The 57355-nt window shown below is 65.0% G+C and carries 50 protein-coding genes and 4 tRNA genes (1 of these 54 cut by a window edge); 14 read left to right on the top strand and 40 right to left on the bottom strand.

Annotated elements, in window-relative coordinates:
* Positions 1-783, bottom strand: partial view of an AraC family transcriptional regulator gene (locus FHS02_RS16930; protein WP_137313769.1) — the 5' portion only. The gene continues 126 nt to the left of window position 1, outside the view; only the first 783 of its 909 coding nucleotides appear in the window; it begins with the start codon at positions 781-783; its stop codon lies beyond the left edge, outside the window.
* Between the two features lie 112 nt (positions 784-895).
* Between FHS02_RS16930 and FHS02_RS16925 the strand changes: the two genes are divergently transcribed.
* Complete coding sequence (locus FHS02_RS16925; protein ID WP_137313770.1) at positions 896-1438, top strand: carboxymuconolactone decarboxylase family protein; 543 nt, start codon at positions 896-898, stop codon at positions 1436-1438.
* A gap of 689 nt (positions 1439-2127) precedes the next feature.
* Here the strand turns inward: FHS02_RS16925 and FHS02_RS16920 are convergent.
* The gene (locus FHS02_RS16920; protein WP_229422614.1) at positions 2128-3144 is read right to left on the bottom strand and encodes a GlxA family transcriptional regulator; all 1017 of its coding nucleotides are present in this window, start codon (positions 3142-3144) and stop codon (positions 2128-2130) included.
* A 159-nt stretch (positions 3145-3303) separates the two neighbouring features.
* Between FHS02_RS16920 and FHS02_RS16915 the strand changes: the two genes are divergently transcribed.
* The 5 genes from FHS02_RS16915 (at position 3304) to FHS02_RS16895 (ending at position 7817) form a co-directional block, all read left to right on the top strand.
* On the top strand, positions 3304-4113 hold the full coding sequence (locus tag FHS02_RS16915) for an SDR family NAD(P)-dependent oxidoreductase (protein WP_137313771.1): 810 nt from the start codon (positions 3304-3306) through the stop codon (positions 4111-4113).
* 1045 nt (positions 4114-5158) lie between these two features.
* Positions 5159-5350 (top strand): hypothetical protein, encoded by a 192-nt coding sequence (locus FHS02_RS16910; RefSeq protein ID WP_137313772.1) that lies wholly within the window; start codon positions 5159-5161, stop codon positions 5348-5350.
* Positions 5343-5654 (top strand): hypothetical protein, encoded by a 312-nt coding sequence (locus FHS02_RS16905; protein WP_137313773.1) that lies wholly within the window; start codon positions 5343-5345, stop codon positions 5652-5654. Before FHS02_RS16910 ends, FHS02_RS16905 begins: the two co-directional genes overlap by 8 nt.
* A gap of 9 nt (positions 5655-5663) precedes the next feature.
* Entirely contained in the window at positions 5664-6389 is a 726-nt protein-coding gene (locus tag FHS02_RS16900) for a nucleotide-binding protein (RefSeq protein ID WP_137313774.1), read from the top strand.
* Positions 6390-7445: 1056 nt separating this feature from the next.
* Entirely contained in the window at positions 7446-7817 is a 372-nt protein-coding gene (locus FHS02_RS16895; RefSeq protein WP_137313775.1) for a helix-turn-helix domain-containing protein, read from the top strand.
* Between the two features lie 81 nt (positions 7818-7898).
* On the opposite strand, the gene FHS02_RS16890 is transcribed toward FHS02_RS16895, so the two are convergent.
* The 28 genes from FHS02_RS16890 to FHS02_RS16755 form a co-directional block, all read right to left on the bottom strand.
* Positions 7899-9005: a site-specific integrase gene (locus FHS02_RS16890; RefSeq protein ID WP_137313776.1), complete on the bottom strand. Its 1107-nt coding sequence runs from the start codon at positions 9003-9005 to the stop codon at positions 7899-7901.
* 133 nt (positions 9006-9138) lie between these two features.
* Positions 9139-9212, bottom strand: a tRNA-Cys gene (locus FHS02_RS16885).
* A gap of 55 nt (positions 9213-9267) precedes the next feature.
* Positions 9268-9343: transfer RNA gene (locus FHS02_RS16880), tRNA-Gly, on the bottom strand.
* 40 nt (positions 9344-9383) lie between these two features.
* A tRNA-Gly gene (locus FHS02_RS16875) sits at positions 9384-9459 on the bottom strand.
* A gap of 82 nt (positions 9460-9541) precedes the next feature.
* Positions 9542-9617 (bottom strand) — tRNA-Gly (locus tag FHS02_RS16870).
* Between the two features lie 89 nt (positions 9618-9706).
* Positions 9707-10291 (bottom strand): CDP-diacylglycerol--glycerol-3-phosphate 3-phosphatidyltransferase, encoded by a 585-nt coding sequence (gene pgsA / locus FHS02_RS16865; protein WP_137313777.1) that lies wholly within the window; start codon positions 10289-10291, stop codon positions 9707-9709.
* 258 nt (positions 10292-10549) lie between these two features.
* Complete coding sequence (gene uvrC / locus FHS02_RS16860) at positions 10550-12394, bottom strand: excinuclease ABC subunit UvrC (protein WP_175424986.1); 1845 nt, start codon at positions 12392-12394, stop codon at positions 10550-10552.
* 49 nt (positions 12395-12443) lie between these two features.
* Positions 12444-12842, bottom strand: a complete 399-nt coding sequence (acpS, locus tag FHS02_RS16855) for a holo-ACP synthase (RefSeq protein WP_137313778.1) — start codon at positions 12840-12842, stop codon at positions 12444-12446.
* Positions 12839-13597, bottom strand: a complete 759-nt coding sequence (gene pdxJ, locus FHS02_RS16850; RefSeq protein WP_137313779.1) for a pyridoxine 5'-phosphate synthase — start codon at positions 13595-13597, stop codon at positions 12839-12841. Before pdxJ ends, acpS begins: the two co-directional genes overlap by 4 nt.
* A 22-nt stretch (positions 13598-13619) precedes the next feature.
* On the bottom strand, positions 13620-14561 hold the full coding sequence (gene recO, locus FHS02_RS16845) for a DNA repair protein RecO (protein WP_371861465.1): 942 nt from the start codon (positions 14559-14561) through the stop codon (positions 13620-13622).
* Between the two features lie 195 nt (positions 14562-14756).
* Complete coding sequence (gene era, locus FHS02_RS16840) at positions 14757-15659, bottom strand: GTPase Era (protein ID WP_137313780.1); 903 nt, start codon at positions 15657-15659, stop codon at positions 14757-14759.
* 12 nt (positions 15660-15671) lie between these two features.
* Positions 15672-16460: a ribonuclease III gene (gene rnc, locus FHS02_RS16835; RefSeq protein WP_137313781.1), complete on the bottom strand. Its 789-nt coding sequence runs from the start codon at positions 16458-16460 to the stop codon at positions 15672-15674.
* Positions 16461-16524: 64 nt separating this feature from the next.
* Positions 16525-16914 (bottom strand): DUF4845 domain-containing protein, encoded by a 390-nt coding sequence (locus tag FHS02_RS16830; protein WP_229422615.1) that lies wholly within the window; start codon positions 16912-16914, stop codon positions 16525-16527.
* Between the two features lie 45 nt (positions 16915-16959).
* Complete coding sequence (gene lepB / locus FHS02_RS16825; protein WP_137313782.1) at positions 16960-17880, bottom strand: signal peptidase I; 921 nt, start codon at positions 17878-17880, stop codon at positions 16960-16962.
* Positions 17877-19670 carry a translation elongation factor 4 gene (gene lepA / locus FHS02_RS16820; RefSeq protein WP_137313783.1) on the bottom strand — a complete coding sequence of 598 codons (1794 nt, stop codon included), beginning with the start codon at positions 19668-19670 and terminating at the stop codon, positions 17877-17879. Before lepA ends, lepB begins: the two co-directional genes overlap by 4 nt.
* Positions 19671-19968: 298 nt before the next feature.
* Entirely contained in the window at positions 19969-20223 is a 255-nt protein-coding gene (locus tag FHS02_RS16815) for a glutaredoxin family protein (protein ID WP_137313784.1), read from the bottom strand.
* Positions 20224-20342: 119 nt separating this feature from the next.
* Positions 20343-21854, bottom strand: coding sequence for a DegQ family serine endoprotease (locus FHS02_RS16810; protein ID WP_137313785.1), 1512 nt, complete (start codon positions 21852-21854; stop codon positions 20343-20345).
* 228 nt (positions 21855-22082) lie between these two features.
* Complete coding sequence (locus FHS02_RS16805) at positions 22083-22379, bottom strand: sigma-E factor negative regulatory protein (protein WP_137313786.1); 297 nt, start codon at positions 22377-22379, stop codon at positions 22083-22085.
* 243 nt (positions 22380-22622) lie between these two features.
* The gene (gene rpoE / locus FHS02_RS16800; protein ID WP_137313787.1) at positions 22623-23225 is read right to left on the bottom strand and encodes an RNA polymerase sigma factor RpoE; all 603 of its coding nucleotides are present in this window, start codon (positions 23223-23225) and stop codon (positions 22623-22625) included.
* A gap of 69 nt (positions 23226-23294) precedes the next feature.
* Positions 23295-23810, bottom strand: coding sequence for a hypothetical protein (locus FHS02_RS16795; RefSeq protein WP_137313788.1), 516 nt, complete (start codon positions 23808-23810; stop codon positions 23295-23297).
* A 505-nt stretch (positions 23811-24315) separates the two neighbouring features.
* Positions 24316-25560: a beta-ketoacyl-ACP synthase II gene (fabF, locus tag FHS02_RS16790; RefSeq protein ID WP_137313789.1), complete on the bottom strand. Its 1245-nt coding sequence runs from the start codon at positions 25558-25560 to the stop codon at positions 24316-24318.
* Between the two features lie 41 nt (positions 25561-25601).
* A complete protein-coding gene (acpP, locus tag FHS02_RS16785) occupies positions 25602-25841 on the bottom strand; it encodes an acyl carrier protein (RefSeq protein WP_028104092.1) in 240 nt (79 codons plus the stop codon).
* Between the two features lie 168 nt (positions 25842-26009).
* Positions 26010-26768, bottom strand: a complete 759-nt coding sequence (fabG, locus tag FHS02_RS16780; protein ID WP_137313790.1) for a 3-oxoacyl-ACP reductase FabG — start codon at positions 26766-26768, stop codon at positions 26010-26012.
* 33 nt (positions 26769-26801) lie between these two features.
* Positions 26802-27749, bottom strand: coding sequence for an ACP S-malonyltransferase (gene fabD, locus FHS02_RS16775; protein ID WP_137313791.1), 948 nt, complete (start codon positions 27747-27749; stop codon positions 26802-26804).
* 209 nt (positions 27750-27958) lie between these two features.
* Entirely contained in the window at positions 27959-28945 is a 987-nt protein-coding gene (locus FHS02_RS16770) for a beta-ketoacyl-ACP synthase III (RefSeq protein ID WP_137313792.1), read from the bottom strand.
* Positions 28946-28951: 6 nt separating this feature from the next.
* Positions 28952-29995 carry a phosphate acyltransferase PlsX gene (plsX, locus tag FHS02_RS16765; protein ID WP_137313793.1) on the bottom strand — a complete coding sequence of 348 codons (1044 nt, stop codon included), beginning with the start codon at positions 29993-29995 and terminating at the stop codon, positions 28952-28954.
* 212 nt (positions 29996-30207) lie between these two features.
* The gene (rpmF, locus tag FHS02_RS16760) at positions 30208-30390 is read right to left on the bottom strand and encodes a 50S ribosomal protein L32 (RefSeq protein ID WP_005666806.1); all 183 of its coding nucleotides are present in this window, start codon (positions 30388-30390) and stop codon (positions 30208-30210) included.
* 311 nt (positions 30391-30701) lie between these two features.
* Entirely contained in the window at positions 30702-31208 is a 507-nt protein-coding gene (locus FHS02_RS16755) for a YceD family protein (RefSeq protein WP_308700788.1), read from the bottom strand.
* 219 nt (positions 31209-31427) lie between these two features.
* Between FHS02_RS16755 and FHS02_RS16750 the strand changes: the two genes are divergently transcribed.
* Positions 31428-32033 carry a Maf-like protein gene (locus tag FHS02_RS16750; protein ID WP_137313795.1) on the top strand — a complete coding sequence of 202 codons (606 nt, stop codon included), beginning with the start codon at positions 31428-31430 and terminating at the stop codon, positions 32031-32033.
* Between the two features lie 2 nt (positions 32034-32035).
* Entirely contained in the window at positions 32036-32776 is a 741-nt protein-coding gene (locus FHS02_RS16745; RefSeq protein WP_137313796.1) for an SAM-dependent methyltransferase, read from the top strand.
* Positions 32777-32809: 33 nt separating this feature from the next.
* Here the strand turns inward: FHS02_RS16745 and FHS02_RS16740 are convergent, their stop codons facing one another.
* The 4 genes from FHS02_RS16740 to FHS02_RS16725 all read right to left on the bottom strand — a co-directional run bounded on the left by FHS02_RS16740 (position 32810) and on the right by FHS02_RS16725 (position 37036).
* A complete protein-coding gene (locus tag FHS02_RS16740) occupies positions 32810-34087 on the bottom strand; it encodes an EAL and HDOD domain-containing protein (RefSeq protein WP_137313797.1) in 1278 nt (425 codons plus the stop codon).
* 62 nt (positions 34088-34149) lie between these two features.
* Complete coding sequence (locus FHS02_RS16735; RefSeq protein ID WP_137313798.1) at positions 34150-35082, bottom strand: 23S rRNA (adenine(2030)-N(6))-methyltransferase RlmJ; 933 nt, start codon at positions 35080-35082, stop codon at positions 34150-34152.
* 119 nt (positions 35083-35201) lie between these two features.
* Positions 35202-35732: a ribonuclease E activity regulator RraA gene (gene rraA / locus FHS02_RS16730; RefSeq protein WP_260115652.1), complete on the bottom strand. Its 531-nt coding sequence runs from the start codon at positions 35730-35732 to the stop codon at positions 35202-35204.
* Positions 35733-35776: 44 nt separating this feature from the next.
* Complete coding sequence (locus FHS02_RS16725; protein WP_137313800.1) at positions 35777-37036, bottom strand: MFS transporter; 1260 nt, start codon at positions 37034-37036, stop codon at positions 35777-35779.
* An 82-nt stretch (positions 37037-37118) separates the two neighbouring features.
* On the opposite strand from FHS02_RS16725, the gene FHS02_RS16720 reads away from it, so the two are divergent.
* A complete protein-coding gene (locus tag FHS02_RS16720; RefSeq protein WP_137313801.1) occupies positions 37119-37910 on the top strand; it encodes an AraC family transcriptional regulator in 792 nt (263 codons plus the stop codon).
* Here FHS02_RS16720 and FHS02_RS16715 read toward each other — a convergent pair.
* Entirely contained in the window at positions 37897-39777 is a 1881-nt protein-coding gene (locus FHS02_RS16715; protein WP_371861466.1) for a methyl-accepting chemotaxis protein, read from the bottom strand. The genes FHS02_RS16720 and FHS02_RS16715 overlap by 14 nt on opposite strands.
* 296 nt (positions 39778-40073) lie before the next feature.
* Between FHS02_RS16715 and FHS02_RS16710 the strand changes: the two genes are divergently transcribed.
* Positions 40074-41231, top strand: coding sequence for a helix-turn-helix domain-containing protein (locus FHS02_RS16710; RefSeq protein WP_175424798.1), 1158 nt, complete (start codon positions 40074-40076; stop codon positions 41229-41231).
* 152 nt (positions 41232-41383) lie between these two features.
* On the top strand, positions 41384-42979 hold the full coding sequence (locus FHS02_RS16705; protein ID WP_229422616.1) for a GH39 family glycosyl hydrolase: 1596 nt from the start codon (positions 41384-41386) through the stop codon (positions 42977-42979).
* On the opposite strand, the gene FHS02_RS16700 is transcribed toward FHS02_RS16705, so the two are convergent.
* Entirely contained in the window at positions 42942-45818 is a 2877-nt protein-coding gene (locus FHS02_RS16700) for an ATP-binding protein (protein WP_137313803.1), read from the bottom strand. The genes FHS02_RS16705 and FHS02_RS16700 overlap by 38 nt on opposite strands.
* Positions 45819-45950: 132 nt before the next feature.
* Between FHS02_RS16700 and FHS02_RS16695 the strand changes: the two genes are divergently transcribed.
* From FHS02_RS16695 to FHS02_RS16685, 3 genes are all read left to right on the top strand, one after another.
* On the top strand, positions 45951-47087 hold the full coding sequence (locus FHS02_RS16695) for an aldehyde dehydrogenase family protein (RefSeq protein ID WP_137313804.1): 1137 nt from the start codon (positions 45951-45953) through the stop codon (positions 47085-47087).
* A gap of 25 nt (positions 47088-47112) precedes the next feature.
* On the top strand, positions 47113-47472 hold the full coding sequence (locus tag FHS02_RS16690; RefSeq protein WP_137313805.1) for a hypothetical protein: 360 nt from the start codon (positions 47113-47115) through the stop codon (positions 47470-47472).
* 234 nt (positions 47473-47706) lie between these two features.
* A complete protein-coding gene (locus FHS02_RS16685) occupies positions 47707-50505 on the top strand; it encodes an ATP-binding protein (protein ID WP_175424799.1) in 2799 nt (932 codons plus the stop codon).
* On the opposite strand, the gene clpB is transcribed toward FHS02_RS16685, so the two are convergent.
* The 4 genes from clpB to FHS02_RS16665 all read right to left on the bottom strand — a co-directional run bounded on the left by clpB (position 50495) and on the right by FHS02_RS16665 (position 57209).
* Positions 50495-53119, bottom strand: a complete 2625-nt coding sequence (gene clpB, locus FHS02_RS16680; protein WP_137313807.1) for an ATP-dependent chaperone ClpB — start codon at positions 53117-53119, stop codon at positions 50495-50497. The two genes, FHS02_RS16685 and clpB, sit on opposite strands and share 11 nt — an antisense overlap.
* A 102-nt stretch (positions 53120-53221) precedes the next feature.
* A complete protein-coding gene (gene moaE / locus FHS02_RS16675; protein WP_137313808.1) occupies positions 53222-53701 on the bottom strand; it encodes a molybdopterin synthase catalytic subunit MoaE in 480 nt (159 codons plus the stop codon).
* Positions 53698-56388: a DUF349 domain-containing protein gene (locus FHS02_RS16670; protein WP_137313809.1), complete on the bottom strand. Its 2691-nt coding sequence runs from the start codon at positions 56386-56388 to the stop codon at positions 53698-53700. Before FHS02_RS16670 ends, moaE begins: the two co-directional genes overlap by 4 nt.
* A gap of 107 nt (positions 56389-56495) precedes the next feature.
* Complete coding sequence (locus FHS02_RS16665; protein WP_137313810.1) at positions 56496-57209, bottom strand: hypothetical protein; 714 nt, start codon at positions 57207-57209, stop codon at positions 56496-56498.
* Between the last annotated feature and the right edge of the window lie 146 nt (positions 57210-57355).

Raw genomic sequence — 57355 nt, 5'->3', positions numbered from 1 at the left:
GCCGTGCGCCAGCAGGCGCGCCGCCTGCGCCATCCGCATTTGCGTCAACACTTCGGCCGGCGGCTGCCCCGCGGCCTGGCGGAAAGCCCGCACGAACGTCGCGCGCGACATATGGCACAGATGTGCCAGGTCGTCCAGGCTCCACGGATGCTCCGGCGCGGCCAGCATGGCGTGCAGTGCCGCCTGCAGGCGCGGTTCGGCCAGCACGGCCAGCAAGCCCTGACCGCCGGACTGTTCGAGCCAGCCGCGCAGCAGCAACGCGAACAAGGCCGACGTCAACTGCGCCAGGATTGCCGCGGTACCCAGCCTTTCGCCTTCCGCTTCCTGCTGCAGCAGCGCGATCAGCGCACGCAGGCTGGCCAGCGCCGGCTGGCCAGCCGTGCGCACCAGGACCACGTCAGGCAAGGTGCGCAACAGCGGTACCGCTTCCGCGCCGAAGCGTAATTCGCCGCACAAGATATCGCTAACGGAACCCGTGCCGTCGTTGGTTTCTATGGCCAGGAATGCGCCCTGCGCCTTGATCGGTGGCGCCGGAGTGCCATCGCCGGCGTGGATTCGGTGTGCACTTCCGCGCGGAAATAGCACCGCATCGCCCGATGCCATCGGCTCGCGAGTACCATTCTCCATCTCCAGCCAAGCCGTGCCGGATACGAGTACGTGATAAGGGGCACGGCCCTCGGCCGCATCGGGCTGGACCAACTGCCACGGGGCGCCGAAATGGCAGCGCACGTTCAAGGCGGTTTGCAGGGGATACAGGGAGAGCAGGCGGCTGAGCGGGTCCAAGGGCAAGCAGTGTGGATGAGCCGAAAGAGCAAATTATAGCGCCGCGCGGGCATTCAACGAACCTAGCCGGATGGGTAGACTGGCTCCATCGACATCACGAAAGGAGCACACTATGAACCGCCTCTTCAATCAGCCCGCCAGCGCCGCCACCGGCCATTCCGCCCAACTGTTCGGCGCCATCAAGGGCGCGATCGGCGTCGTACCGAACGCGTATGCCGCCATCGGCAGCAACAGCCCGGTCGCCCTAGAAGCAGCACTAAGCCTCGACGCCGCGCTGAAGGAAGGCAGCCTTACGGCACGCGACATCGAAGTAGTCAAGCTGGCCGTCAGCGAACTGGCCGGTTGCGATTATTGCTTGGCCGCGCACACGCTGGCCGGCCGCAAGGCGGGGTTATCGCAGGAAGCAATGCTCCTGCTGCGTAAGGGTGAAGCCACCGGCGATGCGCGCATCGACGCATTGACGGCATTCGTGCGCACGGTCGTAGGTACCAGTGGTACGGTTCCCGTCGAAGTGGTGGAAGCAGTGCGTGCTGCCGGTGTCACGGACCCGCAGATTGTCGACACGCTGCTGGCGGTTGCCAGCATCACGTTCACGAATTTGTTCAACCGCGTGCACGACACGGTGCTGGATTTCCCCGCTGCGCCAAAGGTATGATGCGCTGGGCGGGGACCGGGCACGAGCGCTACTGGCGGTGGGTGACACGACCATGTTCGACCAAGCGCCGCTGGCCGAAAGCGGCACGCTGGCAGAATCGGCCCCGTTCGTAAAGCGGATGAACGCGATGCTGTTGAAGTAAGCCGGCTCGTCAGATATACCGGAGGCCTCGCCCCACGGCAGTGGAGCGCGGCCTTTTTTATGGCGCTGCCTATGTGCGCAAAGCGCTCTGCAGACCACCGTTCCACGACCCGTGCGAATCGTTCGAAACCGCAAGCTTTTCCGACCGCAGCGCGGATCGCCTGTTATCTTGCATCGTTCAATGCAGGTAAACCCCGCTGTCGAATGCACTGTGCAGCTGATCCTGCTCGGCGCTGCCGCGCAGTGCCAGTCGAGATCGGCAACCGCATCGAACTCGCCGCCTTCGCGTATCTAGCCGTTCACTGCCTGCCGTGCCGCTTCGCCGACCGTGGATTGCACGAAGGGCTTGCGCACGCCACCGAGCGGCAGCAACGTGGCACTACACACCTTGAAGCCGTTGTCGTGCGCGGCGAATCAGCGCCCGTAGTTCGTCGATGAGCTGCGCGGCCGATGCCCGTTCGCTGAGATCGGCCAGCATGTCGCCCATGGTAATGTCGTTGATTCCCTGTGGCGATGAGGAAACAGACCAAGCCGGGTCGCCCGTCTGCCTACTGCATCAGCGCCGGTTCCAGCTCCGGCACATCGTACCCGATCTGCAGCCTGCTTTCCCTGAGCAGCGCCTGCGGCGACTTGCCGAAAGCGCGCACGAATGCGCGCCGCATCCTTTCCTCGTCGCCGAAGCCGGTCTGTGCGGCGATGCGGCCGATCGTGGCGTGGCCATCCTCGATCAGCGAGCGGGCCGCTTCCAGCCGCAGCTTCTCGATCGCCTTGGCGGGCGAATGGCCTGTCTGTTCGCGGAATGCGCGGCTGAAGTGGCGCGCGCTCCAGTGCACGTGTTCGGCGAGACGCTCCACCGACAATTCCGTCTGCAAGTTTTCCTTGGCGAACAGCAGGGCATTGCGAATACGGTCCGAGCCGCCATCCATCTGCGCCATCGACGAGAACTGCGATTGGCCGCCAGTGCGTCGGTGGTACACGACCATCATGCGCGCCACCGCCTTCGACACTTCCGTGCCCAGGTCGGCGCCTACGAGGCCCAGCGCCAGGTCGATGCAGGCGCTCATGCCGGCCGACGTCCACAGCGGGCCGTCACTGACAAAGATCTTGTCGTCGTCGAGTTCAATATCCGGGTACAGCCTCTTCAGCTCATGGCCTAGCGCCCAGTGCGTGGTGACGCGGCGGCCGGACAGCAGGCCCGCCTCGGCCGCCACGAAAGCGCCCGTGCACAGGCAGGCCGTGCGGCGCGCGCGCGGGCTGGCGTGGCGCAACGCATCGAGCAGCTCGGGCTCGGCTGGCGTGACGACAGTAGGGCCCGCGATCAGCAGCGTATCGTACGCGCGGCGGGCGAACGGCTTCGTGTCGACCGGCACTCCGGCGGAACTGGTCACGATGCCGCCGCTGTGCGAGATGGTTTCAACCTCGTAGCGCGCACTGCCGTGTATCTTGTTGGCGATTTCGAACACCGTGAGGGCAGCGAAGTCGAGGATCTGGAAACCAGGGAAGACGACAAGAGAAATGCGGGCGGCCATGATGTCCCTGAAAGGAGGGGTTGACGGTTCTGTCATTCTAGCTGCACCTGCCGAGCACTCCCATCGGCCGGATGGGGGATGGCTGGCGTGTCCGGAATCGAGGCCTTTTGGTCGTGTTCGTCGAGCGGATGCCAGACCATAATTCACTCACCGATAGCCAAGCACGCAACGCAACCAACCCTCAAGGAGAACGATATGACCCAGCAAACGAACAAGGGCACAGCCCTGATCACCGGCGCATCTTCCGGCATCGGCGCCATCTATGCGGACCGCCTCGCGGCGCGCGGCTATGAGCTGATCCTTGTCGCCCGCAACGAGACGCGGCTGCACGAAGTGGCTGATCGCGTGGAGCAGGCGCATGGCCGCAAGGTGACGATCGTGCAGGCGGACCTTGGAGAGCGCGACGACCTGGCCCGCGTGGAAGGGATCCTGAAGTCGGATCCGGCAATCACGCTGCTGGTCAACAACGCCGGCTTCGGCGGCGTGACGCCGTTGCTGGAATCGAACGTGGACCGCATGGAACAGATGATCGATATTAATGTGACGGCACCGACCCGACTGACCTATGCGGCCGCGCCGGCCTTCGTGGCACGCGGCGGCGGCACGATCATCAATATCGCGTCAATCGTCGCCGTTGGCGTGGAGATCCTGAATGGCGTGTACGGTGCGAGCAAGGCCTATGTTCTGGCGCTCACGCAATCCCTGCACTACGAGCTGGCGGACAAGGGCATCCGTGCCCAGGCGGTGTTGCCAGGTGCAACCGCCACGGAATTCTGGGATACCGCAGGCCTGTCGCATGCGAACCTGCCGGCGGCCATGGTGATGCGCGCCGAGGATATGGTTGACGCCGCGCTGGCGGGCCTGGACCAGGGTGAGGTTGTGACGATCCCGCCGCTACAGGACGGCAATGACTGGATCGAGTACGAAGCGACGCGCAGGGCACTGTCTCAGCGCTTCGCGCACAGCATGCCCGGCACGCGTTACCTGGTGGCGGCCGCAGCGTGAGTTCACGCGGGCGGTGCCGCCTCCCGAAAAGCCAGAATGCGACACCGATCAGCTAACGGCCCCGGCTAGCGCTGCGCTTTGGTCAATTCACTTGGTGCGCCGGGGCCGCGCCGCCATCAGCACGACCGGTGCACCCAGTGCAAACAGGACACGGCGGCTGGTTCCGGCACCGGACGCAGAGGGTCGCGGCTGTCCCCAGCTGGCGCGAATTCCGTATGAATGTTCAGGTAGTTCTGGCCTTCGTCTCTCCCTAAGAAACGGCTTCGGCACCGACCGCCGTTCCGCCGCTTGCCGTGACAAAGGCGCTGGTTACTTTTCTGGCGTTCCTTCATCACTATCCTGTCAGAATTCGAGATTTGCACCTCTAACGCGATCTTTACGTTGCGCCGCTGTGCCCAGACATTGCCTTTCCAGTCCAGCGTGCCATCTTCCGTGCGCTCCTCCGCCTCGACCTCGCCTTCTCACCCTACCTGTATCGCTGCTTCCGCGATCTGGGCCTTCAACCCCAGCGCGCCCTGGCGCTAGTGGTTTTTACTCGCACCGCGCTAGCGTATGACGACTACACAGGCGATGCAAAAGCGCCGTTCAGCAACCGCAGGTTGCGTGGTGTGTGAGACCGCCCTCGGGGTCGCGGGGCCTCCCCGCGAGTACAGTAGAGCAATGCAGCTTGGAAATTTGATCCACACGGGCATCATTTTCGTTGCACCTCCGCAAAGATGTCCACGGAAGTCGCCTCTCCCGTACACAGAACCGGCTTTCCGAGGCCACGTTATCGTCCACAACCCGACCACTTTATGTACACGCCGGTTCACAGCTCGTCCACGAACGACCTCACCTAACGTTGATTACCTCATTTTTCGGCAGAGGTCTGGCCCAGCTCAACACGAAGTTCGCTCCCAGAGCTATGAGCCTGAAACTGCGCCAGCGGAACTGTGCCGATTAGTGCATGAGCTGACACTCCTGCATATAGGCGAGATCGCCAACCGAACGGTGCGACGAGGTCGAGAGAACATTACCAACTTGGCGCAGGCCGATCTCGAATAACGTGACGACATCCACGCTGCCGACGTTTGCAATCCCGTATTTCAGGCTTGGACCGCAAATGGTCGCCACGCAGAAGGCGCAAGCGGTTGGTTCCTTTGCTATCGCGATTCTTCCCCAACAGCTGACCTCGATCAATCCGGTGCCCAGACCGCCACCTAAAGTGCAGCTAGCAAAGGAGAACGCCCATGACTGATCACATTGAATTCCTGTCCCGATATCCCCGGCGCCCCGGCAAGCTCGCGACCTGGCAGCCCGACATTGTCGGACTACTGAAAGGCGGTGCGTCTTATCGCCAGGTGTGCCTCTTCCTCGCCGAGAACGGCGTCAAAGCTGATCCCAGCGAAGTCCGTCGATTCATGCACCGCTGCGGGCGTCAACGCTTTATTGCTGGCGCCCCTCAGCGCCCCGCCGCCGAGAAGTCGCAACACGCGAAAGTCAAAAGCGGATTGCCGAAGTTCGAATGGAAGCCCGACAAACCAAGCGATTCAACCTGGTAGGAGACGAAAATGGAAACGAACACGATCAACTTCGTGCTGCAGGGCCGCGGCGGTGTGGGCAAGTCGTTCAGTGCCGCACTGCTGGCGCAGTACCTGATGTACCGCGGTGTGCCGGTCAGCTGCTACGACACGGACCCGGTCAACGACACCTTCCGACAGTACGAGGTGTTCGCGGCCCAGCGCATCAACATCCTCGGCAGCGATAACAATATCAATGCGCGCGCCTTTGACGACCTGGTTGCTTCGTTACTCGCGGAGTCCAAAATTGCCGTCATCGATAACGGCGCATCGACCTTCGTTCCGATGATGGCCTATCTGGTCGAGAATCACGTGATCGAGATGCTGCACGATGCAGGAAGGCGCGTGTTGCTGCATTCCGTCCTGACTGGAGGACAGGCCCTGGACGATACGCGCAGCGGCCTGAAAAGCCTGCTGGAGACGCACGACGCGCCGGTAGTCGTATGGATCAACGAGTACTTCGGCCCGGTGCAGAAAGACGGCGTCGAGTTCACGGAATCCCAGCTCTATGAACGGTATCAGGACCGCATTCGCGGTGTCATCCGCATCAGCCGGGGCAACGCCGATACCTTCGGCAAGGACCTGGAACTGATGTTGGAGAAGAAGCTGACGTTCGCCGAGGCCATCGCGTCGGAACGATTCGGCATCATGCCGCGCCATCGCCTGAAAATGATCCGCGATGACATTTTCCAGCAGCTGGAAACCAGCGGCATCTGACAGTCGGGCACCGCAGACAGTGCTGGCTCCCACGCCGCTGTCTGCGGCCCCGTTGCAATCGCCGCATGAAGACGGTGAAGCGCGGCACGACACATTATCGAACAAGACTCACCGCATGCGGGACTTACCCGCGTCACTGCCGTAAAGCGATCCTGGACTTTCCGACCGCATCAGTGATCCACTACTGAGCCCGAAATCGCAATCCCCTATCCGTCACCATTCCAATCACAAGGATTGCTCATCGTCGAGAAATCCGACTCTGTAAAAGATCCGCATGACGAATCGGCTACTTCGGAGTGATCGTGATCTCCGGCTGGAGAACACAACGGCGAATCGTGTTGATAATTCCAGTGATTCGATGGGCAGCCGTAATCGGGCTGTTGAACAGAACTTCCATAGTATTGGGAATCACCACCAGAGTTAGCAGGCCGGCCTGACCGTGATGCCGCTGTTACGTGCAGGTCGTCGGACAGCATGCCGGTCCCGCCATGGAGTCCCAGCAGGTATGGCCTCACCCATGGCGGGCCGTACCAGGCTGGTCCGAACCACCGCGGCGTTAGCCACCGCCGGATAGTCGCAATGGTGGCGAGCCTGGCTTTTCGGTCTTGCATCGCATCCGCCAGCAGCACCTCGGCCATCGCTTCGGCAGCCTCGACGGATAATCGCGCGTGTTCGCTCATATGGCCTCCGCTTGATCCTACGCGGTGGACAGACCGCGCACCCAAAAGTTCCGGCGTGCTGATACAAGAATCGCAGCAAAGCATGCGCGCCGAACCTTGCTGGACGTTGCTGGACACGACTGGACATCACCGGGCTTAACGCGGATCAGGATGATCTCAGAAGTTTCGTGAATCTGCCTGATGCAAGTCACATCCAGAGCGGAACGCGCCCGCCGTACACAGCGCTTGTTCTACGATCGAATTGGCGTCGAAGCGCGTGCAGCGCGGGAGCGTCCCCCGCAGTGAAGAAACACTCCTTCCCTCAAAGCTGACTAACGTATTCAGCCAACTGGCTGGCACGAGGACGGAGCAGACAACTTGCAAGCGGAGTTCCGTGATGCCCACATATGCCATCGCTCCCGATACGCTGAATGCCGCGCAGGCTGCTGATATGCTCTTTGCCGACATCGAAACGATCCTGATCCTGGCACGCAGCGGCGAACTGCCCGGCGCCAAGGTCGGCAAGAGCTGGGTGTTCCTGCGCGAAGATGTAATCGCATTCCTGCGAGGCAGGGTCCGTGCGGAGACAGGTCAGCGCAAGCGACCACTCATGCCCGACGCCGTACTGATGCCGCGGCCATCGCGACAGCGGCGTCAGCCTCCCGTGCTGCCGGCATTACCCATGCCGCAAGGCGAGAGCGCGCAGCACACTCAAGGTCGATCGACGACGAAACGCCAGCGCTTGCTTACGGACGATTGCATCGAGTAGCACGGCCCGACCAAGCCGGCCAAGCGTACCCCTTCACAGTTCAGGCACCCGGGCCAATCAGCGCCGCGCCGCAACGATCCCTCACCAAAGATGCTGTGCCAGATCCGACCCGCGCAAGCTGGCATACCGCTTGAGCATCCGTATGTCGCGATGACCGGTAATGCGTGAAATCAGCACATCGGACAACGAAGTTTTCTCGTACAGACGGCAGGTGGCCTCATGCCGCAGGTCATGGAAGTGCAGGCCTTCCACGCCGGCAGCATTGAAGATCATCGAGAAGCGGCGCGACACATACCTCGTCGTCTCGTCGAGTGCTTCCACGGACCGGTCACCATTCCAATATGAAAACAGGCGCCCTTCCCGCTGGGCGATTTCTTCCTTCTGCCCGGACAGATAATCGCGCAGGGTAGCCACGACCGTCGTCGATAACGGCACCTGGCGGCGGTCACCGTTCTTGCTGCGGTCGAGGCTGATCGTTCGCCGCGACAGGTCCACTTGCGTCACGTCCAGCGTATAGCATTCACGCATGCGCATGGCGGTCTCCAGCGCCAGCTCAAAGAACGTTTGCTCTTCAGGATGGCTGGCCAGCGTTGCCTTGATACGGTCGTGCTCCACGTCGTCCAAGCGCCGGCAGCGCTCGTCATCCACCTTTGGTGACCTGCCAGTTGCAGCCAGCTTCCGCTCGTCTTCGGGCGTATAGCTGGCGAAGCCGCGCTTCAGCAAACGCAAGGGATTCTGCGCCATGATGTCCGGATGCTTGCGGAGCATCCAGTCAAAGCACCGTGCCAGCGCACCGTGACGGTGCCGGATCGTGCCCGGGGCCAGGTTGTCGTCCCACTTCATCGACCGGATCCAGCCTTCCGCCCAGTCATAGTTCAAGTAGCCAGTGCTGAGCGTCGCCAGCTTGGGACGCAGCGTGTCCAGGAGCTTGATTTCCGATACCGGGACGGCATTCGCGCGCACGTACTCGGCAATGCAGCGGCTGACCGTCCAGATCTCGCGTGACGGCGTGGTGCGCTCGAGGAGGGCCGCAGGGACGATGCCTTGTGCCAGCAGCGCTTCGAGCTGTGCGGCATAGGCATGTGCCTGCTCTTCCGTATCGAAAGTCGCATAGAGCGGCTTCGGCAGAAGCTTGTTGCGTACGCACAATTGCGTCGCGCCATTCGGGGTTTTCTTGAAGGAGGCCATGCACTGCAGCGTAGTGCAGGAGGCCCAGATGTCAACGGCGATCAGGCCGTAAACCGGTGTGGTACACCACACTTTTCGCGTGGTAGAAGCGGCGTGCAAGGTAGCGAAAAATTCGCTAAGTCCTTGATTTATTTGGAGGCGAGGACGGGAGTCGAACCCGTCTAGACGGCTTTGCAGGCCGCTGCATAACCGCTTTGCTACCTCGCCAGAGGGAACTTTTACTGAAGACCCCAGCCGGTTATGAGCTGAAATCCTGGAAACCTGGAGCGGGAGAAGAGTCTCGAACTCTCGACCTCAACCTTGGCAAGGTTGCGCTCTACCAACTGAGCTACTCCCGCATGGAGTTACTTCATTTACTGCTGCTCCAGGTCTTTCGACTGGAGCGGGAGAAGAGTCTCGAACTCTCGACCTCAACCTTGGCAAGGTTGCGCTCTACCAACTGAGCTACTCCCGCATTTCAGGAACCGCATTATCGCAGAAACATCAAACGATGCCCAGCGAATTGTTGACTCAACACTAGACGCCTCAAGCACATTTGGAGCGGGAGAAGAGTCTCGAACTCTCGACCTCAACCTTGGCAAGGTTGCGCTCTACCAACTGAGCTACTCCCGCTTCGTACTTGCTGCTGCGTCGTCATCAACAACAGGCCAGCATTATAGAGCATCGAATCTGGCTGTCAAGGGAGAAACTAAAAATACTGTTTAGCTCAAATTTCCCGAGCGTTCCTTGATCAGCGGCCAGGCCTTCTTCAGGTAGTAGAACATCGACCAGACCGTCAGCACGCTGGCCAGCCACAGCAGCTTTTCGCCCCAGAAGCGGGTGTCGATGGCGCCGAAGATCACGTCGTAGTACAGCAATGCCGGCAGTGCCGTCATCTGCGCGGCGGTCTTGATCTTGCCGATCGAATTGACCGCCACCGATTTCGACGCGCCGATCTGCGCCATCCATTCGCGCAGCGCGGAGATGGTGATCTCGCGGCCGATGATGATGAAGGCGAGGATCGCGTTGCAGCGGTCCAGCTGGACCAGCACCAGCAGCGCGCCGGCGACCATCAGCTTGTCCGCAACGGGATCGAGGAAGGCGCCGAAGGCCGAGGTCTGGTTCCAGCGGCGGGCCAGGAAGCCGTCGAACCAGTCGGTGATGGCGGCCACGATGAAGACGACAGTGGCGGCGAGGTTGCGGTCCTGCAGCGGAAGCCAGGCGGGGGGAAGGTAGAACACGCCCACGACCAGGGGGATCAGCGCAACGCGCAGCCAGGTCAGCAGGATCGGTATGTTGAATGGCATAAGTGAGGCAAAGGCGGCGGGTAAAGGCGGCGACTGTAGGAATTGTAATAACGCGCCGCTAGTCTACCTTGCCGACCGGGGTAATGCCAGCAAGCACGGTTCAGCAGGACGGATGGGTAACCGATCCTCTGCATATAGTCGCGGAACCACAGCCGTCGAACCCAGGCAGTCCGCCTGCATTAGCGCGGTCAGGGCAAGGCGTAGCACCGCAGCCAGTGCTTCAGCGCGGCGAGGGGCTGCAACGCAGCCATGACCTCGCTAATGCAGGCGGCGGTAGATTTCTTCGGCCAGTTTCGCCGATATGCCCTCGACCGATTTCAGATCGTCGATGCTGGCATTCGTCACGCCGCGCAGGCCGCCGAAGCGGGCCAGCAGCCGCTGGCGGCGCTTGGCGCCGATACCCTCGATTTCCTCCAGCGTGGACGTCTGGCGCGTCTTGGCGCGCTTGGCGCGCATGCCGGTGATCGCGAAGCGGTGGGCCTCGTCGCGGATCATCGCCACCAGCATCAGCGCGGCCGATTCCTTGCCCAGTTCCTGCGGCGGACGGCCGTCGACGAACATCAGCGTTTCCAGGCCCACCCTCCTGCCCTCGCCTTTCGCCACGCCGACGATCAGGCCGATGTCGAGGCCCAGTTCGACGAACACCTGGCGCGCCATTTCCACCTGCCCTTTGCCGCCGTCGATCAGCACCACGTCGGGCATCACGCCATCGCCATTGGCCACCTTCTCGTAGCGGCGCATCAGTACCTGGCGCATCGCGGCGTAATCGTCGCCGGGCGTGATGTCGTTGATGTTGTAGCGCCGGTACTCGCCGTTCTGCATCTGGTGATGATGGAACACCACGCATGAAGCCTGCGTCGCCTCGCCCATCGTATGGCTGATGTCGAAGCATTCGACGCGCAGCGTTTCGAGATCGTCGTTTTCCAGGCCCAGCACGTCGGCCAGCGCGCGCGTGCGCGATTGCTGCGAGCCCTGTTCGGACAGCAGCCGCGCCAGCGCGATCTCGGCGCCCTTCTGGGCCAGCTCGAGCCATTGGCGGCGCTGGCCCTGCGGCTGGAACAGCAGGTTGATGCGGTGGCCGCACTGCTCCTGCAAGGCCAGGATCAGTTCCGGCTGGTCGAACTCGATGTTCAGGATCAGCACGCCGGGAATGGTCTTTTCCGTGTAGTGCTGGACCAGGAAGGCCGACAGCACCTCGACATCCATCGGCTGTTCGGCCACCGCCTCCGCATCCATCACGTGGGTGGGGAAGTAGGCACGGTCGCCCAGGTGGCGGCCACCGCGCACCATGGCCAGGTTGACGCAGGCGCGGCCGCCCTGCACCACCACGGCGAGGATGTCCACGTCCGAATCGGAGGTTTCCATGCTTTGCTGGTGCAGCACCTTCGACAGCGACTGGATCTGGTTGCGCACCGCGGCGGCCTGCTCGAACTTCAGGTCGGAGGCGTAGCCGTGCATCTTCTGCTCCAGTTCCTCCATCACCTCGGTGGTACGGCCGCGCAGGAAGCGGGCGGCGTTGTTCACGTCGACCCGGTAATCCTCGGCGCTGATCGCGCCCACGCATGGCGCGCTGCAGCGGCCGATCTGGTTCAGCAGGCACGGGCGCGTGCGGTTCTGGTAGACGCTGTCCTCGCAGGTGCGCAGCATGAACACGCGCTGCAGGATCTGCATCGACTCCTTCACCGCCCACGCCGACGGGAACGGGCCGAAGTACTGGTTCTTCTTGTCGACGGCGCCCCGGTAATACACCATGCGCGGCACCGCGTCGCCGGTCAGCTTGAGGTACGGGTACGACTTATCGTCGCGGAACAGGATGTTGAAGCGCGGCTGCAGCGTCTTGATCAGGTTGTTTTCGAGGATCAGCGCTTCGGCTTCGCTGCGCGTGACCGTCGTTTCCAGCCGGGCGATGCGCTCGACCATCATCGCGATGCGCGGGCTGGACAGGTTCTTCTGGAAGTAGTTCGACACGCGCTTTTTCAGGTCGCGCGCCTTGCCCACGTAGAGAACCTTGTCCTCCGCATCGAAGTAGCGGTACACGCCCGGCAGGTTGGGCAGCTTGGCGACTGTCGCCAGCACCTGCTCGCGCGCGGACGGCGTCGGCATTCCCGCCGCTGCGTCTTCTGTCATCTCCACCGTATTCTCGCTGCTCATTTCACTCATCAAGCCTCTCCACGATCACGAAAGCGACCGCGTATTCCTCTTCATCGCTGACGGACACCTGCACCGCCAGCCGGTGCTGCTCCATGTATTGTTTCAGATCGCCGCTGCAGACGATGCACGGCTTGCCCAGCGCATCGTTGAGCAACTGCGCGGCCGGCCACGTCATGGGCGGGCGCAGGCCGAGGCCCAGCGCTTTCGAGAACGCTTCCTTGGCGGCGAAGCGGGTGGCCAGGTAGCGCACGCCGCGCACGCTGTTGCGCTCGCTGCGTGCGCGGAACACGGCCAGTTCGTCGGGACCGAGCACGCGGCGGGCGAAGCGTTCGCCCGAGCGGGCCAGCGCTTCGCCGATGCGGGGAACCTTGCAGATGTCGGTGCCGATCCCGTGGATCATCGCGCTCCCAGGCGGGTGGAGACCATGATGGCCTTCATCTCCCGTACGGCGTTTTCCCAGCCGACGAACACCGAGTGCGCGACGATCGCGTGGCCGATGTTCAGTTCCTCGATCTGCGGGATGGCGGCGATCGCCTGCACGTTCGTGTAGTGCAGGCCATGGCCGGCATTGACCTTCAGGCCGTGCCGCACACCCCATTGCACGCCGTTGCGAACGCGCTCGAGTTCGCGCTGCTGCTCCTCGCCTTCGGCATCGGCATAGGCGCCCGTGTGCAGTTCGATGACGGGCGCGCCGACGTCGGCGGCGGCCTGGATCTGCGCTTCGTCGGCATCGATGAACAGGCTGACGCGGATGTTCTCGCCTTGCAGCTGCTTCACCGCGGCAGCCACTTCCTTGTGGAAGCGCACCACGTCCAGTCCGCCCTCGGTGGTGATCTCGGTGCGCTTTTCCGGCACCAGGCACACATCCGCGGGCTTGATGCGGCAGGCGAAGTCGATCATTTCCGGCGTGACGGCCGCTTCCAGGTTCATCCGCGTGATCAGTTGCGGCGCCAGGCGGATCACGTCTTCATCCTTGATGTGGCGGCGGTCTTCGCGCAGGTGCAGCGTGATGCAGTCGGCGCCGGCCTGTTCGGCCAGCAGCGCGGCGCGGATCGGATCGGGGTACTTGGTGCCGCGCGCGTTGCGCAGCGTGGCCACGTGGTCGATGTTGACGCCCAGGTCGATCATCGTGCCGGAGGGGTGCAGGAAGCTCATGGTCTGTTCTTTTCGGTAGCTTTTACAGTTGCATCAGGTCGATCAAAATCTGGCGCGTGTTCAGCGGTGCGCCGTTCAGCTGGTGGGCCAGCAGGAAGCGCATCAGCTGCTTGCTCTGCGCCTGCGTGGCCGGGTCGGTGTATTCCTCGCGCTCCATGTCGAGCAGCGTCTTGCCGGCCACGCGGGGGGCCGTATCGTTGTCGCGGGCCGGGCGCGGGCCCCGTTCGGGGTCCACCACGTACTGGATGCCGGGCTTGACCCTGCCGCGGCTGTCCGCGCAGCGCGCCAGGTCCGCCGCCACCCCGGTCTCTTTAAGTAAGGCCGTTTCGAACTTTCGCAAGACGATCGGCGGCGGTTCGTTGTGGGCGAGCTGGTTCAGCGTCGACACATAATGGTCGAACAATGCCGGGTGCGCATCGTCGCGCGCCAGCAGCTTGACCAGCAGCTCGTTGAGGTAGAAGCCGCACAGCAGCGCAGTCTTTTCCAGCGGCAGCAGGCCGCCGACCCAGTCGGCATCGGTCAGCGTGCGCAGCTCGTTCTTGCCGGTCCAGCCCGTCGACAGCGGCTGGAAGGTTTGCAGCACGCCGCGCAACTGCGAGTGCGGGCGCTTGGCACCTTTCGCGATCAGCGCCACGCGGCCGAAATCGCGCGTCAGCAGCTCGACGATCAGGCTGGTTTCCTTGTAGGGATAGCTGTGGAGGACAAAGGCCGGCTGCGCCGTGACGCGGGTGCCGACCGTGCGCGGCGCGGTGCGCTTGCGGGTTTGCTGCGGGGGCGCTACCGCCGGGGCCGTGTCCACCCCGGGGTCAGGCACGAAAGTGGACACGAGCTCATCCGCATTGGGGGCGTATGTGGCCGCCCGATCGCGCACTTCCAAGGTCGAGTTCGTGTCCACCTCGGTGCCTGGGCCCGAAGTGGACACGGGCACTTGGGCAGGGGATGCGTACGAGACGTGCTCAGGCATGGCTGCGCCGCCATCAACAGCCGGGCCCGTGTCCACTTTCGTGCCTGCCCCCGAGGTGGACACGGAAGTGCTTGCTACAGGGATCGGAGCTCCCTGCAGTCCGGAAGTTTCGGGGAGTGCGATAGCTTGCAAGCCATCTCCCGCTTCGTCGGCGGGGAGCGGGGCCCCCCGAATTCCCGCCTTCGCCATGCTGGTTTATTCGTAGCCGTAAGCGCGCAGGCCGGCTTCGTTGTCGGCCCAGCCGGATTTCACCTTGACCCAGATTTCCAGGTACACGGGGCCGCCGAACAGCCGCTCCATGTCCAGGCGGGCCTGGGTGGACACTTCCTTCAGCCGGGCGCCCTTGTTGCCGATGATCATGGACTTGTGGCCATCGCGTTCGACGAGAATGGCGGCGAAGATGCGCCGCAGGTTGCCTTCCTGCTCGAACTTTTCGATCAGCACGGTGCTCGTGTACGGCAGTTCGTCGCCGACGAAGCGGAACAGTTTTTCGCGGACGATCTCGGAGGCGAGGAATTTCTCGCTGCGGTCGGTAATGTCGTCCTCGCCGAAGATCGGCGGGTTCTCCGGCAGCAGGCGCTTGATCTCGTTCTGCAGGCCGTCCAGCTGGAAGCGCAGCTTGGCCGAGACGGGCACCACGGCGGCGAAGTCGAACTTCGACGCCACTTGCTGCGCGAACGGCAGCAGCACGGCCTTGTCCTTGACGCGGTCGGACTTGTTAATGACCAGCACCACCGGCACGTTCTTCGGCAGCAGGTCGATCACTTGCTGGTCGGCCTCGCCAAAGGTGCCCGCCTCGACCAGGAACAGGATCACGTCCGACGAATCGAGCGTGCCGGTGACGGTCTTGTTCAGTGTCTTGTTCAGCGCGTTCGAGTGGCGCGTCTGGAAGCCCGGCGTGTCGACGTAGATGAATTGCGCGTCGGGCAGCGTCTGGATGCCGGTAATGCGGTGGCGCGTGGTTTGCGCCTTGCGCGACGTGATGCTGACCTTGGCGCCGATCAGCGTGTTCATCAGCGTCGACTTGCCCACATTGGGGCGGCCGACAATGGCAATATAGCCGCAGCGAAAATCCGCGGGCGTGGTGGCGTCAGTCATGATGTTTCTCGGTTATTTGTTGGCGAGCTTTTTTTCCGCCGGCTCGTCGCCCTGGACGGTGGCGATGCCCGCCAGCTTCAGCTGCGCGGCGCGCGGCTTGGCACGGCGTGCGGCGGCCGGCGCTTTCTGCAGGGCCTGCTCGGCTACTTCCAGCGCCAGCTTGGCGGCTGCCTGTTCGCCGGCACGGCGGCTGCCGCCCCGGCCGTAGACCTGGATGCCCAGCTTGGGCACCAGGCACTCGATCTCGAATTCCTGGCTGTGCGCGGCGCCATGCGTGGCGACGACGTTATACAGCGGCAGCGAAATCTTTTTACTCTGCAAGAACTCCTGCAGCAGCGTTTTCGCATCCTTGCCCAGCGTGCGCGGGTCGACCGTGTCGAGGATGGGGATATAAAACGAACGCACCACCTTCGCTGCCGCATCGAAGCCGGCATCGAGGAAGATCGCGCCGAGCAGCGCCTCGAGCGTGTCCGCCAGGATCGACGGCCGGCGGAACCCGCCCGACTTCAGCTCGCCTTCGCCCAGCCGCAGGAATTGCGACAGTTCCAGCTTTTGGGCAATCTCGTACAGCGACTGCTGCTTGACCAGGTTGGCCCGCAGCCGCGACAGGTCGCCTTCGTCGATCTGCAGGTAGCGCTCGTAAAGAATCGACGCCACCGCGCAGTTCAGGATCGAATCGCCAAGGAATTCCAGGCGTTCGTTATGCAAACTGCTGTGGCTGCGGTGCGTCAGGGCCTGCTGCAGCAATCCAGCATCCCCGAACGTGTGGCCCAGCTTGGTTTGCAATAACTGTAGATTCATCGTCCTGTGTGTCCTGTCTGTCGTGCCTGTTGTATCTGTTGAATGACTGGGTATTGCTGGCGTATTACTGCTCGGCGGCGGTCTTGCCAGCCTTGGCGGTCGAGCCGCTGTATTCGAGCAGCACGCTGGCCGGTCCGGCCAGGTGGATTTTCTTGTCGTAGGCGAACGAGACCACGAGTTCGCCATCGATGCGCTCGATCGTCAGGTCGCGGCCACTGATCGCGCTGATGTAGTTTACCTCGGCGCTCCGGTCGAACGCGGCACGGATTTCCTGCGGCGTGCTGCCGGCGGTCCTGGCCTTGCCGATCGCGTCGTTGACCGCGCGGTATTCGGTGTACGTGGGCAGGATCTTCATCGCCAGCACGCCGATCAGGCCGACCAGTGCCAGCACCACGATCAGGCCGGTCAGCGAGATGCCGCGCTGCTTGTAGGCCAGCCAATCCATTTCCCGCATCGAAGCTCCCTGTTTTTCCCTGCCGGTGACCGGTGACCGGGCCGCTTACTGGATGCCGCCGATCCGGCGCGGATTGGACAGGTTCATCCATACCGCCACGGCCTTGCCGACGATGTTCCTGTCCGGCACGAAGCCCCAGTAACGGCTGTCCGCGCTGTTGTCGCGGTTGTCGCCCATCATGAAGTAGTTACCCGCCGGCACGGTGCACGTGAATCCGTCGTACGTGTACGTGCAGGCTTCCTTGCCCGGGAAGTCGCGCACGTCCGACAGGTTCAGCGTTGCGGCGCGGTCGTCGTTCAGGATGCGGTGCTCGGTGCCGGACAGGTTTTCCTTGAATTGCTTCTTGTAATTCAGGGTCTCGTCTTCGAGATAATCTTCCAGCGGCGCGTAACTGATCGGCTTGCCGTTCACGGTCAAACGCTTGTTTTCATAAGTGATCTTATCACCCGGCACACCGACGACGCGCTTGATGTAATCCTGGCTCATGTCCATCGGGTACTTGAACACCATCACGTCGCCGCGCTGCGGGTCGTTCAGCTGGATGATCTTCCGGTTGACGATCGGCAGGCGGATGCCGTACGTGAACTTGTTCACCAGGATCAGGTCGCCCACGAGCAGGGTCGGCACCATCGACGACGATGGAATCTTGAACGGCTCGAACAGGAACGAGCGCAGCACGAACACCAGGGCGATCACCGGGAAGAAGCTGCCCGAATATTCGACCCACGTCGGCTGCTTCAGCAAGCCCTGCTCGATCTGGGCGCGGGTCTGCGCATTGCTGTCGACCTTGATGCCGTCCGCCGTCAGCTTGGCGGTGCGGGCGTCGTATTCGGCCAGCGCCCTGTCGGCGGCGGCGCGGCGGCCTTTCGCCAGGTAAAACACGTCCAGGACCCAGACGATCCCGGTAACCACCATCAATACGAACAGGATCAGCGCGAAGTTACCAAGGATGCTTTGCAATGTCATTTCTCTTCCACTTGGAGGATTGCCAGGAATGCTTCTTGCGGGATCTCAACCGAGCCGACCTGCTTCATGCGCTTCTTGCCAGCCTTTTGCTTTTCCAGCAGCTTTTTCTTCCGCGAGATGTCGCCGCCATAGCACTTGGCCAGCACGTTCTTGCGCAATGCCTTGACGTTTTCGCGCGAGATGATGTTGGAGCCGATCGCAGCCTGGATCGCCACGTCGAACATCTGCCGCGGGATCAGTTCGCGCATCTTCGCCGCCACCTGGCGGCCGCGGTATGGCGCGTTGGCGCGGTGCACGATGATGGCCAGCGCGTCGACCTTCTCGCTGTTGATCAGCATGTCGACCTTGACCACGTCGGCCGAGCGGTATTCCTTGAACTCGTAATCCATCGACGCATAGCCGCGCGAGGTGGATTTAAGGCGGTCGAAGAAGTCCAGCACGATCTCGGCCATCGGCATTTCATACACCAGCTTCACCTGGCGGCCGTGGTAGGCCATGTCCAGCTGGACGCCGCGCTTGGCGATGCACAGCGTGATGACGGAGCCGACATATTCCTGCGGCATGTACAGGTTGACGGTGACGATCGGCTCGCGCACGTCGTTGATGTGCGACGGGTCCGGCATGCGCGAAGGATTGTCCACCTTCAGGATGGAGCCGTCGCGCTGCTCGACTTCGTATACCACGGTCGGTGCCGTGGTGATGAGGTCCATGTCGAATTCGCGTTCCAGGCGCTCCTGGACGATTTCCATGTGCAGCAGGCCCAGGAAGCCGCAGCGGAAGCCGAAGCCCAGCGCCTGCGACACTTCCGGCTCGTACATCAGCGCCGCATCGTTCAGTTTCAGCTTTTCCAGCGAATCGCGCAACGCGTCGTACTGGTTCGCTTCCACCGGGAACAGGCCGGCGAACACCTGCGGCTGGACTTCCTTGAAGCCCGGCAGCGGCGCTTCGGCCGGCTTGACGGCGGTGGTGATGGTGTCGCCCACGCGGGCCACCTTCAGTTCCTTGATGCCGGCGATGACGAAGCCCACCTGGCCTGCCGACAGTTCCGGCAGCGACACGGAACGGGGCGAGAAGATGCCGATGTCTTCCACCAGTTGCACGGAATCGGTGGCCATCAGGAGGATCTTTTCCTTCGGCTTCAGCGTGCCGTTGACCACGCGCACCAGCATGACGACGCCGACATACGGGTCGTACCACGAGTCGATGATCAGCGCCTGCAGCGGTGCGGCGGGGTCGCCCTTGGGAGGCGGCACCTTGGCGATAATCGATTCCAGCACGTCTTCGACGCCCAGGCCGGTCTTGGCCGAGCAGTGCACCGCGTCGCCGGCTTCGATGCCGATCACGTCCTCGATCTCGGCGATCGCCGACGGCGGATCGGCGTTCGGCAGGTCGATCTTGTTCAGCACCGGCACGACTTCCACGCCCAGGTCCAGCGCGGTGTAGCAGTTCGCCACCGTCTGCGCCTCGACGCCCTGCGAGGCATCGACGACCAGCAGCGCGCCTTCGCAGGCCGACAGCGAGCGCGAGACTTCATACGAGAAGTCGACGTGGCCCGGCGTGTCGATCAGGTTCAGGTTGTAGATTTCGCCATTGCGCGCCTTGTACTTCAGCGCCGCCGTCTGGGCCTTGATGGTGATGCCGCGTTCGCGCTCGAGGTCCATCGAATCGAGCACCTGGGCTTCCATCTCGCGGTCCGACAGGCCGCCGCACAGCTGGATGATGCGGTCCGCCAGCGTGGATTTGCCATGGTCGATGTGGGCGATGATGGAAAAATTGCGAATGTTGTTCATTTATAAAACGACGAAAAAAACGGCATAAGATCAGTAACTAAGTCAGCACTAAGTCAGCAACGAAGTTAGCAACGAAGTTAGCAACTAAGTTAGCAACTGAGGCAGCAACGAAGTCAGTACTAGTCAGCAACCAGGTTGGCAAACAAGCGGCCAATGCAAAAAAGCGCCCTGGGCGGAAAGCCCTGCCGAGCGCCTTTCAAGAAAACGTGCAAGGAAAAACCCTTGGCATTTTACCGGATTTCAGAGGGGAAAGCCCGAATTCCGATGTTCCGGGCAGAGGAAGTCGCTTAAAACACCCTTATCGGCTGCCTGAGCTGGCGGCACGCAGCGTCGACAGCACCTTGGGTTCGTCGAGGAAGTAATGGCACAGCTGCTCCCCGCCTGCGAACAGCACGGGCACCAGCTCGTCGAACCGTGCCACCAGGGCCGGATCGGCATCCACGTCGATCACATCGACGGTGAATGGCAGCTCGGGGGTGCGCAATGCCAGCAGCGCATCGAGCATGTCCTGGCACAGGTGGCAATAACTGCGGGAATAAAGAATGAAGTGCATGCTGGATGAGAGACATCGGCGTGGCGGGCGGTGACATGGCGGGAACCCGGCAACCGATGGTTGCCGGGTAAGCTGCCTGCCGCCGCCCTGCCCGCTTACTTGGCCGCTTACTTGGCCGATTACTTGGCCGCCGGGGCCGGAGCCGGACGCAGTATCAGGAAGCGCGCCACGTCGCCACGGCGCACCAGCACGCTGGCATTGCGCTTCGGATCGAGCTTCGATACCAGCGCGGCGAACTGCTTTGCATCGGTGATCGGCGCATTGTTCAGCTGCAGCAGTACGTCTTCCGGCCGGATGCCGGCGCTGGCGGCGACACCGTCGGCCGTATCCACCTTGACACCGCCCGGCACGCCCAGCTCCTTCTTCTCGGCGGCACTCAGGTCGGACACCTTCAGGCCCAGCGCGTTGCTGGCACCTTCGGCGTTCGGCTTGCTGCGCTCGCCCCGCGCGCCCTTGGCGGGCTGGTCGGATTCCAGCTCGGCCACGGTGATGGGCAGGTCGACAGCCTTGCCCTGGCGCCAGACGGTGATCGTGGCGCGGGAATTGGGCTTGGAATTGCCGACCAGCCGCGGCAGGTCGTTCGAGCCGTTGATGTCGGCGCCATTGAACTTGAGGACGATATCGCCGGCGCGCAGGCCCGCCTTGGCGGCCGGGCCGCCCTCTTCCACCATCGACACCTCGGCGCCGCGCGCCTCCTTCAGGCCCAGCGACTCGGCCACGTCGCGGGTAACCGGGCCGATCTGCACGCCGATGCGGCCGCGCGTGACCTTGCCGGTGGCCTTCAACTGGTCGGCCACGCGCATAGCCTCGTCGATCGGCACGGCGAACGAAATGCCGTTGTAGGCACCGCTCAGCGTGGCGATCTGCGAGTTGATGCCGATGACTTCGCCGCGCATATTGATCAGCGGGCCGCCCGAGTTGCCGGGGTTGACGGCCACGTCGCTCTGGATCAGCGGCAGGTATTCGCCGGTATCGCGCGACTTGGCGGAGATGATGCCGGCCGTGACCGAGTTTTCCAGGTTGAACGGCGAGCCGATGGCGACAACCCACTCGCCGACACGGATCTTGTTCGAATCGCCCATCTTCAGCACCGGCAGGTTCGCGCCGTCGACCTTCAGCACGGCCACATCGGTGCGGGCATCGGAGCCCAGTACCTTGGCCTTGAATTCGCGCTTGTCCGTCAGCGTGACGTACACCTCGTCGGCGCCGGCCACCACGTGGGCGTTGGTCAGCACGTAGCCGTCGGCGGAAATGATGAAGCCGGAACCGACGCCGCGCTGCACTTCGCGCTCCACCGGCGCCTGCTGTTGCTGCCGGCCGCGCGGCTGCTGGCCTTCGCGGCGCGGGGTCGGCATCTGGCCGCCGAAGAAGCGGCGGAAGAATTCCTGCATTTCGTCCTCATCCGTCATGCCGGGCGTAGGCTGACGCAGGCGCTCGGTGGTACGGATGTTGACGACAGCCGGACCGACCTTGTCCACCATGTCGGCGAAATCGGGCAGGCCGGCCACGGCGCCGGTGGCCGGCGCGGCATGGACGGGTGCCAGCCCCAGCGCGGCAGGCGCAAACAGGATACCCGCGCTGACCAGCAGCGCCGACAGGGTTTTATTACCAGCAGAGATATTGGTTTTCATAGGTTGTCTGTTTTCGGGATGGGTCAGGACGCAACGTACTATGTTAAGCGAAAAGCTGAAGTTGCAGCACGCACAAGATGTTGCAACAGATAACAAATTTCAAGGGGAGATTTGTAGCGCGCTGTAACGCCGCGCTAGCGGATGTAACCGCGGGGCGCGTACTGCAGGGAGAAGTGACGAGAGCGTGACAGCGGCGGGCGGGCGGCGTTGCGCGCGGGCCCGGGTGAGTCAGGGCAGCGTAACGGCGGGAGCGGGAGCGGCATCCTGGTGCACCGCAGGGTCGGCAGGCCGCCCCGGCAACTCTTCGGCAGCCAGGCGCTCGGCGAGTCGCGCCGTGAAATCGCCCGACAGCTCAGCTTCCGGCTGGTGCGCGCGCAGCGCGTCGCCTGCCGCGTGATAGAGGCGCCAGGCAGCCAGGCCCTCGGGCTCGGACAGCGCGGCCAGTGTCAATTCCACTTCGGATGCCGGCAATTCGTTATCTACCATCGCCGAGATGTTTTCCTGGAGGCGGTTGGGGGTTTCCATGACAGATCCGTGGATGGCAAAGAATGCGATTAACAAGCGACGATTGATTGGTAACGCGATGCGCAACGATTAATGATCAAAGGGTGACTGGGTAACTGGATAACTGGGATAACTGGATAACGGGGTGATGGGTAACGGAGTAACGGGCAAAGAACCATGCCTGGTGATCAATCGGTTAAAGCGCAGCGATGGTAATAGGCAAGGCGCAGCGATCGCATGAACCGGCCTGTCAGTTTCGAAGCCCTACCAGCGCTTGTCAACTGGCACATTCAATAGTGGCCGCAGTTTGTCGGCAATGACTTCGCGGGCCCGGAAAATACGGCTGCGCACGGTTCCGATCGGGCACGCCATGATTTCCGATATCTCTTCGTAACTCAAGCCCTCGATCTCGCGCAGCAGGATCGCCGTGCGCAAGTCGAGGGGTAGCGAGTCCATTGCGGCATTGACGGTTTCCGCGATCTGCTTGCTTGCAAGCATGGACTCGGGTGTATTGATATCGCGCAGTCCCTCCCCCTCGTCGAACCCTTCCGCACCTTCGGCATCGACATCGGTCGATGTGGGGGTGCGACGGCTCTGCGTGACGATAAAGTTCTTGGCGGTGTTGATGCCGATCCGGTACAGCCACGTGTAGAAGGCGGAATCGCCACGAAAGTGGCGCAGGCCGCGGAAAGCCTTGATAAAGCTTTCCTGGACTATATCTTCTGCCTCGGCGGGATCGTGCACGATGCGCGAGACCAGCCGCATCAGCCTGCGCTGATACTTCGACACGAGCAAGTCGAATGCTTGCCGCTCACCTGCCTGGACTCGCTCGACCAGCAGCTGATCGCTTTCACGGTCTGTCGTCACACCTTGTGCCCTCGGTGGCCCAGCGCCGGCGCTCCATATGCCTATAGAGGGCAACGCGAGGTAATTGGTTCAGGGGTTTCCAGGATTTTTTTTCGCACCGCCGACGCTGACCGCTCCGCCGGCCCGGCCTGAAGCGATCGCACGGACCGCCACGGCCAGCCGGCGCCGCACGTCCGGCGCGGCGCTGTCGGGCAGTACGATCAGCCAATGCACGCGGCCAGCCTTGCCGGCTTTGCCTGCGTCATCCGCCTCTCCCGGATCGCCTTGCAGGCGCAACAGCAGCAGACCGGGCCACAACGTAGAGCCAGGCAACAACCGCACGCTTCTCCCCATGCCCGCGTGTGGCGCCTCCCCCTGCTGGTATACCGTCAGGCGGATATGGCCGACAGCCGAAATATCAATGCGCGCAAGCTTGACAAGCCGCCGCTGGCAAAGCGCCGCGGCAGCGCCGGCGAATACCATCGCCATCCCGGCCAGGCTGACCCCGAACGATGCGCCGCAAGCCACCACGGCCCCGCACAACGCCGCCTGTGCCAGGCGCAAGGCGGCCGACGGATGGATGATGGCGGACATGGCGATGGACATCGTGGCGATCGAACCCGGGTGAGCGCAATGAACGCCTGCCGAAAGCTGCCGGACCGGCGCGGACAATCCATGCAATCCGGCAAACGACCGGTGGACGGCGGATAAGCCGGCAACCGGACGATCCGGCAATGGATCGGCAATCGCCAGGCGCAAGCCGGACAAAAGCGAGGCAAGAGTCCGGCTAAAGCCAGGCCAGAGTCCAGCAAGAGTCCAGCAAGAGTCAGGCAAAAGTCAGGCGAGAATCAGGAAAGAGCGAAGCAAAAGCAGGCAGAAGCCAGCGATAGACAAGTACAACCCATTGCAGCCAGGCACAGCCAGGGAACAGCCAGGAACGGTTACGATAAAGCTCGGGAAAATACGATAAAACTCGGGAAGCGCCGGCCTCTTGCCGGGCGATAGGGTGCCGTCGAATGCCGGCACCGGCAGGCCGCGGCGGTCGACAATGAAGTCAACCGCCGGGCCACTGGCGCTCACTCCGGTTTTGACCGGAGTGAGCCGGGAAAGTTCACATTTTTCCGAACACGAGGCTGCCGTTCGTTCCGCCGAAGCCGAACGAGTTTTTCACGGCATACTGGATGGCCATCGGGCGGGCGACGTTGGCGCAGAAGTCCAGGTCGCACGCAGGGTCCTGGTTGAACAGGTTGATCGTCGGCGGTGCCACCTGGTGGTGGATCGCCAGCACGGTGAACACGGCTTCGAGGCCCCCGGCGCCGCCAAGCAGGTGACCGGTCATCGATTTCGTCGAACTGACGACCAGGCTCTTTGCATGCTCGCCGAACGCATACTTGATGCCGGTGACTTCGGCTACGTCGCCCAGCGGCGTCGAGGTGCCGTGCGCGTTCAGGTACTGCACCTGGTCGGCATTGATGCCGGCATTCTTCATTGCCGCGATCGCCGATTTGGCGCCGCCGCTGCCGTCTTCCAGCGGCGACGTCATGTGATACGCATCCGCGCTCATGCCGAAGCCGAGCAATTCCGCGTAGATCTTGGCGCCGCGCGCTTTCGCGTGCTCGTATTCTTCCAGCACCATGACGCCGGCGCCTTCGCCCAGCACGAAGCCGTCGCGGTCCTTGTCCCATGGGCGGGATGCGGTCGCGGGATCGTCGTTGCGGGAAGACAGCGCGCGGGCGGAGGCGAAGCCGCCCAGGCCCAGCGGCGACACCGTGGATTCGGCACCGCCGGCCACCATGACGTCGGCATCGCCATATTCGATCAGGCGCGCTGCCGCGCCGATGCTGTGCAGGCCGGTAGTACAGGCTGTCACGATCGCCAGGTTGGGACCGCGCATGCCGTATTTGATCGAGAGGTTACCGGAGATCATGTTGATGATCGAGGCCGGCACGAAGAACGGCGAGATACGGCGCGGACCGCGCTTGTCGTAATCCGCTTTCTGTTCTTCGATCATCGGCAGGCCGCCGATGCCGGAGCCGATGATCACGCCGATGCGATCGGCGTTCTCTTCGGTGACGACCAGACCGGAATCCTGGATCGCCTGGATACCCGCGGCCATGCCGTAATGGATGAATGCATCCATATGGCGAGCCTCCTTGACGTCGAGATAACTTTCGACGTTGAAGTTCTTGACCTCGCCGGCAAAGCGGGTCGAGAACGCGCTGGCATCAAACTTGGTGATGTTGGCGATACCGGATTTGCTTTCGGTAATCGCGCTCCACGCTTCGGCAGTCGTATTGCCGATCGGGGACACGACGCCTAGGCCGGTAACCACCACACGACGGTTTTTGGAACTCAAGCGATTCTCCTGGAGTCGATCTGTGCTGCTGTTGCTGCTGCTTAGGCCTTGACGTGGGCCGTCGCGTAATCGATAGCCTGCTGCACGGTGGTGATCTTTTCAGCTTGTTCGTCAGGGATTTCCATTTCGAACTCGTCTTCCAGTGCCATTACCAGTTCAACGGTGTCGAGGGAGTCGGCGCCCAGGTCATCGACGAAGGACGATTCGTTCTTGATGTCGGCTTCGGCGACGCCCAGTTGTTCGGCGACGATCTTCTTAACGCGTTGTTCGATATCGGACATGTTATGGCTCCATTGTGTGTATGTTACGGAAAGCGCGCATTTTATCAGGTTTGCGCACTGAAAAACTAATTTCGGCTTCTGCACTCAGCTTTACCGAAATTACTGCTAAAAAACGGCATTACCCACATAAATCCTGTGCAATGCCGCCTAATTCCTCGTTCTGCTCATTTACCCCATGTACATGCCGCCATTCACGTGCAACGTGGTGCCGGTGATGTACGCGCCGCTTGGCGAAGCCAGGAAAGCCACCGCCGCGGCGATGTCTTCCGGCTTGCCGAGGCGGCCCAGGGGGATCTGCGTCAGCAGGGCCGCATGCTGTTCCTCGCCCAGCACTTTCGTCATGTCCGTGTCGATGAAGCCGGGCGCCACGCAGTTGACGGTAATGTTGCGGCTGCCGATTTCACGTGCCAGCGCGCGGGACATCCCTTCCACGCCGGCCTTCGCCGCCGCGTAGTTCATCTGGCCGGGATTGCCGGACGAAGCCACTACTGACGTAATGTTAATAATACGCCCAGTCTTGGCTTTCATCATGCCACGCAGGACGGCGCGGGACAGCCGTCCCACCGCGCTCAGGTTGGTGGCGATGACCTTGTCCCATTCGTCGTCCTTCATCCGCATCGCCAGCTGGTCGGCGGTGATGCCGGCATTGTTGACGAGAATGCCGATCGCGCCGAACTCCTTGCCGACTTCGTCGATCACGGCGCTGCAACGCTCCGCGTCCGTCACGTCCAGCACGATGCCTTTACCTTGCGCGGTGCCGACTTCCGAGGCGATCCCGGCCAGGTAAGCGGAAATCGCTTCGGCGCCGGACTGGGTGGTGGCGGTACCGATCACTTTCGCGCCCTGGCGCGCCAGCTCGGTGGCAATGGCCTTGCCGATGCCGCGCGAGGCGCCCGTGACGAGCGCGGTTTGGTTGGACAGATTCATGGTGTTTCCTTCGATATCATTCAGCCAGGTTCATCACGCCGGTTTCAGCGTGGCCAGCAGGCGTTCCAGCGAAGCCTGGTCGGTAATCGCGTCGCCGGCGAGGTTCGGGTCGATGCGCTTGGTCAGGCCCATCAGCACCTTGCCGGGACCGCATTCGATCACCTGCACGATGCCGCCGGCCGCCACCTTCCGCATCGTTTCCACCCAGCGCACCGGGCTGGCGGCCTGGCGTACCAGTGCATCCTTGATGCTTGCAGGATCATGCAATACAGCAACATCAACGTTATTGATCAAATCGATTTGCGGCACATTGAAATGGATCTTTTCCATGTAGTCGCGCAAGCGGTCCGATGCCGGCTTGAGCAGCGACGAGTGGAATGGCGCCGACACGGGCAGCCGCATGGCGCGCTTGGCGCCTTTTGCCTTGGCGATCTCGCAGGCTTTCTCGACTCCGGCGGTGTGGCCGGCGATGACGACCTGTGCCGGTGCGTTGTAGTTGACGGCTTCCACCACCTGGGTGGGATCGGCGGCCACGGCTTCGGCGCAGGCGGCGCGCACGTCCTCGTCGGACAGGCCCAGCACCACAGCCATCGTGCCCTGCCCGACCGGCACGGCTTCCTGCATTGCCTGGGCACGGAAGCGCACCAGCGGCACCGCATCCTTGAACGGGATCACGCCAGCGGCGACGAGCGCCGAGTACTCGCCAAGGCTATGGCCCGCGACGATGGCCGGCACCGGACCGCCGGCGGCGATCCAGGCGCGATAGACGGCAACGGCGGCCGTCAGCATCACCGGCTGCGTATTGGTCGTCAGGTCGAGGTCTTCCTTCGGGCCTTCGGCAATCAGCTTGCCGAGGTCCAGCTGCAGGGCGTCGGACGCTTCGGCGATCGTCTGTTCGACGACCGGATTACCGTTGAAGCCGGCCATCATGGCCACGGCCTGGGAGCCCTGGCCGGGGAATACAAATGCGAATGGGGTCATGTGTGTTCTCGTTATGAAAAGCGGATGCCTTCGGATGCATCCGCGTTTAGAGCACTACTTCTAAAACGGCGCGCATTGTACACCGCCGTTTGCATTCCACCTACAGCTTCCGGGCGATCACATCCTGGCAATGTCGTGGCGAGCAGTAGTAAAGCTCCGAGCGTTCACATCCTCGCCAAGTCCTGGCGAGCAGGTAAAGCTCTTATCTCCTACATCCTCGCCAGGACGGCCCCCCACGTGAAACCGCCGCCGACGCCTTCCATCATGACGACATCGCCCTTCTTCACACGACCATCGCGCACGGCGGTGTCGAGTGCCAGCGGGATCGACGCGGCCGACGTGTTGCCGTGCTGGTCGACGGTGACGACCATCTTGTCCAGCGGCAGCCCCAGCTTTTTCGCGGTGCCGTTCATGATGCGGATATTGGCCTGGTGCGGAATCAGCCAGTCGATCTGGCTGCTCGTCATGCCTGCCGCGTCCAGCGCTTCGTGCGCCACCTTTTCAAGCACGGTAACGGCCAGCTTGAAGACGGCCTGGCCATCCATGTACAGGAAGGCACTGCCCGCCACCGCGCCGCCGGCCACGTTGCCGGGCACGGAGAGGATGTCGGAATGCCGGCCATCCGCATGCAGCTTGCACGCCAGCACGCCCGGCTCTTCGGATGCGCTCATCACCACGGCGCCGGCACCATCGCCGAACAGCACGCAGGTGGTGCGGTCTTCGAAATTCAGGATGCGCGAGAACACTTCGGAACCGATCACCAGCACGTTCTTGTGCATGCCGGACTTGATGAAGCTGTCGGCCGAGGCCATGGCGTACACGAAGCCGCTGCAGACGGCCTGCACGTCCACGGCCGCGCTGGTATTGGTCATGCCCAGCTTGCGCTGCACGATGCAGGCGGTACTGGGGAAGCTGCCGAGGAAGTCCGGCGTGGAACTGGCCACGATGATCAGGTCGATGTCGTCCGGCTGCAGTTGCGCCATCTCCAGCGCGCGCCGGGCCGCGATCACGGCCAGGTCGGAGGAAACCTGCTCCGGCGCGGCGTAATGGCGCGCCGCGATACCGCTACGGGTGGTGATCCACTCGTCGGACGTTTCGATTCCCTTGGCCCCCAGCTGGTCGGCCAGTGCCTGGTTCGTTACGCGTTGTTCGGGCAGGTAGCTGCCGGTGCCGATGATTTTGCTGTACAGGGTCATGCCGTCTCATCCAATGGTTGTATTTTCGCGCGGCATCAGTTCGGCGATCAGGTCCGCCAGCTGCTGCTGCACATCGTTCTTGGCAGCATCGTAGGCCCGGCGGATCGCCCATTCATAGGCTTCCGCTTCGGCACTGCCATGGCTCTTGAACACGAGACCGCGCAGGCCCAGCAGGCTGGCACCGTTGTAGCGCGCGGGGTTGAGCCGCTGCCGGATGCGCTTGAGCGCACTGTTGGCGATCGCGGCACCCAGCATGGTGATGGGATTACGCTTGAGTTCAGTCGTCAGCACCATCTTGAAGAAGCCCGCCACGCCTTCCACGGCCTTCAGGGCGACATTGCCGACAAAGCCGTCGCACACGACCACATCGGTCGTGCCCTTGAAGATATCGTTGCCTTCCACATTGCCATGGAAGTTCAGCTTGCCGCGCTCGTGGTCGATCTGCAGCAAGGCGGAAGTGGCCTTGACCACTTCGTTGCCCTTGATGTCTTCGGTGCCCACGTTGAGCAGGCCGATCGTGGGGCGCGCGATGCCTTCCATTGCATGCACGAGCACGGAACCCATGATCGCGAACTGGTGCAGGTGGTGCGGTTCGCAATCCACGTTGGCACCCAGGTCCATCACGTACGTGGGGCCATCCTTCTGGTTCGGCATGATGCCGCAGATGGCCGGGCGGTCGACGCCGGCCATGGTTTTCAGCACATAGCGCGAAACCGCCATCAGTGCGCCCGTATTGCCGGCGGAGACGCAGGCCTGGGCCTTGCCGTCCTTGACCTGCTCGATGGCCACGCGCATCGATGAATCCTTCTTGCGGCGCAGTGCCACTTCAAGAGGATCGTCCATCAAGACCTGCTCGGACGCGTGCAATACGGTAATGCGGGGATGGTCGCCGGCGCGATGCTTCTTCAGCTCGGCGCGGAGCACGTCTTCGAGGCCCACCAGGATCAGTTCGGCATCGGATTCGCGGTTCAGGAAGGAAATTGCGGCAGGAATGGTGACCGACGGGCCGTGGTCGCCGCCCATGCAGTCGATAGAAATTTTAATTGTCATTGCGGGCAAGATGCAATCCCGGCGCGAGCGCCGGAGCCTGCGGTTTCAAGACACATCAGTTCCCGGCAGGCCGGGGAACAGCATTGCAGCACAGCGATTACCTGCGCCTGGCATGCTGGAAGGTGCTCGGGGTCGACGAAAAGAAAAAGCGGCGCCACGATAAAACTTTCGCGTGCACCGCTTTTGGTCTTTGGCCGAAACCAAAACGCCGATTACTCGTCGTTTTTGGTCTTCAGCACCTTGCGACCACGATAAAAGCCGTTCGGGCTGATATGGTGACGCAGGTGGGTTTCGCCGGTGGTCGGCTCGACTGCCAGGTTAGGGGCGGTCAGGAAATCGTGCGAACGGTGCATGCCGCGCTTCGACGGGGACTTCTTGTTCTGTTGAACAGCCATGATGACTCCTAATACTTAAGTTCTAAAATTTTAACACAATCGACCGGCAAATACATGCAAATCGAGTATCCCAGCGGCATCGCGTTTTTGACGCTCCGCCATGCTGCATTACTACTCAATGCCAATACTCGCAGCCCGATTGGCATGTTCTTTACAACTACTCGGCATATCCCGAAAAACCGCAATGGACGGCGCCGATCCCGTTTGAGAAAGCCGTGCGTATTATTGATACCCCGATCGGCTACACCGATCGATACGCCGGCCAACGCAATCCGCCGATTGGCGCCGTCCAATGAATTACTCGAGATTCCTTATTTTTTCAGCGCCTTCAGCACATCGAATGGCGACTTCTTTTCGCTGCGCACCGTATCGAGCAGCGCCGTATCGGGGCAGACATCGTGCTTCGGTGCTTGCGGCAAGGCCAGCAGGGCCTCGTCTTCAATCAGGTCCATCAGGTTCATCGACCGCGTGCCGACGATCACGTCGATCGTCTCGTCATCGATGACCTCTTCGATTTCATCGGCCTTGGCATCGTCTTCGCCCAGCATCAGCACGGTGGAAGAATCGATTTCGTAGGCAAACGGTGCAAGGCAGCGCTGGCATGCCAGTTGCACGGTGCCGGTAACGGCCAGGCGCATCTGCGGGAAACCCTGCCTGCTCGTGCCGCCTTCGGCCTTCCAGGCAATCTCGCCATCGGAGGACGCGCAATCGCGTACCAGGCGTTCCATCTGAGCCACCGGCGTTACGCCTTCGCGGGTGCCGCCTGTCCGACAGAATTCAAAAGCATCGATCAGCTGGGTGGTCATTGCAGCGCTCATCGGCTAAAACTTCCCTCGAAAACCTGAGATAATAACAGGGTTTCCTGCGGCCGGTCAAAGACTTGCGCGCAATCCGGCACATTTCGGGTGCCGGCACAGCGAATGTTCAACAACAATCCAACAACGTTACAATAACATTGCAACCGTGCAACGACCGCGATCCGACGGCGCACAGAGCATATAACAATTCAAAGCGCGTCGCCACAAGAAAATGTTTCCATGAACCAAAGCCAATCCCCCTCCCCTCCGCTGGTGCTTGCATCGAGTTCGGCTTACCGCCGCGAACTGCTGCAACGGCTCCGGCTGCCCTTCACCGTCGACGTGCCGGCAATCGACGAGACCCCGCTGGCCGGCGAGTCGCCGTCCGCCACCGCGCTGCGGCTGGCACGCGAAAAGGCCGGTGCCGTCGCGGCGCGCCATCCCGGCAGCCTGGTGATCGGCTCCGACCAGGTCGCCACGCTGGACGATGAACAGATCGGCAAGCCCGGCAGCCACGCCGCCGCCCTCGCCCAGCTGCAGAAGATGCGCGGGCGCGAAGTCGTCTTCCATACTGCGCTGTGCCTGTGGGACGGCCGTACCGGCACCTGCGCCGTGGAAGATATCCGGACCACCGTCACGTTCCGCGACCTGCCCGACGCCGAACTCGATGCCTACCTGCGCATCGAACAACCTTACGATTGCGCGGGCAGCGCCAAGAACGAGGGCCTCGGCATCGCCATCCTGGAACGCATCGATTCCTCCGACCCCACCGCGCTCACCGGCCTGCCGCTGATCGCCCTGACCGGCATGCTGCGCGCGGCCGGCGTCACCTTCTTCCAAGGCTGAACATGCCCGGCACCCTTTACCTGATTCCCAATACGCTGGGCGAGACCGCGGCGCTGGACCATGTCATTCCCGACCACGTGCAGGCGACCACGGCGCAACTGGCGCATTTCGTCGCGGAAAACGCGAAGACGGCGCGGGCGTTCCTGAAACGCGTGCATGCCGTCCATCCGCTTGCCCTGCCCCTGCAGGAAATCGCGATCACTGAACTGAACGTCAACACCAAGGCCGACGCCCTTGCCGGCCTGCTGGCGCCGCTGCGCGACGGCCACGATGCCGGCCTGCTGTCGGAAGCGGGCGTGCCGGCCGTGGCGGATCCGGGCGCCGACCTGGTGCGTCTGGCTCACAAGGAAGGCATTCCGGTACGGCCGCTGGTCGGCCCGTCGTCGCTGCTGCTGGCAGTGATGGCAAGCGGATTGAACGGCCAGAGTTTCGCCTTTAACGGTTACCTGCCCGTCGACGCCGCCGCGCGCGCCAAGCGCCTGAAGGAGCTGGAACAGCGTTCGCGTGCCGAGAAGCAGACGCAGCTGTTCATTGAAACGCCGTACCGCAACGGCGCCCTGCTGGAAGCCCTTGCCACGGCCTGCCAGCCCGGCACGCTGGTCTGCGTGGCCACCGACATCAGCCTGCCGTCGGAAACCATCCGCACACAGACGGCGGCGCAATGGAAAAGCGCACTGGCAGCGAACCGGGGACCGGATTTCCACAAGAAACCGACGGTATTCCTGCTCCTGGCGGCCGGCTGAACCAAGTCAACCTGGCGGCAACCCGACGGCAGGTCAGCGCACCGGCGTGACGCCGACGCCGCTGGTATATTCATTGATCCACTCGTACGCGGCCAGCTGGCTGGCGTACAGCGTGGATGGCGGCAGGCCCAGCCGGTGCAGCAGGCCCGTCAGCTCAGGGCCTTCCTGCGCTTCCTCGACCAGTTCGATCAGCTTCAGGACGTCGCCATACTCGCCGGTGCGGTGCAGCAGTGCCGCTCGCACGTCGTCCAGCACGTTTACGCTGTCGAGGATTTCCGGCATCGCCACCGAGAACAGCGTATCCATCAGCGACATGATGCCGACCGTGAAGCCGATATCGGCGCCGACGCGCTCGCCGGGGCGCAGCTGTTCGAGCAGGTTCTCCATCGTCTTGCCGCGCGTCGTCGCCAGTTGCAGCAGCGGCGAGTCGTATTGATGGCCTTTGACGTACAGCAGGATCTGCAGCCAGCGCTGCAACTGCTGGCGTCCCAGCACGATCAGCGCGTGGCCAACGGAATTGATGCGGAAGCGCGCGCCGACCGCCGGCGTATTCACCAGGCGCAGCAGGTTCAGCGTGATCAATGGATCGAGCTTGATGGCCCGTTCGATGTCGCGCTGGTCCGCGTCGGATGCCAGCAACTCCAGCAGTTGCATCACCGCCATTTGTGATGGCGCTATCTTCTTGCCGGAAAGGATGACCGGCCGGGCGAAATAATAGCCCTGGAAATACTCGAATCCCAGGTCCATGCAATGCCGGAATTCCTCGTGCGTCTCGACTTTTTCCGCCAGCAGCTTCTGGCGCGGATTCTTCAGCGAGCGGGTCAGCTCGGCCAGCGAATCGCGGCCCATGCCCTTGATGTCGATCTTGATCACGTCCATCAGCGGCTGCAGCTTGTCCAGGCTGTCCGACGCGCCGACCACGTCGTCCAGGGCAAACTTGTAACCAGCCAGCCTCAGCTCGGTAACGCGCGCCACCACGTCCGGTGTCGCCTCGACCGATTCGAGCACTTCGAGGATGACCTTGTCGTTGGGCAGGAAGTGAATGAAATCGCTCATCAGCCCGGCCGTGTCCACGTTCACGTAGGCCAGCTGCTCGCCGACCACTTTCTGCATGCCCAGCTCGGACGCGTGGGCAATGACGGACGCGGTGGCCGCCCTGCCGTCCGTGACTTCCACGTCGTGGCTGTTGGCGTTACGGTACAGCAGCTCATAGGCAACGAGCCGCTGGGAACGATTGAGGATGGGTTGCCGCGCCAGGAAAAAATGATTGGCGTAGGGCATCGGAATATCCGGGCTAACTGCCAGAGTCATGGGGGACCTGCTTGAAAACGATGCCGCTACCTTAACTCGTCATTAGCGATATGGCAATCAGTTTATGACCGCCGCGTGACATTCCGTTTGTCCTGGACGCGTGGCGTGGACTGGTCGCCACTGTCGAGCGTAAAGCCCGCTCCCTTGTCGCGTCCCAGCACCTGTACAAGGTAAGGCATCACGGTCTTCAGCGTCGCCGCCAGCGTGTACGGCGGGTTCAGGACAAACATGCCGCTGGTGTGCAGCGCGATGCCGTCCGGCGTCGGCCCGGAGATCGACAGCGTCACGTTCAGCCAGCTCTGCGCGGGCAGGTGTTTCAGTTTCTCGGCGAAATTGCGGGCCTCGATACGCTGCAGTACCGGGTACCAGACCGCATAGGTCCCGCTGGGAAAGCGCTTCAGCGCATCGCCCAGCATGTCGATCACCTTGCGGTAATCCTGCTTGTCCTCGTACGGCGGATCGCACAGCACCAGCGCCCGGCGCGACGGCGGCGGCAGCAATGCGCGCACGCCGAGGAAGCCGTCGGCCTTGTTGATGATCACGCGCTTGCCGCGCACCGTGCTGCGCTTGCCCTGCGCCGCCTGGTGCTGCTCCAGCTTCGTGAAATTGTCGGCCAGCAGGCGCACATCGGCCGGATGCAGTTCGAACAGGCGCAACCGATCCATTTCGCGCGCCGCCTGCTCGGCCACGTATGGCGAGCCCGGGTAGTAGCGCATCTTGCCGCTCGGATTCATCGCGCGGATCAGGTTGACGTACTCGGCCAATGCCTCCGGCAGGTCGGTGCGATCCCACAGCGGTGCGATGCCGGTTTCGAATTCGGCCGTCTTGGTGGCCTGCACGCTGTCCAGTGCATACACGCCGGCGCCGGCATGGGTGTCGATGTAGCTGTAGGCCACGTCCTTCTGGTTGAGGTATTGCAGCAACTGGAGCTGGACGAAATGCTTCAGGACGTCGGCGTGATTGCCGGCATGGAAGGCGTGGCGGTAACTGAACATGGTCTTCTAACGGAGGATTCGAGCCGGCATTATCCCAGAGAACGGCCAGGGCGCCAAAAACGGCAGGCCGTGCCGGATGCCTTGCGGCATGAAAAACCGCGGCGCGGGGCCGCGCTGCCTCACGCCAGCCGCTGCTGGGCTACCAGGATGCCGTCGGCATCCGCGTACAGCCAGTCGCCCGGGTTGACGGGAACGCCGGCGATCTGCACGCGGACATTGCGTTCGCCGGCGCCCTTGCGGGCACTGCGCTGCGGATGCGCGGCCAGTGCGCGGATGCCGATGTCGCAACTGTCGATTTCAACGGTATCGCGCACGCAGCCGTCGACGACCACGCCGGCCCAGCCATTGTCCTGCGCCAGCAGCGCCAGCTGGCCGCCGACCAGCGCGCGCCGCAGGCTGCCGCCGCCGTCGACGACGAGCACCTGCCCATCGCCCGGCGTTTCCAGCATGGCGCGCACCAGCGCGTTATCTTCGAATACCTTCAGCGTCACGACACGGCCGGCGAAACGGATGCGCTTGCCGAAATGGCGCAATACCGGCGGCAGCACGGCCAGGCGGCCATCCTCCAGCAGCATGGCGTTGTCGTCGCACAGGTCGGCAGTGGCGAAATCGGCAATGCCCGGCGCGTGGCCGGAAGTGTGATTGGGCAAGGCGTGGCTCATCGGAAACCCTCGGCAGTTGAACTGCTCCGATTCTAGGCGTTTTTCAGTGCTACCGCGCGGGTACTGCCCCCCACGCCCACCGCCGTGCCGATCGCCAGCGCCTGGAACAGCGCGATGCCGGCAAACAGCCAGCCGGGATGGCCGGCATCCATCACCGCGCCGAACATCAGCGGCCCCACCGAGAGGCCGGTGTCCAGGCCCGAATACACGACCCCGTACACGCGGCCGGTGGCATTCTTCGGCGCGGCGGCACGGATCATCAGGTCGCGCGACGGCCCGGCCACGCCGGAGCAGAAACCGATCAGCGCCATCAGCGGCAGCGCCAGCCAGCCCGGCACCACGGCCATGCCCAGCACCAGCGCCAGCACGGCGGCGATGGCGAACGCGATGGCGATATTGCGGTCATGGTTGCCGGAACCGGCGCCGACGAAGCCTCCCACCACCATGCCGGCGGCCGAGGCCAGCATGTAGGCCGTGTAGGAACTGGTGGCCAGCTCGCGCGAGATGCCATACAGCTGTTCCAGCCCGATCGCGGCGAAGGCCTGGATGCCGCCCAGCGCCACCGCGGTCAGGAAGAAGAAGGCAAAGCACATCCACACCGAAGGCAGCCGCAGGAATGCCAGCGTCCCCTCAGCGCCTTCCTGCGCGCCGGCATGCTGCGGCGGATTCGGCCGCAGCGCATGGCGGTTCAGCACGAGGATCGCCAGCACGGCAAACGGCAGCAGCGCGGCCAGCGCCAGCGCGGTGCGCCAGCTTGCCAGCGCCGCGACGGTGGTCATGAACAATGGCGACGCCGCCCAGCCGAGATTGCCGCTGATGCCGTGTACCGAAAAGCCGTGGGCCAGCCGCTCGCGCGACACGCGCTGGTTCAGCAGCGTGTAGTCGGCCGGATGGAAAATGCTGTTGCCGATGCCGGCCAGCAGTGCGCCGGCCATCAGCGCCGCATAGCTGCCGGCCACCGACAGCACCAGCGCCGACACGCCCAGCATGCCGACGCCGAAGAACAGCACGCGGCGCGCGCCGACGCGGTCGACCACGAAGCCGGCGCACGCCTGCCCGACGCCCGACACGACGAAAAATACCGTCATCAGCAGGCCCAGCTCGGCGTAACTGAGGTTGAACGCCGGCTTCAGCCACGGGAACAGCGCGGCCAGGATCAGGTGGTAGAAGTGCGAAGTACCGTGTGCCAGGCCGACCAGGCCGATCACGCGGGCATCGTTGCGCAGGACGCTGGCCTTATTTACGTCCTTGCCCACGTGCTTATCCGTGTAGTGGTCCGTTTCCTTGTTCATTGCATCCTCTCAAAAGGCCAGTGTAGGAAAAACCCCGGCGTCTGTTTTGAGATAGGATGTCAATTTTTATCGAAATCCTGCCATGTCGGTTCCCATCGTCCGCCACACGCTGCCGTACCCGGATGGCTTCGAGCCCACGCCGGCCCGCCCGATCACGCTGATCGCCCGCGACCTCGATCGCCGCGATGCGATGCTGCCGCACCGGCACACCTGGGGCCAGCTGACGCACGCGCTCGACGGCGTGCTGCGGGTGACCGCCGCCGACAGCACGTGGATCGTGCCGCCGTCGCGCGCAGTCTGGATCGCCCCGGGTGTCGAGCACTCGGTCATGGTATTGCAGGCGATCCGGCTGCGGCCGGTGCGCATCCTGGCCGAGCGCGCACCGTTTCCGGACGAGGCATGCCGCGTGCTGGAAGTGTCTGCGCTGCTGCGCGAGCTGATCCTGGCGCTGGAACAGCTGCCGCCGCTGGCGCCGTCGCCGCGCGCCACCATGCTGTCGGAATTGATGCTCGATGAAGTGGCGCGTTGCGAGACACGGCCGATCCGCGTGCCGCTGCCGCGCGACAAGCGGCTGCAAAGCCTGTGCGGGCGCCTGATCGATGCGCCCGGTGCCGCACTCACGCTGGCCGACTGGGCCGGCCAGGTCGGCGCTTCCGAGCGCACGCTGGCACGGCTCTTCGAGAAAGAGCTCGGCATGAGCTTCGGGCAATGGCGCCAGCAGGTGCGCCTGGCCCACGCCGCGCCGATGATCGCCGGCGGCATGCCGCTGGCACGTGTCGCCGAAGAGCTGGGCTATGCCAGCCAGTCGGCGTTTTCGCAGATGTTTCGCAAGACCTTCGGCACCACGCCCAGCGCGTTTTTCAGCGAGCGCTGAGGGCTGCGCGCCGCGCCGGCCTGGCGCGCGAAGGCAACCCGGCCGGCAAGCCGGCAGGCAGGGCAGCCCCCGCATCGAGCTTGAACGTGCCCACCACCTGTTCCAGTGCCGCCGCCTGCACGCGCAGCGATTCGGCGGCCGCCGCCGCCTCTTCCACCAGCGCGGCGTTCTGCTGCGTGACATTGTCCATCTCGCCGATGGCGCCGTTGACCTGGCCGATGCCCTCGCTCTGCTCGTCGCTGGCGGTGGCGATCTGGGCCACCAGGTCGGCCACCTGCTGCACCGACTGCACGATGTCGCCCATTGCCCGCCCGGCGCCGTCGGCCAGTTTGCTGCCGGCGCCGACCTGGTCGACCGAGGCCAGGATCAGGTCCTTGATTTCCTTCGCGGCGGTGGCTGAGCGCTGCGCCAGGTTGCGCACCTCGGCGGCGACGACCGCGAAGCCGCGGCCCTGTTCGCCGGCCCGCGCCGCTTCCACCGCGGCATTGAGCGCCAGGATATTGGTCTGGAATGCGATGCCGTCGATGACCCCGATGATGTCCGAAATGCGCCGCGAACTCTCGGTGATGGCGCCCATCATGTCGACCACCTGCGCCACCACGGCGCCGCCCTTGCGCGCCGCATCGGCGGTGGTCGCCACCAGCGCGTTGGCCTGGGCCGCATTGTCGGCATTCTGGCGCACGGTGGTCGTCAGCTCTTCCATCGCCGCGGCGGTTTCTTCCAGATTCGAGGCCTGCGCCTCGGTACGGTTCGACAGGTCGAGGTTGCCGGTGGCGATCTCGCCGGTGGCGGTGGAGATCTGGTGCGCGCTTTCACGTACCTGCAGGATGGTACCGTTCAGCGAGGAAATGAAGCGGTTGAACGCGTCGGCCAGCGCGCCGACCTCGTCGGACGATTCCACCGGCATCCGGCGGCTCAGGTCGCCATTGCCGTCGGCGATCTCGCCCAGCATCGTGGCGGCCCGCATCACGGGTGCGGCAATGGCGCGGCTGATCAGCCAGATGCCGGCCAGGCCGATGGCGCCGCCGACCAGGCCCGCGATCAGCGCCGAGATCGTGGCCGAGCGCGCGATGTCGCCCAGCACTTCGTTCTCCGGCACCCGCGCCAGCAGGTACAGGTTCAAGTCCTTGATATAGGACGACGCCACGAACAGCCGGCCTTGCGGGCTGTCGACCACCACATGCGCAAACGCCTGGCCGCCGAACAGCGCCTTGACCACCGCGGCATCGAAGCCCGGCTGGTCCTGCACCCGGTGCTTGCCGTCGGCCAGTTGCGGATCGCGGTCGATCAGCAGCACGCCGCTCGGGCGCACCAGCGACACGGTGCCGGTCTCGCCCAGCCGGTAATCGCGGATCGTCTTCGCCAGGTCGTTGACGGCCAGCCCGACGCCCGCGACCGCCAGCTTGCCGCCAGCCGTCCGAGCGCGGTTGTTAATGAACAGCATGAAGTTACCCGACGCGACATCCTTGTCGATATCCAGGCGGTAAGGTACGTCGCTGGACAGGAAACCGTAGAACCAGGCGTCGCCCGGCTTGTCCTGCGCCAGCGTGCGGTCGTAGCCCCCATCGGTGAAATATTTCCCCGTGTCCTTCGATATCCAGAAGACCGTGGCGGCGCCGTTTTTCTCCTTCAGGTGGCGCGCATGGGCCTGCCACGCCGCCGCCCCCTCCTCCGGCAAGCCGGCGTCTTCCCACGCATGCACATAGGTGTCGTTGGCCAGCGTTTCCGACACCGCCAGCGTGCGGCCGATCTGGCGCAGCACGTCGTTGCGAATCTCGCCGACCTGTGCCGGCAGTTCCTGCGTCACCGCGCGCTCGCGTGCCCGGTTGCCGTTCATGGCCACGCTCATCACGGATGAAATCGCCATGAAGGCAAGCAAACACAGGCCCATGCTGAGCATGAGTTTCCGCTGAATGGTCAATCGCTTGATGAAATGCATTTTATTATTTCCGATCGTTAAGTATTTGCAGTCTTACTCAAGTGCAGATTGCAAGCTACATAAATATGCCATGCGGAAACATCACTATTTGATGCTGATTCTTATATGCAACAAGCTATTGACTCTTGTGAAACAGCCAGTATCGACATGTGTCCATGGCTGGGCAGCAGCCGCAGGCATGGCTTGCGGCAGCGCCGGCCCGGCACTATGATTGCGCTCACATCATGGGAGCCTTCTATCGAAAGACGCTGGCCGCGCTGACCTGCCTGCTGGCCGCCAGCCTGTTGCTGGCCTACGCCTGCGTCACGCGCAGCCACCTGCACACGCCGCTGCTGCCGGCCCAGGGCAACACGCTGCCGTGGCATTCGGGCGGCAGCCTGGACAGCCCGGCTGCCGCGTTGGCCGGCACGACCATTGCCATCCACGAAGACCGGCAGCGGCTGCGGTTCGGTTTCCGGCTGGTGCCGTCCACCGCCTACCCGTTCGCCGCGGCCGACCTGCTGTTCGAAGACCGCGACGGCAAGCCCGTCCATGTCGACCTGTCGCGCTACGATTCGGTCACGTTCGGCGCCCGCTGCGCGCCCGCCAATACGCTGATGCTGAGCGTGCCCACGTTCGACGACCGGGTGTCCAGGCGCGGTAACCTGCTGAGCTACCGCACGCCGGTCGCGTTTTTCGCGTGTACCGCGGGCCGCACGCAGGTCGACATCGACCTGTCGCGGATGGAAACACCGCAATGGTGGTTCGACATGTTCAAGCTCGACCTTTCCCACCAGGCGTATAAACTCGACCGGGTACCGAAAATCGCCATCGGCACCACGTTTCAAAGCCCCGTCAATATTGCCTCCACGGTCGTCATCGACGGCCTGGTATTGAATGGCCGCGATTACCGTTACCTGTACGGTCTTGCCGGCATATTGATGACTGCCTGGGGCGGTTTCGCCGTCTGGTTTTTCCGGCGGCACGCGGCCGCGCTGGTGACGGACGTTCGGGAAAAGCTGCAAAAGGATTTGCCGTTTGTCGCCTACCAGCAGCTTTCGCTGGAACCGCATCGCGACAAGGAAAAAGCGGCGGTATTGCGCTTTATCGCCACCCATTATGCCGATGCCGACATGGATGTCGACAGGGTCGTTTCGGCAACGGGCGTGAACCGCAATAAACTGAACGAGATCCTGAAAACCGAACTGGGTTTCACCTTCACCGCCTACCTGAATAAATTGCGGCTGACGGAAGCGGCCCGGCTGCTGTCGGAAAGCGACGCGCTGGCCGTCGCCGAGATCGCGTATTCGGTCGGCTACGCGAACGTTTCGTACTTCAACAAGCTCTTCAAGGAAGAGTACGGCTGCACGCCAAAGGCCTTCCGGACCGCGTGCGCGGACTGACACTGGCGCCCGTTTTTCTTCAACTATCCGCATTCCGCCAGCGTTTGCGCCCCGAATGCTAGCGGCGCGTGCCGCCGCACCCGCATGCTGCGCGACAGTGCGCGGGCCGCTGCCTGCGCCATTCAGACAACGCGGAGCGAGACGGAAATCCAATGCAACAACACCTCAACATGCAATGCATCGCCGGGGCCCTGCTGGGCGCCCTGCTGTCACTGTCGCAGCCGGCATCGGCGCAGCAGCGCAATATCGACGTCCATGTCGGCCAGGTTGCCGGCAAGCTGGATAAAACATTCAACGAAGTGATTGGCGCGGGCCGCGCCAATGAAGGACTGCGCGCCGACTGGCAACGGCAACTGGCCGACATAAAACGCGATGCCGGTTTTCGCTATATCCGCATGCATGGCCTGCTGTCGGACGATATGGGCGTCTATAAAATCGATGCGCAAGGCAGGGAACATTACAATTTCCAGTATATCGATGCGCTGTACGATTATCTGCTGAGTATCGGCGTAAAACCTTTCGTCGAACTGGGCTTCATGCCGTCGGCGATGGCCAGCGGCGAGAAAACCATTTTCTGGTGGCGCGGCAATGTCACGCCGCCGCGCGATTATGCGAAATGGGGCGAACTCGTCAAAAAGCTGACGGAACACTGGACCGGGCGATATGGCGAAGCCGAAGTGGCCACCTGGTATTTCGAGGTCTGGAACGAACCGAATCTCGACGGCTTCTGGGCCGGCACGCAGGCCGACTATTTCCGGCTGTACGACCACGCGGCGCGGGCCATCAAGAGCGTCAGCCCGGCCTACCGGGTCGGCGGCCCGGCCACCGCCGGCGCGGCGTGGATACCGGAGATGATCGCCCATGCCACCGCGAACAAGGTGCCGCTCGACTTCGTCAGCACGCACACGTATGGCGTGAACCAGGGATTCCTCGATGAATTCGGCACCACCGGCACCGTGCTCAGCAAGGATGAGAACGCGGTCGTCGGCGACGTGCTGAAGAACCGCCGCGAGATCGCCGCTTCCGCGCTGCCGGCCCTGCCGCTGCACTACACCGAATGGAGTTCGTCGTACACGCCGTCCGACCCGACACATGACAGCTACCACCAGGCCGCCTATATCCTGCAGAAACTGAAGCAGACAGGCTCCGCCGCGCAGTCGATGTCGTATTGGGTCTTCACCGACATCTTCGAGGAGGCCGGCCCCCGTTTCGAAGCGTTCCACGGCGGCTTCGGGCTAATGAACACGCAGGGCATCAAGAAGCCCGGCTACTTCGCCTACCAGTTCCTGAACCAGCTCGGCACGCAGGAGCTGCGCAACGGCGATGCGAAGTCGATTGCCACCGTCGACGGCAACGGCGATGTCGGCGTGCTGCTGTGGGACTATACGTACACGCTGCCCGAGGGCATCAACAACCAGCAGTACTTCATCAAGGACCTGCCGCCGCAGGCAAAGGGCGAGGTGCAGGTAACGCTGCGCGGCGTGAAGCCGGGCGCCTACACGCTGGCGATCTCGCAGGCCGGCTACCGCAGGAACGATGCCTTCACCGCCTGGATCGGCATGGGTTCGCCGGCACAGCTGACGCGCCGGCAGGTCGACGAACTGAAGGCGCAGGCTACCGGCGCGCCATCCGAGCGGCGCACGGTGCGGGTCGGCGCCGACGGCAAGGTCAGCCTGGCGCTGCCGCTGCGAGAAAACGACGTGTACCTGCTCAAGCTGAGCAGTGCTCCAGGCAAGCCTGCGCGGTAAGCACATCGCGCGATGCATGGCCTTCGCGGTAGCGTGCCAGCAGCGGCGCCAGCACGGCGGCGACGCCGTTTTCGCTACCGATTTCGCTACCGTCCTCGCCGCCGTGCTCACTTTCGTGCGCCCCCCTGGGCAGGCCGCCACCGTCGCGGTGCCTGCATGCCAGCAGCCGGGCCAGGCTGGTAGCGGCCCGCAGTTCCCAGGCCAGCGCGCCCTGCCGGTGCGCCAGCGCCAGCGCCAGCCGGAACACGCGCCCCGCCTGCCCGGTAGCGCCCACGCGCACCAGCTGTTCCCCCCAGCAGCGCAACAGCTCCGGGGCGGCCCAGCCGGCCCGGCCGTCGACCGCGCGGGCCAGCGACGCCGGCGTCATCAGGTCGACGTGCAAGGTGGGCAGCATGTCCAGGTGCAGGCCGGTGCAGGACGGATGGCGCAGCAGCGCATCGGCCGGTTCCAGACCGATGCCTTTGGTGCCCGCCGCGTCATGACGCTGCAGCGCGGCCTGGAATGCGCGGGCCCAGAACGACCAGTGTGCCAGCCGGTCGCGCGCCGCGCGCTCGGCCATCAGGGCGATGCAGTGCCGCGCCATCGGCAGGTCGCCGCTCCACAGTGCCACCGGGATCGCCAGCACCAGCGCGAAGCACAGCGACACCGAGTGGTCGAGCCGCAGCGCTTCGTCGACGCCCTCGCGCGCCGCCTGCACGGCCTGCTCCGGCAAGCCTTGCAGCCACAGCACCCGGCCGTGGATCGCCAGCGAAGAAACGCGCTGGTCGAACTGGAAGCCGGCGGCGCCGGGCGCGCGGCGGGCCGGATGCACGACCGCCTCCGCATGCGCGCGGGCCGCGTGCTGGTCGCCCAGGTAGTGCCGGGCGCGGGCCAGCAGCCTTTGCTGGACGCGGCCGTCGCCGTCCATGCCGCTGGCGCGGGCCAGCGGGCCGAAACGCCAGGCCAGGCCGAGCGCCCGTCCATAATCGCCCTGCAGCAGCGCATCGGCATAACAGCCCCACAGCGCGCGCACCGCGGTGCCATGGTCGCCCAGCCGCTCGGCCAGCGCCAGTGCCCGGCCGAACGCGTCGGCGCGCGGTGCCGCCATGTCGCCCGCGTGCAGCAAGGTATGGCCGAGCGCCAGGTACAGCGCGGCCGCCAGTGGTGCGCCGGCCGAACCCGCGGCGGCCGCGCAGGCCAGCGCCGGGCCCAGACGGGCGCGGTAATCCTCCATCATCGAGTGGCGGTACCACAGCGGCGCCGACACGGCGGCCAGCCTGGCGCCCAGCAGCGGCGCGCCGCCGGGACCGAAGGCCCAGTCGAGCGCGGCGCGCACGTCGTCCAGCCGCACCTCCCGCAGGACCGCGTCCAGCGCATCCACATCGTGCTCGGCGCGCGCCAGCAGCGTGCAGCAGTAACGCAGGTGGCGCTCCGCGACGGCGTGTTCCTCGCCAGCGGCGCGCAGTTGCTCGAGCGCGTAGGCGCGGGTCGTGTCGAGCAGGCGGTAACGCCCGTCGGTATCGGCGGTGAGCATCGATTTCGCCACCAGCTGCGCCGCGTGGCCGGCAACCGCCTGCGCGCCGATGCCGCCGCAGCCGGCCAGCGCCGCCGCGCCCTCGAGTGTGAAGGTGCCGCGGAAGATGGCGAGCCGCCGCAGCACGGCCTGCTCGGCGGGGGCCAGCAGCGCATGGCTCCAGTCGAGCGCCGCGCGCAGGGTCTGGTGGCGCGGCAGTGCCGTGCGGCGGCCCCGCGTCAGCACGGCGAAGCGGTCCGACAGCCGGCGTGCCAGCTCGTGCACGCCGAAGAACGCGGCGCGGCCGGCCGCCAGTTCGAGGGCCAGCGGTATGCCATCCAGGCGGCGGCAGATCTCGGCCACGGCGGCCGCGTTGTCCGCATCGAGCGTGAAGCCGCCATCGGCACTGGCGCGCTCGACGAACAGCTGCACCGATGGACACGTGGCCAGCGCCGCAAGATCGGCCGCTTCGGCGGGGACCGGCACCGCCAGCGGCGGCAGCCGGAATACGTGTTCGCCGTCGGCCCGCAGCGGTTCCCGGCTGGTGGCGAGGATGTGCAGCGCCGGCAGCCGGCCCAGCAATGCGCCGGCCAGCTGGCGCGCGGCATCGATCAGGTGCTCGCAGCCGTCCAGCACGAGCAGCACGCGGCGGCGATGTAAGGTATGCGGCAAGGTATGCGGCAAGGAATTGACCAATGCGTCAGCCAATGCGTCGGCCAGCGCTTCGGCCGACTGCGGCGCGGCCAGGCCGAACGCCCGCGCCACCACGCCCGGCAGCAGTGCCGGCTCGGCCAGCGGCGCCAGGTCCGCGACATACACGTGGCGGCCGAACTGCGGGGCGGCCCGCGCGACGAGCGCCTGCGCCACCGACGTCTTGCCCATGCCGCCCGGGCCGGCGATCGTCAGCAGGCGCGTGCCGGCCAGCTCGCGCGCCAGCTGCTCGAGCACCGGGGCGCGGCCCACCAGCCGCGGCTGCGCCGGTATCAGTGAACCGTACGGCACGATCGCCTGCGCCGGCGGCGCGTGCAGCGGCGCGACGAAGCTGTAGCCCCGGCCCACCACGTTTTCCACATAGGGCTGGTCGGTACCGAGCGCCTTGCGCAGCGCGCCGATGTGCACGCGCAGGTTGCCTTCTTCCACGACCGTGCGGGGCCATACGCAGGCGATCAGTTCATCCTTGCCGACCACCGTGCCGGCGCGCTCGACGAGTGCGACCAGCAAGTCGAACGCGCGCCCGCTCAGCCGTACCGGCTCACCGTGCCGGTACAGCGCGCGTTCCTGTGGCACCAGGCGGAAGGCGCCGAATGCCACCTCGCCGATCGGAGGCCGCCACTGCTGTCGGTCCATGTTTGCTTACCTCGAAAGCCGGATTGATTTCCGGCCCCGCAGATTCTAACGTAACGGTTCGCCGGCGTTAACCATTCGCCATCGTCATTCGTTCGTAATCGTTAGCCATCGATCACCGGAAAGAGGGATTTCATGATGCACATGTCCGCTGCATTGCCTTTGGCGCTGGCCGGCGCCGAGCAGCGCGCCCGCCTGCTCGACGGCATCGGTGCCGCGCTGGACGGGGTGCGGCACCGGCTGCCGCGGCAGGCCGCGTCCGATGCGGGCGTCGAACCCGCCATCGCACTGCGCCAGCACGACATGCTGCGCGGCTGGCTGCGCTCCCTGGCCGGCGCATTGCGCGCCGACGCGGCGGACGAGCGGCAGCGCACCGTTCCGCTCGGCCCTGTCGCGGCGGTTGGGGCGCACGGCAGCGCCTACGGGCTGGCCGGCATCTATGCGATGGCCGCGCTGGCGGCGGGCTGCCCCGTGCTGGCGCGCGCGGCACCGGCGCCCAGTTGCACCGAACTGGCCGAACTGATCGCGGCCGCCGCCGCCGCGGTCCAGCTGCCCCACACGCTGTTCGAACTGGCCGACGACGACGACGCCCTGCTCTCCCGGCGCGCGGTGCGGGGCGTGATCTGCCGCGCCGGCGCGCGCCCGGTGCCCCGGCTGTTGCCCGCACTGGCCGAACTGGACGGCACCGAAGCGGCGTTCGTGCTGCCGTGCGCACTGAACGGCCGCGCCGAATTCCTGGGCCGGCAGTTGCTGGCGCAGCCGGGCGCGTGCCCGGTCGTCGTCGCGATCGACGGCGACGGCTTCATCGACCTGCGCGAAGCCATCATCGACAGGCTGGCCGACGGCGGCGATACCTGTACCGGCCGCCCCGCCGACGCCGCCCTGCCGCCCGGCAGCGACGCCCGGCTGCTCGGCGATGCGCGCGAAGGCCAGGCGGCCGTCTTCGCGGAAGTGCCGGCAGCGGCGCTGCTCGCCGCTCCGCATCTTTGCTCCGCGCGCCGGGCCGGGCTGCTGGTGCGCTGCGCCGATGCGCGCGAGCTGCTGGCGCTCGCCTGGGCGCTCGGTCCGCTGGCGTGCGCCAGCCTGCACGTCGCGGCCGGCGACGCGGCATTGTCGGCGCACGTGCTGCCGGCGCTGGAACTGGCCGCGCGCCATATCCACGTCAACCGCTTCGGCAGCGCGCTGCGGCCCACGCCCGCCGCCGCGCTGGACGCGATCGGCCGCTTCCGCCGCCCCGTGTTCCACCATGCCGAAGGCGCGCATGCCAACTGAGCCGTCACCATCACGAAAGCCGGACATGGACACCCGTTCGTTCGCGCGCGCCGAAAAGGTCGGCGTCGCGCAGATCCGCATCCGCAAGGCCGAGCACAGCACCGCCGTGCTCGGCTCCTTCATCGCCGCCGACCGGCTGCTGAAAACATGGGCCGCGTCGCGCGACTGCAGCGAATGCGAGTTTGAAATCCGCTACCTGGACGGCTACTGCCTGTCGGGCCGCTACCCGATGTGGCAGAAGAGCACCACCCGCCAGTCGCTGGGCGCCCACGTCCGGCGCCTGCTGGCCGGCACGCGCCTTCCTGCCACGCTGCACTTCGCCCCCGGCAGCAGCCCCGACCGCTTCCTCGACCAGTACGAAGTGGAAGACTTCGCCGAATCGTGAAACCGACAAGTTTCCCGCAACCGGGGTCAGACCCCAATTTCGCAACCGGGGTCAGACCCCAATTTCGGGAAATGTTTCCTAAAACCGGGGTCTGACCCCGGTTGTTGGCAACAATTTCCCTGGGGACTGTCGCCGAATTTTGGCAACGTTTCCTGCCGGTGTCAGGCGGGCGTAATGAAAGGCATTTATCATCCGGCAATGACGGCATCTGGCCGTATCTACAACGAGGTTGCCATGACACTCCCAGCCCCCGAGTCGTCGGTCAAGCATGCGTCGTTCGGGCCCTTTCGCCTCTATCCGGCGCAGCGCGTGCTGCTCGAGGATGGCCGGCCGCTGAAGCTGGGCTCGCGCGCGTTCGACATCCTCGCCGCGCTTGCCGAGCGTGCCGGGACGCCGGTGTCGAAGGGCGACCTGATCGCACGGGCCTGGCCCGATACCATCGTCGAGGAGGCGAACCTGCGTGTGCACGTGGCGGCGCTGCGCAAGGCGCTGCGCGAAACGCCCGAACGCCGCTATATCGACAGCGTGGCCGGCCACGGCTACGCGCTGGTGGCCGACGTGCGGTGGCATGCCCCCGTGGGCGACGTGCACCGGGCGGACGAGGGTGCGCTGGCGCAATCGCTGGCGGCACTGGCGCAGCAGCACCGCCTGGTCACGCTGACGGGAACCGGCGGTGTCGGCAAGAGCACGCTGGCGCAGGCGCTGGCGCGCCGGCTGGCGCCGCAGTGCCGCACCTGGTGCATCGACCTGGCCGAGACGGCCGATCCGCAGGCGGCGCTGGCCGCGGCGATGGCACTGCCGGCCGGCACCGATCCCGTTTCGCCGCTGCTGGCGCATGTACGCGAACGGCCGGTGCTGCTGGTGCTCGACAATTGCGACCGTGCCGTCACGGCCGCCGCCGCGCTGGCGGAACGGCTGCTGCGCGCGGTGCCCGGCCTGTGCATCGTGGCGACCTGCCGCGAAGCGCTGCGTGCCGCCGGCGAGCGGGTCCAGCGCGTGGCACCGCTCGACTGCCCTCCGCCCGGGACGGTGCCGATACCGGCAGCGGCGGCCCTGGCCTACCCCGCCGTGGCGCTGTTCGCCGCGCGTGCCACGGCCCTGCACGGCGCGTTCACGCTGACCGATGCCGATGCGCCGGCGGTGGCGGAACTGTGCCGCCGCCTCGATGGCGTGCCGCTGGCGATCGACCTGGCGGCCGGCCGGCTCGACCTGTTCCCGCCGCGCGACCTGCTGGCCCGCATCGACGAACGCCTGCAGATCCTGAAAGGCGGCCGCCGCACCGCGCCGCCGCGCCACCGCTCGCTGCGCGCGTCGCTGGAATGGAGCATCGAGACGCTGGCGCCGGCCGAGCGCTCGGTACTGTCCCGCGTGGCGGTGTTCGCGGGGCCGTTTACGCTGGCGCGCGCGGTCCGCGTCGCGACCTGCGCGGCGATCGCCGATCACGCCGTGGAAGACGCACTTGCCACGCTGGCCGCGAAATCGCTGCTTGCCCATCACTGCGCGGACGGCACGCCGGCATTCCTGCTGTACGACAGCGTGCGCACGTATGCCCTGTCGCTGCTGCCTCCGCAGGATGCGGCGTTTGCCCGTTTCGCCGCCGATTGCACGGCGCTGGCCGCCGGCCCGGAAGGCGATCCGCGCCATCTGGCCGACGTGCGGTCGGCCCTGGCATGGGGCTTCGGCCCCCATGGCGACGCGCAGGCCGCGGCGGCGCTGCTGGCCGCTTCGATACCGATGTGGTGGGAAGCAGGCGAACTGGAAGAGCTGCGCGGATGGCTCGCGACAGCGACCGGGCGCGGCACGGGCGGATCGGGGCCTGAGTTGCAGCCGGAGCTGCAGCCCACATCACAGCTGGAATCAAAGCCAACCCTGCAGCCGGCCCTGCACACCGCCCTGGGCACGGTCAGCGTGTACCTGGAAGGCACCGGCGCCGGCCGCGCCGCCTACGCTCGCGGCTTCGCGCTGGCGGAAGCCGCGGGCGACACCGGCCGTCTGGCCGACGCGTTCTCCGGCCTGGTACTGGAACACGTGCTGGCGGGCGACTATCCGGCCGCCGTCGCATTGGCGCACCGGTTCCAGGACGGCATCCGCCACGCCGGTTCGCGCACCGCGCAACTGGTGCATGACCGTTTCGCCGCCCTGGCGCTGCACCTGTCGGGCGAGCAGGCCCTCGCTGCGCCGCTGGCGCGCGCCGTGCAGAACGGCACCGTGCCGGCCGTGTGCACGCGGCGCCGCACTGCCTTGCACACCGATGAAAACGTTGCCGCGAGCGCCGTGCTGGCGCGCTCCCGCTGGTTGCTTGGCCATCCGGACGAGGCGCTGCGGGTGGCCCGCAACGGCGTGCTGCGCGCCCGCACGCTGGGTGCCGATGCGCCGCTTTGCCAGGTGCTCGCGTTCGCGATGTTCCCGGTGGCGTGGTGGTGCGGCGACCGGCTGGCCGCGCGCGCCGCGCTGGTGGAACTGGAGGATGCCGCGCGCCGCTTCCCGCACTGGGAATCGCTGGCACGCCAGTACCGGCACGGCATCGTCGAGGATGCGCCCGGCGGCTGGCTGGCGCGCGCCCCCGCCACCGGACCGCACCGCGAAACGCTGGCCACGCTGAACCCGCGCTACCTGGACGAAGGCCTGCTGCTGCGCGCCGACCAGGGCGATGCGCGCTGGTGCGCCGCCGAACTGCGCCGCCTGCAGGGCGAGCGCCTGCTGGCCGGCGGCGGCCCGGCCGCCCGCGATGCGGCCGAGCGGCTGTTCCGTGCGGCGCTGCTGCTGGCCCGCAACCAGGGCGCGCTGGCCTGGGAACTGCGTGCCGCCACCAGCCTGGCGCGGCTGTGGCATGGCCGCGGCGCGGCATCCGGCGCCGAGGCGCTGCTGGAACTCGTGATGGCCCGCTTCGGCGCAGGCCGGCACACGGCCGACCTGCTGGCCGCCACCCGGCTGCTGGCCCAGTGGCGCAGGCGAAAAAAAACCGGCGCCGCGTCGATGGACGCAGCGCCGGCGCAGGCGGCAACCCCTGCGGTACTGCCGCTTACTGCTTGACGATATCGACCTTGCCTTCGGCGCCGAACACCAGCGCGCCGTCGCGCGCATCGATGCGGATGGTGTCCTTCGGCCCGAAGCGCCCTTCCAGGATCAGCTTCGACAGCGGATTCTCGATCTGCTGCTGGATCGCCCGCTTCAGCGGCCGCGCGCCATACACCGGGTCGTAGCCCGCTTCGGCGATCTTCTGCAGCGCCGCGTCGCTGATCTGCAGGCCCATCTCCATGCGTTTCAGGCGATCTTCCAGGATCTGCAGCTGGATCTTGGCAATCGCACCGATGTTCTTCTCGTCCAGGCCGTGGAACACCACGATCTCGTCGATCCGGTTGATGAACTCGGGCCGGAAGTGGCCGCGCACCTCGGCCATCACGGCCAGCTTCACCACCGCCGGATCCGAGTCGTCCATTGACTGGATCTTCTGCGACCCCAGGTTCGACGTCATGATGATCACCGTGTTCTTGAAGTCCACGGTGCGGCCCTGGCCATCCGTCATGCGGCCGTCGTCGAGGACCTGAAGCAGCACGTTGAACACGTCGTGGTGCGCCTTCTCCACTTCATCGAGCAGGATCACGCTGTACGGCTTGCGGCGCACCGCCTCGGTCAGGTAGCCGCCCTCGTCGTAGCCCACGTAGCCCGGCGGCGCGCCGATCAGCCGGGCCACCGAATGCTTCTCCATGAACTCGCTCATGTCGATGCGGATCATCGATTCCTCGGTATCGAACAGGAAGGCGGCCAGTGCCTTCGACAGTTCCGTCTTGCCCACCCCCGTCGGGCCCAGGAACATGAACGAGCCATACGGGCGGTTCGGATCGGCCAGGCCGGCGCGCGAGCGGCGGATCGCGTCGGCCACGGCGTTGATCGCCTCGTCCTGTCCGACCACGCGCTCGTGCAGTTTTTCCTCGATGTGCAGCAGCTTGTCGCGCTCGCCCTGCATCATGCGCGACACGGGAATGCCGGTCGCGCGCGACACCACTTCGGCGATTTCCTCGGCACCCACCTGCGTGCGCAGCAGTTTCGGCTTGTCATTGCCCGCGTTGCCGGCACCGCTGTCGCCGTTGCCAGACTCCGCCTGCTTCAGCTGCGCCTCCAGCTCGGGCAGCCGGCCATACTGCAGTTCCGACACGCGTGCCCAGTTCGACGCGCGTGTAGCTTCCTCCATCTCCTGGCGGATGCGCTCGATCTCTTCCTTGATGTGCGTGGTGCCCTGTACATTGGCCTTCTCGGCCTTCAGCACTTCCTCGTAGTCGTTGTACTCGCGCTGCAGCTTGGCGATCTCCTCGTCGATCAGGTCGAGGCGCTTGCGCGACCCTTCGTCCTTCTCGCGCTTGACGGCTTCCTTCTCGATCTTCAGCTGGATCAGCCGGCGTTCCAGCTTGTCCATCACCTCCGGCTTGGAATCGATCTCGATCTTGATCTTCGACGCGGCTTCGTCGATCAGGTCGATCGCCTTGTCGGGCAGGAAGCGGTCGGTGATGTAGCGGTGCGACAGCTCGGCCGCGGCGATGATCGCCGGGTCGGTGATTTCCACCTTGTGGTGCAGCTCGTACTTGTCCTGCAGGCCGCGCAGGATCGCGATCGTCGCTTCCACGGTCGGCTCGTCGACGAGGATCTTCTGGAAGCGCCGCTCCAGTGCGGCATCCTTCTCGATGTACTTGCGGTACTCGTCGAGCGTGGTGGCACCCACGCAATGCAGCTCGCCGCGCGCCAGCGCGGGTTTCAGCATGTTGCCCGCATCCATCGCGCCCTCGGCCTTGCCGGCGCCGACCATCGTGTGCAGCTCGTCGATGAACACGATGGTCTGGCCTTCGTCCTTGGCCAGTTCATTCAGCACCGATTTCAGCCGTTCCTCGAATTCGCCGCGGTACTTGGCGCCGGCCAGCAGCGCCGCCATGTCCAGCGACAGCACGCGCTTGCCGCGCAGTGAATCGGGCACTTCGTTGTTGACGATGCGCTGGGCCAGGCCTTCGACGATGGCCGTCTTGCCGACACCCGGTTCGCCGATCAGCACCGGGTTGTTCTTGGTGCGGCGCTGCAGCACCTGGATCGCGCGGCGGATCTCGTCGTCGCGGCCGATCACCGGATCGAGCTTGCCCTGGCGGGCCCGCTCGGTCAGGTCCATCGTGTATTTTTTCAGCGCCTCGCGCTGGCCTTCCGCTTCCTGCGAATCGACCTTGCCGCCGCCGCGCACGGCGTCGATCGCCGCCTCCAGCGATTTGCGCGACAGGCCGTTTTCGCGGGCCAGCCGGCCGGCGTCGGACTTGTCGTCCGCCAGCGCCAGCAGCACCATCTCGCTGGACACGAACTGGTCGCCGCGCTTCTGCGCTTCCCGGTCGGCCAGGTTCAGCATGTTGACGAATTCGCGGCTGACCTGCACGTTGCCGCCGGTGCCGGAGACCTTCGGCGCCCGCTCGATCGCGCCCTTCAGGGCGGCGGCCAGGCCGCCGACGTTGACGCCGGCACGCTGCAGCAGCGAGCGCGTGCTGCTGTCGTCCTGGTTCAGCAGGGCCGTCAGCAGGTGCACGGGCTCGATATAGGGGTTGTCGTTACCGACGGCCAGGCTCTGGGCGTCGGCGAGTGCTTCCTGAAGTTTTGTAGTAAGTTTGTCTTGACGCATGGCGCTTCGCTCCAAATTTTATCTTCCGATAAGGTGCGGCTGCGCAATCGCTATTTCAAGACGCCCTGCTAAATGGTTGGGTTCCGGCTGCAGCCCGGATTACTACTTCCACTTGTCCAGCGCCTCGTCGTCGCTGACCCGCGCATCGACCCAGCGTGCTCCTGCCGGCGTTTCTTCCTTTTTCCAGAACGGCGCTTCGGTCTTCAGGTAGTCGATGATGAACTCGCAGGCGGCGAACGCATCGCCGCGATGGGCGCAAGTGACCGCGACCAGCACGATCTGGTCGCGCGGCAGCAATGGACCGACCCGGTGGATGACCAGCGCATCATGGATCGGCCAGCGCGTGCACGCCTCGTCGATGATACGGTCGATCGACTGTTCGGTCATGCCCGGATAATGCTCGAGCTCCATCGCGGCCACATGGGAGCCTTCGTTCAGGTCGCGTACGGTGCCGACGAACGTGACGACGGCGCCCACTTTCGGATTGCCCGCGCGCAGCCGCGCGACTTCGCCGGAGAGATCGAAATCCTCCTGCTGGACCCGCACCCGCGACGCCTTGCCCTCGCGTGCCGGCAAGCTCATCGCCCCTCCCCGCCGACGCGGCGGAACAGCGCCTCGATGCGGCTGGCCGTGCGGTCGTCCAGCAGAGCCGGCAACGCGCACAGCTGCAGGAACTGGGCAGCCTGCGAACCGGCATTGCCGCCCTTGTGGCCGGACTTCAGCGAATCCTGCAGCACTTCGACCTGCATCCTGAGCCGGTCGCGCGCGAACTCGGCGCCGCTGTCGATGCCGGCGACGATTTCCTGCCGCAGCACTTCGGCCAGCAGCCGGGAACGGTTTGCTTCCAGCGTGCCGGCATACGCGCCGCGCGCGGCGGCATCGGCCGCGGCGGCCTGCAAGGCGGCGTTGAAGCGGCCATGCAGCGTGCGCTCATGGTCGGCGGGCAGTGGCGGCAGTGCGGCCCAGCGGCCCTGCCAGCCCTCCGCCTCGACCGGGCCGGGCGCCGCCACGGCGTTTTCCAGTGCCTGCACCAGCCGCAGCTTGTCGCGCAGCGCATTGGCCTGCGCCGTGCCGGCACGCTTGCGCAGCGTGTCCGCTTCGCCCTGCAGTTTCGCCACGGCGGCGCGGTAGCGGCCCTCGATGCGGGCCTCGGCCGCGCGCGGCACCGGGCCGCTCGCATGCCACGCGCTGGCGGCCTCGCGCAGGGCCTTGCCGATCGCGGCCTGCCGGGCCTTGTCGTCGCCTTCGGCCGTAAACTCCTCCAGCTGCGCGCAGATCGCTTCGCGCGCATGCAGGTGCGCCTTGCGCCCATGGTCGGCAGCGTGGGCCGATTCCTTGCGCTTCGCAAAGATCGTGTCGCAGGCGGCGCGGAATTTCTGCCACAGCGCCTGCTCCTGCCGGCGCTCCAGCGGCAGCGCCTTGGCATGGCCCTGCCACGCTTCCTGCAGGCCGCGCAGCGTATCCACCGTATGCCGGTCGGCCGGATCGAGCTTGTAGACTTCCTCGATCAGCTGTTCGCGGCGCGCCACCTCGATCGCACGCTGCTCCTCGAGCGGCGCCATCAATGTTTCCATCGCCTTGCCGAACGCGGTATCGAGGCGTTTCTTGTCCTTGCGGTCGATCGTGCCCAGCCGGCTCCAGGCCTGCCGCAGGCGCTGCGACGCGGAAGCCAGGCCGCGCCAGTCCTCGCGCGCAGCCGGCGAATCGGCGACCAGCGCGTTGACCTCGTCGACCATCGCCTGCGCCTTGGCGGCGTTGGCATGTCGCTCGTCGGCCAGGTGCCGGAAATGCGCGGCGGCCGGCGCGTAGGCGGCGGTGCAGGCGGCATCGAATTTTTCCCACAGGCTCTTCGGTGCCGCGCCGGAAACGCTGTCCAGCGCCTTCCACCGCTCGCGCATCGCGCTGACCTTCCTGGCCAGCTCGCTCATCGGCAGGTTTTGCGCGGGCAATTCCTCGACGGCGTGCACCAGTTCTTCGCGCGACACATTGCCGCCCCAGCGGGCCCAGGCCGACAGCCGCTTGTACTCGGCACGCACGTGCGCCAGGCGCTCCGATTGCTGGGCCGTCAGCCGGCCCGTCTTGCTGTCCTTCAACGTCTTGTCGAGCTCGGCGGCGGTGTGCAGCTGGCCCTGCGCCAGCGCCGCATCCATCGCCTCGACCAGCGCCATGAAGCGCTCGTTCGCTTCGCGGTCGGCCGGGGTGATCTTCTTTTCCTTCGGCGGACGGGGCGGCGCGGCTGCCGGCTGCGCCGGCGTGGCGTTCTCGCCGTCGCCCGGCTCGCCCGCCGCTCCAGGCTCGGCACCGCCGGCATCGACACTGCCGGCCTCGACACTGCCGGCCTCGTCGCCAGCCTGCATACGGCCCTGCTCGCCGTCAGGCGCAGACCCGGACGCTTGCGCGCTGGACACCGCACTTGCCGGCGCGGGGACCACCGCCGCCGGGGGCGGTTCAGCGGCGGCGACCGGGCGGACCAGCGCGGCGCGTGCCGCTTCGAGCGCCGCGTCCACGTCCGTCAACAGGTGGCGCGGCAACGTGCCATGCTCGGGTGCGGCGAGCCGTGCGGCATGCTCGGCGGACAGCCGTTCCAGTTCCTGCAGGGGTTCATCGCCATTACCTGGCGCGGCGGCCAGCTTGCGCAGCGCCGCCAGCGCGTCGATCGTGGCGCGCTGCAGGTCGACCTGGGCTTCCAGGCGCGCGCTGAGCGCGGCGCGCAGTCGGTCGAACTCGGCAGCCAGTTGCGGCGGGGCGTCGATCACTTTCCACAGGCGATCCAGGTCGGCGACCTGGTTCGGCGTCAGCTTTTCTTCCTGCAGCAGCCGCTGCGCCTGGGCGATGCTGGCCTCGGCCTGGCGCTGCTCCATCTGCCGGTGGCGGATCGCATCGAGCCGGCCCTGCATCAGCTTGGCCACGCGGCGGTCGGTGTTGCGCACGGCGGCCTGCACCTGTTCGAGCGCCGGCTGCGACACGACATGCTCGGCGGCGGCCAGGCGCACATCGGCGAATTCGCTCTGCAGTATCAGTGCGACCGCGGCGGCTTCGTCGCCCGCCAGCGACCTGGCGCGCGCGGCCTGTTCGGCACGGCGTGCTTCCTTGCCGTCGGCTCCGCCCGGGGCAGCGGAACCGCTACCCTGTTTACCGCGCTGATCACCGCGCTGATCACCGCGCTGGTCGCCGCCTTTGTCGCCGCGCCCGGCCTCCGCCTGTTGCCCCTGCGCGGCCTGCGTATCGGTGCCCTTTTCGCCGGGCCGCTTGAAGAGGAATTCAAACATGATGTGCTATGGATGGATCAAAACCGCCATCATAGCGCAGCACCGGTTTTCGCGGCGTCGCATCCTGCGGCCGGAACCGGCAGGAACCTGCAAGGGCGCCTTGCCGTTCAGTCGGCGCCGGCGGCGCGCGGCAGCGCGCGGGCGCGCGCCGCCTGTGCCAGCTGAACGGCCGGCATGCGCACGTCGATCGAATCCACCGGCGCCGCCGGCGGCGCCAGCCGGGGCGCCAGCGAGATCGCGGCGGGATCGTCGGCACCGCTGCGGCGCGCCTCGGCCACCTGGGCATCGTGCGCCAGCAGCTTGTTGGCGATGGCGAACCACGCGTCGCCGCAGATCGCGCTGCGGGCAATGGCGAACAATTCCTTCTCTTCCTTTTCCAGCCGCTGCAGCAGGGTCGTGCAGAAACTGTCGATCGCCTCGCAGAACGCTGAAACGTGCCCGAACTGGGGCTCCTCGCCGGATGCGGCGTGATCTTCCCGGCCCGCCAGCACGCCGTGCGGCGCCGCCCGGCCCGCACCATCCTTCAGGCGCCGTACCACGTCGAGCGCGAGGCCGTTCAGGCGCGACAGTTCGTCGAGCAACTGGTCGGCACGCTGGGTTGCCTGGCGCAATGCCGGGATCAGGTACAGCTCCACCTTGCGCCAGCTGCAGGCCTGGTACAGCCGCTCCAGCGTTTCGCATGCGTATTCAAGCTGGGCCAGCGTCAGGCTCTGCTGGCGGGTCAGCGTCGATTGCACATATTTCTGGAATGAAAGCACGCTGAGGCGAACATTGGCCTGTTCGACGGACAATGCGACCAGCGTATAAGTGGCGGTTAACATGCTGTCTCCCTGTAATAGTTATTGTCACAGCGTTCTTTGTCACGGCGCTTTACGACATTATGTGCACGGCAGTGCTGCAAAAGTGTGTCACGGCGTCTCCCGCATGTCACGGTGATGCCAAAGCGCGACAGATCGCGGAGATCAAA

It is taken from the genome of Pseudoduganella umbonata, assembly GCF_014192225.1.
Taxonomy (GTDB): domain Bacteria; phylum Pseudomonadota; class Gammaproteobacteria; order Burkholderiales; family Burkholderiaceae_D; genus Rugamonas; species Rugamonas umbonata.
This window is presented reverse-complemented; position numbering and strand designations above follow the sequence as displayed.

Coding starts and splice junctions, on each gene's coding strand:
- lepB (WP_137313782.1), bottom strand. CDS start 17,880: ATGACATTGCAAAGCATCCTTGGTAACTTCGCGCTGATCCTGTTCGTA.
- fabG (WP_137313790.1), bottom strand. CDS start 26,768: ATGAATCTGTCCAACCAAACCGCGCTCGTCACGGGCGCCTCGCGCGGC.
- FHS02_RS16710 (WP_175424798.1), top strand. CDS start 40,074: ATGGGAGCCTTCTATCGAAAGACGCTGGCCGCGCTGACCTGCCTGCTG.
- rpmF (WP_005666806.1), bottom strand. CDS start 30,390: ATGGCTGTTCAACAGAACAAGAAGTCCCCGTCGAAGCGCGGCATGCAC.
- FHS02_RS16815 (WP_137313784.1), bottom strand. CDS start 20,223: ATGCACTTCATTCTTTATTCCCGCAGTTATTGCCACCTGTGCCAGGAC.
- FHS02_RS16695 (WP_137313804.1), top strand. CDS start 45,951: ATGATGCACATGTCCGCTGCATTGCCTTTGGCGCTGGCCGGCGCCGAG.
- clpB (WP_137313807.1), bottom strand. CDS start 53,119: ATGCGTCAAGACAAACTTACTACAAAACTTCAGGAAGCACTCGCCGAC.
- pgsA (WP_137313777.1), bottom strand. CDS start 10,291: ATGCCATTCAACATACCGATCCTGCTGACCTGGCTGCGCGTTGCGCTG.
- FHS02_RS16665 (WP_137313810.1), bottom strand. CDS start 57,209: ATGTTAACCGCCACTTATACGCTGGTCGCATTGTCCGTCGAACAGGCC.
- FHS02_RS16925 (WP_137313770.1), top strand. CDS start 896: ATGAACCGCCTCTTCAATCAGCCCGCCAGCGCCGCCACCGGCCATTCC.
- FHS02_RS16795 (WP_137313788.1), bottom strand. CDS start 23,810: ATGTCCATCGCCATGTCCGCCATCATCCATCCGTCGGCCGCCTTGCGC.
- FHS02_RS16810 (WP_137313785.1), bottom strand. CDS start 21,854: ATGAAAACCAATATCTCTGCTGGTAATAAAACCCTGTCGGCGCTGCTG.
- FHS02_RS16770 (WP_137313792.1), bottom strand. CDS start 28,945: ATGACCCTGTACAGCAAAATCATCGGCACCGGCAGCTACCTGCCCGAA.
- FHS02_RS16685 (WP_175424799.1), top strand. CDS start 47,707: ATGACACTCCCAGCCCCCGAGTCGTCGGTCAAGCATGCGTCGTTCGGG.
- FHS02_RS16750 (WP_137313795.1), top strand. CDS start 31,428: ATGAACCAAAGCCAATCCCCCTCCCCTCCGCTGGTGCTTGCATCGAGT.
- pdxJ (WP_137313779.1), bottom strand. CDS start 13,597: ATGAGCTTCCTGCACCCCTCCGGCACGATGATCGACCTGGGCGTCAAC.
- rnc (WP_137313781.1), bottom strand. CDS start 16,460: ATGAATCTACAGTTATTGCAAACCAAGCTGGGCCACACGTTCGGGGAT.
- FHS02_RS16745 (WP_137313796.1), top strand. CDS start 32,036: ATGCCCGGCACCCTTTACCTGATTCCCAATACGCTGGGCGAGACCGCG.
- FHS02_RS16690 (WP_137313805.1), top strand. CDS start 47,113: ATGGACACCCGTTCGTTCGCGCGCGCCGAAAAGGTCGGCGTCGCGCAG.
- FHS02_RS16920 (WP_229422614.1), bottom strand. CDS start 3,144: ATGACAGAACCGTCAACCCCTCCTTTCAGGGACATCATGGCCGCCCGC.
- FHS02_RS16905 (WP_137313773.1), top strand. CDS start 5,343: ATGACTGATCACATTGAATTCCTGTCCCGATATCCCCGGCGCCCCGGC.
- recO (WP_371861465.1), bottom strand. CDS start 14,561: ATGCCTGAGCACGTCTCGTACGCATCCCCTGCCCAAGTGCCCGTGTCC.
- FHS02_RS16890 (WP_137313776.1), bottom strand. CDS start 9,005: ATGGCCTCCTTCAAGAAAACCCCGAATGGCGCGACGCAATTGTGCGTA.
- FHS02_RS16700 (WP_137313803.1), bottom strand. CDS start 45,818: ATGGACCGACAGCAGTGGCGGCCTCCGATCGGCGAGGTGGCATTCGGC.
- FHS02_RS16735 (WP_137313798.1), bottom strand. CDS start 35,082: ATGTTCAGTTACCGCCACGCCTTCCATGCCGGCAATCACGCCGACGTC.
- FHS02_RS16805 (WP_137313786.1), bottom strand. CDS start 22,379: ATGGAAACCCCCAACCGCCTCCAGGAAAACATCTCGGCGATGGTAGAT.
- plsX (WP_137313793.1), bottom strand. CDS start 29,995: ATGACAATTAAAATTTCTATCGACTGCATGGGCGGCGACCACGGCCCG.
- uvrC (WP_175424986.1), bottom strand. CDS start 12,394: ATGCCGACGCCGTCCGCGCGCGAGCAGGTGCTGGCGACAGTCGCCAAG.
- acpP (WP_028104092.1), bottom strand. CDS start 25,841: ATGTCCGATATCGAACAACGCGTTAAGAAGATCGTCGCCGAACAACTG.
- lepA (WP_137313783.1), bottom strand. CDS start 19,670: ATGAACAACATTCGCAATTTTTCCATCATCGCCCACATCGACCATGGC.
- moaE (WP_137313808.1), bottom strand. CDS start 53,701: ATGAGCTTGCCGGCACGCGAGGGCAAGGCGTCGCGGGTGCGGGTCCAG.
- FHS02_RS16715 (WP_371861466.1), bottom strand. CDS start 39,777: ATGGCGATTTCATCCGTGATGAGCGTGGCCATGAACGGCAACCGGGCA.
- FHS02_RS16670 (WP_137313809.1), bottom strand. CDS start 56,388: ATGTTTGAATTCCTCTTCAAGCGGCCCGGCGAAAAGGGCACCGATACG.
- FHS02_RS16725 (WP_137313800.1), bottom strand. CDS start 37,036: ATGAACAAGGAAACGGACCACTACACGGATAAGCACGTGGGCAAGGAC.
- era (WP_137313780.1), bottom strand. CDS start 15,659: ATGACTGACGCCACCACGCCCGCGGATTTTCGCTGCGGCTATATTGCC.
- acpS (WP_137313778.1), bottom strand. CDS start 12,842: ATGATCCACGGGATCGGCACCGACATCTGCAAGGTTCCCCGCATCGGC.
- FHS02_RS16705 (WP_229422616.1), top strand. CDS start 41,384: ATGCAACAACACCTCAACATGCAATGCATCGCCGGGGCCCTGCTGGGC.
- FHS02_RS16740 (WP_137313797.1), bottom strand. CDS start 34,087: ATGACTCTGGCAGTTAGCCCGGATATTCCGATGCCCTACGCCAATCAT.
- fabD (WP_137313791.1), bottom strand. CDS start 27,749: ATGACCCCATTCGCATTTGTATTCCCCGGCCAGGGCTCCCAGGCCGTG.
- FHS02_RS16830 (WP_229422615.1), bottom strand. CDS start 16,914: ATGCGGGAAATGGATTGGCTGGCCTACAAGCAGCGCGGCATCTCGCTG.
- FHS02_RS16900 (WP_137313774.1), top strand. CDS start 5,664: ATGGAAACGAACACGATCAACTTCGTGCTGCAGGGCCGCGGCGGTGTG.
- FHS02_RS16915 (WP_137313771.1), top strand. CDS start 3,304: ATGACCCAGCAAACGAACAAGGGCACAGCCCTGATCACCGGCGCATCT.
- FHS02_RS16755 (WP_308700788.1), bottom strand. CDS start 31,208: ATGAGCGCTGCAATGACCACCCAGCTGATCGATGCTTTTGAATTCTGT.
- FHS02_RS16895 (WP_137313775.1), top strand. CDS start 7,446: ATGCCCACATATGCCATCGCTCCCGATACGCTGAATGCCGCGCAGGCT.
- FHS02_RS16720 (WP_137313801.1), top strand. CDS start 37,119: ATGTCGGTTCCCATCGTCCGCCACACGCTGCCGTACCCGGATGGCTTC.